53 protein-coding genes (1 of these 53 cut by a window edge) are annotated in these 56,016 nt (G+C 65.6%); 36 read left to right on the top strand and 17 right to left on the bottom strand.

Features of this window, described 5'->3' with window-relative positions; genetic code table 11:
- Nucleotides 1-276: 276 nt before the first annotated feature.
- Entirely contained in the window at nt 277-1,548 is a 1,272-nt protein-coding gene (locus FOC84_RS03285) for a TIGR03862 family flavoprotein (protein WP_173143160.1), read from the top strand.
- Nucleotides 1,549-1,560: 12 nt separating this feature from the next.
- Here the strand turns inward: FOC84_RS03285 and FOC84_RS03280 are convergent, their stop codons facing one another.
- Both FOC84_RS03280 and FOC84_RS03275 read right to left on the bottom strand, forming a co-directional pair.
- Nucleotides 1,561-1,968, bottom strand: a complete 408-nt coding sequence (locus tag FOC84_RS03280) for a hypothetical protein (protein ID WP_173143159.1) — start codon at nt 1,966-1,968, stop codon at nt 1,561-1,563.
- Between the two features lie 66 nt (nt 1,969-2,034).
- A complete protein-coding gene (locus FOC84_RS03275; protein WP_173143158.1) occupies nt 2,035-2,394 on the bottom strand; it encodes a hypothetical protein in 360 nt (119 codons plus the stop codon).
- A gap of 180 nt (nt 2,395-2,574) precedes the next feature.
- Between FOC84_RS03275 and FOC84_RS03270 the strand changes: the two genes are divergently transcribed.
- From FOC84_RS03270 to FOC84_RS03250, 5 genes are all read left to right on the top strand, one after another.
- A complete protein-coding gene (locus FOC84_RS03270; RefSeq protein ID WP_088139308.1) occupies nt 2,575-2,706 on the top strand; it encodes an entericidin A/B family lipoprotein in 132 nt (43 codons plus the stop codon).
- Between the two features lie 190 nt (nt 2,707-2,896).
- A complete protein-coding gene (locus FOC84_RS03265; RefSeq protein WP_173143157.1) occupies nt 2,897-3,328 on the top strand; it encodes a BPTD_2524 family lipoprotein in 432 nt (143 codons plus the stop codon).
- 3 nt (nt 3,329-3,331) lie between these two features.
- Nucleotides 3,332-3,745, top strand: coding sequence for a hypothetical protein (locus FOC84_RS03260; protein WP_173143156.1), 414 nt, complete (start codon nt 3,332-3,334; stop codon nt 3,743-3,745).
- A gap of 97 nt (nt 3,746-3,842) precedes the next feature.
- Nucleotides 3,843-5,135 carry an aspartate carbamoyltransferase gene (locus FOC84_RS03255; protein WP_173143155.1) on the top strand — a complete coding sequence of 431 codons (1,293 nt, stop codon included), beginning with the start codon at nt 3,843-3,845 and terminating at the stop codon, nt 5,133-5,135.
- 141 nt (nt 5,136-5,276) lie between these two features.
- Nucleotides 5,277-6,713 (top strand): diguanylate cyclase, encoded by a 1,437-nt coding sequence (locus FOC84_RS03250; RefSeq protein WP_173143154.1) that lies wholly within the window; start codon nt 5,277-5,279, stop codon nt 6,711-6,713.
- Between the two features lie 81 nt (nt 6,714-6,794).
- On the opposite strand, the gene FOC84_RS03245 is transcribed toward FOC84_RS03250, so the two are convergent.
- A complete protein-coding gene (locus FOC84_RS03245; RefSeq protein ID WP_054451049.1) occupies nt 6,795-7,694 on the bottom strand; it encodes a recombination-associated protein RdgC in 900 nt (299 codons plus the stop codon).
- A gap of 148 nt (nt 7,695-7,842) precedes the next feature.
- Between FOC84_RS03245 and FOC84_RS03240 the strand changes: the two genes are divergently transcribed.
- On the top strand, nt 7,843-8,052 hold the full coding sequence (locus tag FOC84_RS03240) for a hypothetical protein (protein ID WP_059379226.1): 210 nt from the start codon (nt 7,843-7,845) through the stop codon (nt 8,050-8,052).
- Nucleotides 8,053-8,468: 416 nt separating this feature from the next.
- Here the strand turns inward: FOC84_RS03240 and FOC84_RS03235 are convergent, their stop codons facing one another.
- From FOC84_RS03235 to FOC84_RS03225, 3 genes are all read right to left on the bottom strand, one after another.
- On the bottom strand, nt 8,469-10,130 hold the full coding sequence (locus FOC84_RS03235; RefSeq protein ID WP_438800877.1) for an MFS transporter: 1,662 nt from the start codon (nt 10,128-10,130) through the stop codon (nt 8,469-8,471).
- A gap of 194 nt (nt 10,131-10,324) precedes the next feature.
- The gene (locus FOC84_RS03230) at nt 10,325-11,704 is read right to left on the bottom strand and encodes a sensor histidine kinase (protein WP_173149940.1); all 1,380 of its coding nucleotides are present in this window, start codon (nt 11,702-11,704) and stop codon (nt 10,325-10,327) included.
- Between the two features lie 115 nt (nt 11,705-11,819).
- Nucleotides 11,820-12,509 (bottom strand): response regulator transcription factor, encoded by a 690-nt coding sequence (locus FOC84_RS03225; protein ID WP_173143152.1) that lies wholly within the window; start codon nt 12,507-12,509, stop codon nt 11,820-11,822.
- 231 nt (nt 12,510-12,740) lie between these two features.
- Here FOC84_RS03225 and recA point away from each other — a divergent pair, with 231 nt between their 5' ends.
- Both recA and recX read left to right on the top strand, forming a co-directional pair.
- Nucleotides 12,741-13,805: a recombinase RecA gene (gene recA / locus FOC84_RS03220; RefSeq protein WP_173143151.1), complete on the top strand. Its 1,065-nt coding sequence runs from the start codon at nt 12,741-12,743 to the stop codon at nt 13,803-13,805.
- A gap of 136 nt (nt 13,806-13,941) precedes the next feature.
- On the top strand, nt 13,942-14,628 hold the full coding sequence (gene recX, locus FOC84_RS03215) for a recombination regulator RecX (RefSeq protein WP_173143150.1): 687 nt from the start codon (nt 13,942-13,944) through the stop codon (nt 14,626-14,628).
- Nucleotides 14,629-14,655: 27 nt separating this feature from the next.
- On the opposite strand, the gene FOC84_RS03210 is transcribed toward recX, so the two are convergent.
- Nucleotides 14,656-15,573 (bottom strand): LysR family transcriptional regulator, encoded by a 918-nt coding sequence (locus FOC84_RS03210; RefSeq protein ID WP_173143149.1) that lies wholly within the window; start codon nt 15,571-15,573, stop codon nt 14,656-14,658.
- A 142-nt stretch (nt 15,574-15,715) separates the two neighbouring features.
- Between FOC84_RS03210 and metE the strand changes: the two genes are divergently transcribed.
- The 14 genes from metE to ppa all read left to right on the top strand — a co-directional run bounded on the left by metE (nt 15,716) and on the right by ppa (nt 32,736).
- The gene (metE, locus tag FOC84_RS03205) at nt 15,716-18,013 is read left to right on the top strand and encodes a 5-methyltetrahydropteroyltriglutamate--homocysteine S-methyltransferase (protein ID WP_173143148.1); all 2,298 of its coding nucleotides are present in this window, start codon (nt 15,716-15,718) and stop codon (nt 18,011-18,013) included.
- 227 nt (nt 18,014-18,240) lie between these two features.
- Nucleotides 18,241-22,224 (top strand): Pls/PosA family non-ribosomal peptide synthetase, encoded by a 3,984-nt coding sequence (locus tag FOC84_RS03200; protein ID WP_173143147.1) that lies wholly within the window; start codon nt 18,241-18,243, stop codon nt 22,222-22,224.
- Complete coding sequence (locus FOC84_RS03195; RefSeq protein ID WP_173143146.1) at nt 22,221-22,787, top strand: hypothetical protein; 567 nt, start codon at nt 22,221-22,223, stop codon at nt 22,785-22,787. Before FOC84_RS03200 ends, FOC84_RS03195 begins: the two co-directional genes overlap by 4 nt.
- 80 nt (nt 22,788-22,867) lie before the next feature.
- A complete protein-coding gene (locus tag FOC84_RS03190) occupies nt 22,868-23,470 on the top strand; it encodes a DUF2889 domain-containing protein (protein ID WP_173143145.1) in 603 nt (200 codons plus the stop codon).
- Nucleotides 23,471-23,480: 10 nt separating this feature from the next.
- Nucleotides 23,481-24,641 (top strand): ADP-forming succinate--CoA ligase subunit beta, encoded by a 1,161-nt coding sequence (sucC, locus tag FOC84_RS03185; protein WP_173143144.1) that lies wholly within the window; start codon nt 23,481-23,483, stop codon nt 24,639-24,641.
- Between the two features lie 22 nt (nt 24,642-24,663).
- Complete coding sequence (gene sucD / locus FOC84_RS03180) at nt 24,664-25,545, top strand: succinate--CoA ligase subunit alpha (protein WP_013392545.1); 882 nt, start codon at nt 24,664-24,666, stop codon at nt 25,543-25,545.
- Between the two features lie 355 nt (nt 25,546-25,900).
- Complete coding sequence (locus tag FOC84_RS03175) at nt 25,901-26,599, top strand: TerC family protein (RefSeq protein WP_173143143.1); 699 nt, start codon at nt 25,901-25,903, stop codon at nt 26,597-26,599.
- A 112-nt stretch (nt 26,600-26,711) separates the two neighbouring features.
- Entirely contained in the window at nt 26,712-27,431 is a 720-nt protein-coding gene (locus tag FOC84_RS03170; RefSeq protein ID WP_173143142.1) for a TerC family protein, read from the top strand.
- Entirely contained in the window at nt 27,418-27,540 is a 123-nt protein-coding gene (locus FOC84_RS33470) for a hypothetical protein (RefSeq protein ID WP_042792647.1), read from the top strand. The genes FOC84_RS03170 and FOC84_RS33470 overlap by 14 nt, the downstream gene beginning before the upstream one ends.
- Before the next feature lie 9 nt (nt 27,541-27,549).
- Entirely contained in the window at nt 27,550-28,497 is a 948-nt protein-coding gene (gene hemC / locus FOC84_RS03165; protein ID WP_173143141.1) for a hydroxymethylbilane synthase, read from the top strand.
- Nucleotides 28,497-29,315, top strand: coding sequence for a uroporphyrinogen-III synthase (locus FOC84_RS03160; RefSeq protein ID WP_173143140.1), 819 nt, complete (start codon nt 28,497-28,499; stop codon nt 29,313-29,315). The genes hemC and FOC84_RS03160 overlap by 1 nt, the downstream gene beginning before the upstream one ends.
- 36 nt (nt 29,316-29,351) lie before the next feature.
- Entirely contained in the window at nt 29,352-30,545 is a 1,194-nt protein-coding gene (locus tag FOC84_RS03155) for a uroporphyrinogen-III C-methyltransferase (protein ID WP_173143139.1), read from the top strand.
- A gap of 5 nt (nt 30,546-30,550) precedes the next feature.
- Complete coding sequence (locus FOC84_RS03150; RefSeq protein ID WP_173143138.1) at nt 30,551-32,173, top strand: heme biosynthesis HemY N-terminal domain-containing protein; 1,623 nt, start codon at nt 30,551-30,553, stop codon at nt 32,171-32,173.
- A 32-nt stretch (nt 32,174-32,205) separates the two neighbouring features.
- A complete protein-coding gene (ppa, locus tag FOC84_RS03145; RefSeq protein ID WP_013392552.1) occupies nt 32,206-32,736 on the top strand; it encodes an inorganic diphosphatase in 531 nt (176 codons plus the stop codon).
- A 100-nt stretch (nt 32,737-32,836) separates the two neighbouring features.
- Here the strand turns inward: ppa and FOC84_RS03140 are convergent, their stop codons facing one another.
- From FOC84_RS03140 to FOC84_RS03125, 4 genes are all read right to left on the bottom strand, one after another.
- Nucleotides 32,837-33,655 (bottom strand): IclR family transcriptional regulator, encoded by an 819-nt coding sequence (locus FOC84_RS03140; protein WP_173143137.1) that lies wholly within the window; start codon nt 33,653-33,655, stop codon nt 32,837-32,839.
- A 15-nt stretch (nt 33,656-33,670) separates the two neighbouring features.
- Nucleotides 33,671-34,432: an SDR family NAD(P)-dependent oxidoreductase gene (locus FOC84_RS03135; RefSeq protein ID WP_173143136.1), complete on the bottom strand. Its 762-nt coding sequence runs from the start codon at nt 34,430-34,432 to the stop codon at nt 33,671-33,673.
- Nucleotides 34,432-35,643, bottom strand: a complete 1,212-nt coding sequence (locus FOC84_RS03130) for an ABC transporter substrate-binding protein (protein WP_173143135.1) — start codon at nt 35,641-35,643, stop codon at nt 34,432-34,434. Before FOC84_RS03130 ends, FOC84_RS03135 begins: the two co-directional genes overlap by 1 nt.
- Before the next feature lie 69 nt (nt 35,644-35,712).
- The gene (locus tag FOC84_RS03125) at nt 35,713-36,111 is read right to left on the bottom strand and encodes a cupin domain-containing protein (RefSeq protein WP_173143134.1); all 399 of its coding nucleotides are present in this window, start codon (nt 36,109-36,111) and stop codon (nt 35,713-35,715) included.
- 174 nt (nt 36,112-36,285) lie between these two features.
- On the opposite strand from FOC84_RS03125, the gene FOC84_RS03120 reads away from it, so the two are divergent.
- From FOC84_RS03120 to FOC84_RS03090, 7 genes are all read left to right on the top strand, one after another.
- Nucleotides 36,286-37,065 carry an SDR family NAD(P)-dependent oxidoreductase gene (locus tag FOC84_RS03120; RefSeq protein WP_173143133.1) on the top strand — a complete coding sequence of 260 codons (780 nt, stop codon included), beginning with the start codon at nt 36,286-36,288 and terminating at the stop codon, nt 37,063-37,065.
- Between the two features lie 10 nt (nt 37,066-37,075).
- The gene (locus FOC84_RS03115) at nt 37,076-37,837 is read left to right on the top strand and encodes an ABC transporter ATP-binding protein (RefSeq protein ID WP_173143132.1); all 762 of its coding nucleotides are present in this window, start codon (nt 37,076-37,078) and stop codon (nt 37,835-37,837) included.
- Between the two features lies 1 nt (nt 37,838).
- Nucleotides 37,839-38,531, top strand: coding sequence for an ABC transporter ATP-binding protein (locus FOC84_RS03110; protein ID WP_088139332.1), 693 nt, complete (start codon nt 37,839-37,841; stop codon nt 38,529-38,531).
- Between the two features lie 13 nt (nt 38,532-38,544).
- Nucleotides 38,545-40,422, top strand: coding sequence for an ABC transporter permease (locus FOC84_RS03105; RefSeq protein ID WP_173143131.1), 1,878 nt, complete (start codon nt 38,545-38,547; stop codon nt 40,420-40,422).
- Entirely contained in the window at nt 40,422-40,724 is a 303-nt protein-coding gene (locus tag FOC84_RS03100) for a Dabb family protein (protein WP_173143130.1), read from the top strand. Before FOC84_RS03105 ends, FOC84_RS03100 begins: the two co-directional genes overlap by 1 nt.
- A gap of 166 nt (nt 40,725-40,890) precedes the next feature.
- A complete protein-coding gene (locus FOC84_RS03095) occupies nt 40,891-41,586 on the top strand; it encodes a fumarylacetoacetate hydrolase family protein (RefSeq protein WP_042792659.1) in 696 nt (231 codons plus the stop codon).
- A 42-nt stretch (nt 41,587-41,628) separates the two neighbouring features.
- Nucleotides 41,629-41,760 carry an entericidin A/B family lipoprotein gene (locus FOC84_RS03090; RefSeq protein WP_088139336.1) on the top strand — a complete coding sequence of 44 codons (132 nt, stop codon included), beginning with the start codon at nt 41,629-41,631 and terminating at the stop codon, nt 41,758-41,760.
- Nucleotides 41,761-41,827: 67 nt separating this feature from the next.
- Here FOC84_RS03090 and FOC84_RS03085 read toward each other — a convergent pair whose 3' ends face one another.
- The 3 genes from FOC84_RS03085 to FOC84_RS03075 all read right to left on the bottom strand — a co-directional run bounded on the left by FOC84_RS03085 (nt 41,828) and on the right by FOC84_RS03075 (nt 44,512).
- Nucleotides 41,828-43,528: a PhoH family protein gene (locus FOC84_RS03085; RefSeq protein WP_173143129.1), complete on the bottom strand. Its 1,701-nt coding sequence runs from the start codon at nt 43,526-43,528 to the stop codon at nt 41,828-41,830.
- 61 nt (nt 43,529-43,589) lie between these two features.
- Nucleotides 43,590-44,054, bottom strand: a complete 465-nt coding sequence (locus tag FOC84_RS03080; protein ID WP_088139338.1) for a peroxiredoxin — start codon at nt 44,052-44,054, stop codon at nt 43,590-43,592.
- On the bottom strand, nt 44,051-44,512 hold the full coding sequence (locus tag FOC84_RS03075; RefSeq protein ID WP_173143128.1) for an Mth938-like domain-containing protein: 462 nt from the start codon (nt 44,510-44,512) through the stop codon (nt 44,051-44,053). The genes FOC84_RS03080 and FOC84_RS03075 overlap by 4 nt, the downstream gene beginning before the upstream one ends.
- Nucleotides 44,513-44,798: 286 nt before the next feature.
- Between FOC84_RS03075 and alaC the strand changes: the two genes are divergently transcribed.
- The 4 genes from alaC to FOC84_RS03055 all read left to right on the top strand — a co-directional run bounded on the left by alaC (nt 44,799) and on the right by FOC84_RS03055 (nt 49,270).
- Nucleotides 44,799-45,986: an alanine transaminase gene (gene alaC, locus FOC84_RS03070; protein ID WP_054451081.1), complete on the top strand. Its 1,188-nt coding sequence runs from the start codon at nt 44,799-44,801 to the stop codon at nt 45,984-45,986.
- A gap of 172 nt (nt 45,987-46,158) precedes the next feature.
- Nucleotides 46,159-47,463, top strand: a complete 1,305-nt coding sequence (locus tag FOC84_RS03065; RefSeq protein ID WP_173149938.1) for a homoserine dehydrogenase — start codon at nt 46,159-46,161, stop codon at nt 47,461-47,463.
- A complete protein-coding gene (thrC, locus tag FOC84_RS03060) occupies nt 47,460-48,869 on the top strand; it encodes a threonine synthase (protein WP_173143127.1) in 1,410 nt (469 codons plus the stop codon). The genes FOC84_RS03065 and thrC overlap by 4 nt, the downstream gene beginning before the upstream one ends.
- 179 nt (nt 48,870-49,048) lie before the next feature.
- On the top strand, nt 49,049-49,270 hold the full coding sequence (locus FOC84_RS03055) for a YgdI/YgdR family lipoprotein (protein WP_013392569.1): 222 nt from the start codon (nt 49,049-49,051) through the stop codon (nt 49,268-49,270).
- A gap of 84 nt (nt 49,271-49,354) precedes the next feature.
- Here the strand turns inward: FOC84_RS03055 and FOC84_RS03050 are convergent, their stop codons facing one another.
- Together FOC84_RS03050 and pepN are read right to left on the bottom strand one after the other, a co-directional pair.
- Nucleotides 49,355-50,377, bottom strand: a complete 1,023-nt coding sequence (locus tag FOC84_RS03050; protein ID WP_173143126.1) for a class 1 fructose-bisphosphatase — start codon at nt 50,375-50,377, stop codon at nt 49,355-49,357.
- Between the two features lie 9 nt (nt 50,378-50,386).
- Nucleotides 50,387-53,092 (bottom strand): aminopeptidase N, encoded by a 2,706-nt coding sequence (gene pepN / locus FOC84_RS03045; RefSeq protein ID WP_173143125.1) that lies wholly within the window; start codon nt 53,090-53,092, stop codon nt 50,387-50,389.
- A gap of 149 nt (nt 53,093-53,241) precedes the next feature.
- Between pepN and FOC84_RS03040 the strand changes: the two genes are divergently transcribed.
- On the top strand, nt 53,242-53,880 hold the full coding sequence (locus FOC84_RS03040) for a DUF4136 domain-containing protein (RefSeq protein ID WP_173143124.1): 639 nt from the start codon (nt 53,242-53,244) through the stop codon (nt 53,878-53,880).
- A gap of 86 nt (nt 53,881-53,966) precedes the next feature.
- Here FOC84_RS03040 and FOC84_RS03035 read toward each other — a convergent pair whose 3' ends face one another.
- Complete coding sequence (locus FOC84_RS03035) at nt 53,967-54,350, bottom strand: H-NS histone family protein (protein WP_173143123.1); 384 nt, start codon at nt 54,348-54,350, stop codon at nt 53,967-53,969.
- A gap of 800 nt (nt 54,351-55,150) precedes the next feature.
- Between FOC84_RS03035 and tldD the strand changes: the two genes are divergently transcribed.
- Nucleotides 55,151-56,016: the 5' portion of a metalloprotease TldD gene (gene tldD / locus FOC84_RS03030; RefSeq protein WP_173143122.1), read on the top strand. Its footprint extends 595 nt past the window's final position; the window shows 866 of its 1,461 coding nt (coding positions 1-866); it begins with the start codon at nt 55,151-55,153; its stop codon lies beyond the right edge, outside the window.

Raw genomic sequence — 56,016 nt, 5'->3', positions numbered from 1 at the left:
CCTGTTCGGGCTGAATTACCCACAGCTACTGTGGACAAGCCTTGGGATAGCCTCTGCGCATTTCGGGTTTTCCCTGTCGGAACAATGACTTGGCAGTGCCGGTCAATAAACGCCCCATCGGGGCGTTTATTGCTTCCGGGCAGCCCCAAGGTTCGGCTATGCGACAATCTTTTCCCTTCCTGGCGCGTCAGCGCCTGTTCCGCCATTGCCTCCCGGTTCGTTCCCCATGCTTAGTGCTACGCGTATCCATTCCTGCGGCCTGAAGGCGCCGGCGCCATGAGTCCGGCTGTCGCGCGTGTCGCCGTCATAGGCGGCGGTCCGGCCGGCCTGATGGCGGCCGAGCGCCTGAGCGAGCAAGGCGTGCAGGTGGATGTGTTCGATGCGATGCCCTCGGTCGGCCGCAAGTTCCTGATGGCGGGCCGGGGAGGCTTGAACCTGACCCATAGCGAGCCGGCAGCGCCGTTCCTGGCGCGTTACGGTGACCGCGCGCTGAACGTGGCGCCTTGGTTGCGCGCGCTGGATGCCGACGGACTGCGCGAATGGACGCATGGCCTGGGCATTCAGACCTTTGTGGGTTCGTCCGGCCGGGTGTTTCCCCAGGAAATGAAGGCGGCGCCCCTGTTGCGGGCGTGGCTGGCCAGGCTGCGCGCCAGCGGCGTGCGCCTGCACATGCGGCACCGCTGGCTGGGTTGGCCGGCGGGTTCGCGGCCGGGCGCGGGAGCGCTGCGCTTTCACACGCCCGAGGGCGAACAGCTCTACGCGGCCGACGCCGTGGTGCTGGCGCTGGGCGGAGGCAGCTGGGCCAAACTGGGATCGGACGGCGCCTGGGTCGACGGCTTGCAAGCGCATGGCGTCGCCGTTGCGCCGCTGCGTCCGGCCAATTGCGGATTCGATGTGGCTTGGTCGGATCATTTCCGCGAGCGCCATGCCGGGCAGCCCGTGAAGTCCGTGGCCATGGCCTGCGAGACCACGGCCGGCAGGACGCCTGCCAGGCAGGGGGAGTTCGTCGTGTCGGAAACCGGCATAGAAGGCAGCCTGGTCTACGCTTTGTCCGCGCCGCTGCGCGACCAGATCGACAGCCAGGGGCATGCCATCGCCCTGCTGGATCTGGCCCCGGATTGGTCTCAGGAAAAAGTGATGGCGGCCGTGACCCATCCGCGCGGCTCGCGCTCGATGTCCAGCCATCTGCAGAGCCGCCTGGGTCTGATCGGGGTCAAGGCGGGGCTGCTGCGGGAATGCGCCACGGCCGAGGACTTCCGCGACCCAGAGCGTCTGGGCTTGCGCATCAAGGCCTTGCCGTTGCGCCTGGAGCGAGCGCGGCCCATGGACGAGGCGATCAGCACGGCTGGCGGTGTGTCGTTCGACGCATTGGATGCCGGCCTGATGCTGCGCGGGATGGCTGGCGCGTTCTGTGCGGGGGAAATGCTGGATTGGGAGGCGCCGACGGGCGGCTATCTGCTGACGGCGTGCATGGCGAGCGGCGTGGTTGCCGCGGCCGGGGTGATGGAATTCCTGAGATCCGCCGGGCGCGTGCCGGCGGATGCCTGAAGCCGAGCGGCTTCAGGAGCCCGAAGTGTAGGGCGCCAGGCCCAGCGGCGCTCGCGGCGCCAGATCGCCGACCACATGGCCCACCACGGGCTCGCCCCCTTCCGGTTGCGTGACGATGCCGATGACGCGGGTGATGGCGCTGGCAGGAATGTCCGTGCCGTGCGCGGGATCCTGCACCAGTTGCCAAATGGTGGCTTCGTCGGGGATTGCGTTCTGCTCGGTCAGGTCGGAGCTGTCCAGGCAACTGCGGGCAAAGGCGGACCAGTCCGACGCGTTGCAGGGCAAACCATGAGCGGTGGCCAGACGGGCCAGGGCCAGGGGCGCATCCGCCTGGCTGGCGGCATGCTGGGCGGCGGCTCCCAGGGAGACATCCAGCGACAGCAAGCGCAGGAACTCTACGACGTTGTCGGCATTCTTCATAGTGCGGTCTCCTGCGGTGACTGTTCTGGTTATGGCCCTGAGCCTGCTGGCAAGCCGGGCGGTGCTTCAGGCTGGGCCTTGGCCCAGCATCGATACCAATGACTGTTTCAGGCGCGCCGAAAAAATGGGTACCGTATGGGATACCCCGTCGCGGTCCACGCCCTCTTTGAGTTCGACCGATTGGCCGAGAAAAATATCCGGCGCGGCGCCGATTTCGTTGTAGCGGGCCAGCAATTCGTTCACGTTCTGCTGCGCGTCGGCCAGCGTGCTGCTTTCAGCCAGCTTGCCGGCGGCATGCGCCTGCAAAATGCGATGGAGATCGTCGATGAAGAGCGCCAAAGCTGCCTGGCCGCGGCATTGCGGCTGTTCCCAGCCCCAGCCCTGGTGGGCCGAACCGGCGTTTTGCGATGCTTGTTTCTTGGTCATGTCCGCATCCTAATCGATTGGCGGCAATTGCGCGACAGGCGAACGCAAGCCTTTTCAACGGTGTTTGATACTTGTTCCGACCCTTGGCGCGGGCCTGCCGGGGCCGCGTCCAGCCGATGCCCAAATGAGGGTCTTTGGGGTATGCTGGCTTCACTTTCCAAGCCCAGACAGGAGATGTCTATGAAGAACAAAGTCTTTCTCGCCATGTTGCTTTCGATCGCCGCGCTATCGGCGGGTTGCAACACCGTAGCGGGGGCAGGCAAGGACATCCAGCGGGGTGGCGAGAAGATTGAGGGCGCTGCCACCAAGTAGCCCCCCTTGTTCCATATGCCGTAATCCCGGCTCAAAAGCCGCGAGACATGCCTACGCATCCTTCTCGCGGCTTTTTTGTTGATGCGCGGGGCGGGAGAGGCAGCAAACGAGCGCCGCGAGAGCGGCGTGGGGGGCTCCCCCCCTCTCGCTGGCATAATTCGGGGAGTTGAATTCGATCGTGGGAAGTGTCATGCGCAAGTCTTTGTGGATGGGAATGGCGTTTGCGGCCCTGTTGGCCGGCTGCGCGAGCAAAGGGGTTTACGAATCCGATGCCGTCGTGACCGAGACCTTCACGGTAAATACCAACTACGAAGCGGCTTTCCGCCGGGCCGGCGAGTACGTGCGCACCTGCCACATACAAGTGCAGCACGCCTACAACGTCGCCTATGCCTGGCGCCACGTGAAGGGCGAAAAAGGCGCGCCGGACGAAGTGCAGCTCTATAAAGTGACGGAACCCGCCAAGGTGCTGGAACTGATCGCCGCCGAAAGCGCCAGTCCGTCGACGTCCAAGGTGACCATCACGGTGCTGGGCGCAGGGCGTTGGGACGCGGCCGAAATCGCTGCCGCCCGCACTTCCATCCAGAGCGCCACGCCGGTTTGCCGCAAGGGCGGCGAAGGCTGATCCATGGACGCCCGCGCCCAGCAGATCCGCGCCAGCGGCCTGTCGTTCTCGCTGCTGGCGGGGGCGTTCCGTTTCCTGGGTTGGCTCAATGGCGGCGCGGCGCTGGTGCTGACCGGCTTTTCCTTGGGCGTGGTGGGCGGCGAGATCGCCGCGTCGGATCTGCAATTGCCGCTGGCCCTGCTGCTGGGCGGCCTGCTGGCCGCTTGCCTGGGAATACTGTTTGCCTACCTGGCGCAGGTCAGCCTGTTGCGCCAGGGCTACACCGGACATCTGACGCGCGCGCATTGGCCCGCGCAGCTTCTGGCCATGTTTTGCTATCTGATCAGCGCGCTCGCCTTCTGCGCCGCCTGCTGGCTGGCGGCTGGACAGGCGATCACGGATGCACCCCAGACGACAACGGCCTATGCCAGGCGGTAGTTGCGGGTAAACCCGTGTGCGCAAAAATGTTGGACTTGAATTTGTGTTGAGAATAATATGCGCAAAGCGTATATAAATCTCCTGTTCGGGGCCCGTCATGACCATCTCCCAGCAAGCCTTCCTGCGCGACGCCATGCGGCGCCTGAATCTCACCCGCGACGTGTTCGCGACCCGCATTGGCGTCAAGCGCCGTGCGCTCGACACCTGGCTGTTGCCGGAGGGCTCGCAGGAATTCCGAGCCATGCCGGAAGTGGTGCAGCGCTTTGTCAGCGAAATCGTGCAGAACGGAGTATTGCTGGAAAAATATACGCAAAGCGTACAAGAAGGTCCGTTGCGTGACCGCATCGCGGTGGAAGGCAAGCACCAACTGCTGTCGGTGGACCAGTTCACGCGCGAATCGGTCGAGGACCTGTTCCGCGTGGCCGACATGATGCAGCCCATCGCCCGCCGCCAAAAGGTGTCCCGTGTGCTGGAAGGCGCGGTGCTGGGCAACCTGTTCTTCGAGGCCAGCACCCGTACCCGCGTCAGCTTCGGCTCCGCGTTCTGCCGCCTGGGCGGCTCGGTCTGCGATACCACCGGCTTCACGTTCTCGTCCATGGCCAAGGGCGAATCGATCTACGACACCAGCCGCGTCATGAGCGGCTACGTCGACGCCATGGTCATCCGCCATCCGGACCAGGGTTCGGTCGCGGAATTCGCGCGCGCCACCAACATCCCCGTGGTCAATGGCGGCGACGGCCCGGGCGAGCACCCCAGCCAGGCCCTGCTGGACCTGTACACGATCCTGACCGAGTTCTCGCGCCTGGGCAAACTGCTGGACGGCGCGCATATCGCCATGGTCGGCGACCTGAAATACGGCCGCACCGTGCACTCGCTCATCAAACTGATGGCGCTGTACAAGAACGTCAAGTTCTCGCTGGTGTCGCCCAAGGGCCTGGAGATGCCGTCCTACATCATCGAGCAGGCCAGCCGCAACGGCAACATCATCGAGCAGAAGACCACGCTGGCCGAAGGCCTGGCGGGCGCGGACGTGATCTATGCCACGCGCGTGCAGAAAGAGCGCTTCGCCAATGAAGAGAACGAAGGCTACACGCCGGATTTCCAGATCGGCCGCGCCATCATCGACGCCTACTGCGGCCCCGATACCATCGTCATGCACCCGCTGCCGCGCGACAGCCGCCCGGGAGCCAACGATTTGAGCGTGGACCTCAACCATGATCCGCGCCTGGCCATCTTCCGCCAGACCGACAATGGCATCCCCATCCGCATGGCGATCTTCGCGGTGCTGCTGGGCGTCGAAGGCCTGGTGCAGCATTCCTTGCGCGACGTGACTTGGCAGCATCCGTCCCACGTCGGTCCGGACGATTCCGCGTTCCACGGGCTCGAATAAGGGCGCGGCGCTGGGCCCAATACCCCTAGGGCGCAGGGCCATGGGGCGGCCTGGCCCGTTGATTTCAAGCATAATCCGCGCTGGTTTTTCCTGTCGCGTGTCGTTTCCAGACACTCCGAGGAGCCCTAGTGCGGATTATTTATGTCTTCTAGCAGTCCCGACGTCCCCTTACTTTCCGAGCCGCACACCGGCGCATCCAGCCAAGCGTGCTACCTGAGCGCGTCCAATGAGCAGGCCTGGGTAGCGGTGTACCAATCGGTCGACGCCTACACGCGCGGGCAGGTCGCCGCCGTGGTCGGCGACAGCCTTTCGGAACTGGTCGACGCCTTTTATTCCACGCTGCTGGCCGATGACGAGGCAGGCCCGCGCCTGTCCCATGAAATCGTGTCCAGCCGCCTGCACGCAGGCATGACGCGCTGGCTCAAGGGGCTGCTGTGCGTGCGCGATCAGGGCGACGTCGGCGTGCTGATGGCCACGCAGAAAAAAGTGGGCGAAGTGCACGCCCGCGTCCACATCCCGATTCATCTGGTGATGGCCGGCGCTCGCATCCTGAAGAACGAGATCGCGCTGCGCCTGCGCGCCAGCGACCTGGACGGCATGGCCGCATCGGTCGCGACCCAGTACGTCTGTAATCTGTTCGACCTGGCGGTCGAGCAGATGAGCCGCGCCTTCATGCGCGACATCAGCCGCGGCGCCCGCAACGACGAGGCCTACCGGCTCTTCGCCCTGGGGCAGAACATTTCCACGGAGCGCGAACGCCAGCGTGCCGCCTTGCTGGAATGGAGCCAGGCGGTGCTGATCGGCCTGCACTACCGCGCGCCGGGGCAAAGCCTGCCGCGGCTGGCGGCCTCGGAATTCGGGCTGTGGCTGCAACACAAGGGCGGCGCGATGTTCGAAAGCGCGCCGGGCCTGCAGCAGATCATGGACGCCGTCGCGCAGCTGGATGGGGTGGTGCTGCCCCAATTGATGCGGGGCGAGGAGCTGGGGCAGGCCTCGGCCATGCCCGACCATGTGCGCGAGCTGCAGGAGCTGGTGGCGCGCATCAAGCACCTGCTCAACGGCCTGTTCGACATGGTGGCCGAGATCGAAAGCGGCAGCGATCCGCTGACCAACGTGCTGAACCGGCGCTTCCTGCCCTCGGTGATCGGGCGCGAAATTTCGATTGCGCGGCGCCAGCGCAGCGCGTTCTCCGTGCTGCTGCTGGACATCGATCATTTCAAGGCCATCAACGACCAGCACGGCCATTCCGGCGGCGACCAGGTGCTGCGCCAGTTTGCCGAGGTCCTGCACCAATCGTGCCGTTCCAGCGATTTCGTGTTCCGCTATGGTGGCGAAGAATTCCTGGTGGTGCTGGTGGACACCGCAAGCGAGGCCGCCTTGGCCACGGCCGAGAAGCTGGGCGCGGAAATCCGCCGCCATGTCTTCAACATTCCCGAGGCCGGTCCGCTGCTCATCACGGCCAGCATCGGCGTAGCGACGTTCGACGGCCATCCGGACTATGCCTATCTGATCGACCGCGCCGACAAGGCGCTCTACCAGGCCAAGCAGGCCGGCCGCGACCGCGCGGTGGCGGCCTGAAGCCAGGCTTCTCGCGCATGAAAAAGGCCGCCCGATCATGGGCGGCCCGCGGTTTGCCCGTGGCGCCATGGCGCCTGCGGCTTACACCTTCTTTTCGCCGCCCAGCGCGTCGACCAGTTCGGCCATCATCTTGGCCAGTTCGCCCGTCATCAGCATCATGTCGGAATCGAACTTTTCGTCGTCGTTGGCGGCCACGCCTTCGTTGCCTTCCTTCAGCACGTCCAGGGGCGCAACGCGCTTGACGTCCAGGCCTTCGGTCAGCACGAACGAGATGCGGTCTGCCCAGGTCATGGCCAGGCGAGTGCACTGCTTGCCCGACTGGATGTGGCGGCGCACGTCGTCGGCGTCGATCGAGTGCTTGACGTAGCGGATGGCCGCGCCGCTTTCACCCGACGAACGCAGCTCGGTGTCCTGGTCAATGGAGAAGTTGGCCGGAGCCTCGTCCTCGGCCAGCCAGCCGGTCATGGCCGAGGCCGGGGACTGCGCCACGTACAGGTTTTCGAGCGGGAAGGGGTCCACGCACTTGGCCAACAGGCCGATGACTTCGTCGGCCTTGGCCGAGGCGGCCGCGTCGATCACCAGCCAATGGTTCTGCGGGTCGATCCAGACACGGGTGTCGCGGTACACGCTGAAGGCGCGCGGCAGGAGCTCGTCGGTGACGCGCTCCTTGATTTCCTTCATTTGCTTGCGGCCCGGCTTGTAGCCTTGCTGCTCTTCGATTTCCTGGGCGCGGGCCTTGGCGACCTGGTTGACGACGGTGCCCGGCAGGAGCTTCTTCTCGGCGCGCAGGCTCAGCAGGATCTGGCCGTTGACCACATGGGCCAGGCCGCCGTTTTCACGCGGAGGCACCCAGCCCAGGCTCTGCATTTCGAGGTTGTTGCCGCTTTGGTAGGCATGCCGCGCGAGCGTTTCTTCAAGCTGGTCGCCGACCAGCGTCCACGGCGAGGAGAGGCGATAAATCTTGAGATTCTTGAACCACATGAGCGTCGGCCAAAAGGGTTGATTCTATACGACGCGGCCGCTTTGCCGAAGTGCGGCAATACCGCAGCGTGATGCGACACCTTCTGTCACTGACAGCGGCGGGCCGATGCGCTACTGTCCGCGCAGCAAGTCGAACTGGAGATAAAAAATGAAGATCATCGGCGCCATTCTGATCGTCCTGGGCATCGCTGCCCTGGCCTACAAGGGCTTCAACTACAAGTCCGAGGAGACCGTGCTGCAGATTGGTTCGGTGAAGGCTACCGCCGAGACCGAGAAGTCGGTGGCGATCCCGGCCTGGGCCGGCATCGCGGCCATCGTGGCCGGAGTGGTGGCCATCGGCGTGGGCATGCGCCGCTGATTGCGGGCGGCTACGGCCGCCGTCTGCAGAAGCAAGCCATGGCGACCGCGGGTCGCCATTTTTGCGCGCGCCGGCACAAAAAAAAGCGGCCCGGCTCATTGAGGGCCGGGCCGGTACGGGAGCACGCAATACCGCGTCATAAAAGGCTCGCGGGGAACGCGGTATCGGTGTCAGAACACTGGCCCTGCAATCGTCCGACAGGGGGATCAATCGTCGGTCAATCTGGCGCAAGGCCGTAATCTGAGCGCTCAGTCTAATGGCGCGGGTCTGACATGGTCCTGAAAGTGCAGGTCTCTTTTTCGCCCGCTCGCTTCCTGGGACGGATCCTGCTTGATTGCGCGCAAAAAAAAAGCTCCATAAGGAGCTTTTGAAAGGCCGGGCGGGCGCAGCAGTCCCGTCCGGCGGGGGATGGCCGTTTAAGCGTTGATGTCGTTGTCCTTGGATTCGCGCACGAACAGCGTGCCGATGACCAGGGTCATGACTGCAATGATGATCGGATACCACAGGCCGTCGTAGATGTTGCCGGTGGCGGCGACCACGGCGAAGGCGACCGGGGGCAGGAAGCCGCCGAACCAGCCGTTGCCGATGTGGTAGGGCAGGCTCATCGACGTGTAGCGGATGCGCGTCGGGAACATTTCCACCAGCATGGCGGCGATCGGGCCGTACACCATGGTGACGTAGAGCACCAGGATGGCCAGCAGCACCACGACCATGACGTTGTTGCTCTGGGCCGGGTCAGCCTTGGCAGGGTAGCCGTGGCTGCGGATGGCAGTCGTCAGCGCCTTGTCCAGTTCTGCGGCCTTGGCCTTGAAGTCTGCCGGGGCCATGGTCTTGCCGTCGAACGAGGCGAACTCGTCGTTGCCGATCTTGACCTTGGCGACCGAGCCGGCCGGCGCCGCTTCGTTCTTGTAGTTCACCGAGTTGCGGGCCATGAACGACTTGACCACGTCGCAAGAGCTGGTGAAGGACGAAGTGCCCACCGGGTTGAACTGGAACGAGCAGGTGGTGGGGTCCGCGATCACGGTGACCGGGGCCGTGGCCTGGGCCTTTTCCAGCGCCGGGTTGGCGAAGTGCGTGATGCCCTGGAAGATCGGGAAGTACGTGAGCGCGGCGATCAGGCAGCCTGCCATGATGATGGGCTTGCGGCCGATCTTGTCGGACAGCGCGCCGAAGACCACGAAGAACGGGGTGCCGATCAGGAGCGCAATGGCGATCATGATGTTGGCGGTATTGGCGTCGACCTTCAGCGTTTGCGTCAGGAAGAACAGGGCGTAGAACTGGCCCGTGTACCAGACCACGGCCTGGCCGGCGGTCAGGCCCAGCAGCGCCAGGATCACGACCTTCAGGTTCTTCCATTGGCCGAACGATTCGGCGATCGGCGCCTTGGAGCCCTTGCCTTCTTCCTTCATGCGCTTGAAGGTCGGCGATTCGCTCAGTTGCAGGCGGATCCACACCGAGATGCCCAGCAGCACGACCGAGATCAGGAACGGAATGCGCCAGCCCCAGGCCTTGAAGTCGTCTTCGCCCATGACCGTGCGGATGCCCAGGATGACCAGCAGCGACAGGAACAGGCCCAGGGTCGCGGTGGTCTGGATCCAGGACGTGTAGAAGCCGCGGCGGCCATGCGGCGCGTGCTCGGCGACATAGGTCGCCGCGCCGCCGTACTCGCCGCCCAGCGCCAGGCCTTGCAGCAGGCGCAGGACGATCAGGATGGCGGGGGCGGCCAGGCCGATGCTGGCGTAGCTGGGCAGCACGCCCACGAGGAACGTGGACAGGCCCATGATCACGATCGTGACCAGGAAGGTGTACTTGCGTCCGACCAGATCGCCCAGGCGGCCAAACACCAGTGCGCCGAACGGGCGTACGGCGAAACCGGCGGCGAACGCCAGCAGGGCGAAGATGAAGCCCGCGGTGGGGTTCACGCCCGAGAAGAAGTGTTGCGCGATGATGGCGGCTAGCGAGCCGTACAGATAGAAGTCGTACCACTCGAAAACCGTGCCCAGCGACGACGCAAAGATGACGCGGCGTTCATCCTTGGTCATCGGGCGCGGATCCGCGGATGGACCGCGGCCTGCCATGGTTGTTGTGCTCATGATGTCTCCTCGGTTTTATGGCCGGCGGTGGTCCGCCGTGCTGCGCCCGCCGCCGGCGAGCCGACATTGAGCTATATGCAACATTGGGGGGTGACGCTGACGAGGTTCTGACGGGATACTTACTTGAGTCTTAAAATTGAAACTGAAAGTAACTATCCCCTGGGAGGCTAGGGATAGTCCTAGGAGGCGTCGGAGAGGTCTGACAACTCGGTGTAAAGCGGAAAGATCACGCGGATCCGCATGCCGGGCAGGTTCGAATGCGCCGTGGGGTGATCGCTGATTTCGACGCTGGCCTGGTGCTTCTGGGCGATCTCCCGCACGATGGCCAGCCCCAGGCCGCTGCCGTCGGACTGGGTGCCCAGCACGCGGTAGAAGCGGTCGAACACCCGTTCGCGCTCTTCAGGCGGGATGCCGGGGCCGGAATCCTCGACCTCCAATACCGCATGCGCGCCCAGGATTTGTGCGCGTACCGTGATGTGGCCGCCGCGCGGCGTGTAGCGCAGCGCGTTGTCCACCAAGTTGTTGAGCAGTTCGGCCAGCAGCAGGGGGTTGCCGTTGATCTCCACCGGGTGGTCCGAGCCCTCGAAGCCCAGGTCGGTGTTCAGCGACAGCGCCTGCGGCGCCCAGTGCATGGCCTGTTCGTAGGCGATGGCGTTGAGGTCCGTGCGGGTCAAGCCGATGGCGCTGGGGTTCTCGGCCCGGGCCAGCAACAGCAGTTGGTTCACCAGGCGAGTGGCGCGTTCCGAGCCGGTCACGAGCTGGCGCAGGCTGGACTGCATTTCCTCGGGGCTGGCGTCGCGCAGCGCCAGCTCGGCCTGGGTGCGCAGGCCGGCCAGCGGCGTCTTCAACTGGTGCGCCGCGTCGGCGACGAAGCGGCGCTGCGCCTGCACGTTGGACGAAAGCCGGTCCAGCAGATCGTTCATCGCGGCCACCAGGGGCGCGATCTCGGTAGGCGCGGCGCGCTCGTCGATGGGCGAAAGATCGTCGGGCCGGCGGGCCCGCAGGCGCTGCTGCAGCGCGTTCAGCGGCGCGACCCCGCGCGACAGCCCGAACCACACCAGCAGCACGGCGATGGGCAGCACCACGAACTGCGGAATGATCACGCCCTTGATGATGTCGTTGGCCAGCTGCGTGCGCTTTTCGACGGTCTCGGCCGCGATCAGCAGCGCTGGCTGCGTATCCGGCAGGTGCAGGTCCACCCAGGTGAACGCCAGCCGGATGCCGAAGCCGCGCAAAGTCGCGTCTTCGTACTGCACTTCGCCGGGGCGGGGCTGGCCCACGGTGGAAGGCAGCGGCAGGGCGCGGTCGCCGCCCAGGTATTCGCCGCGGCTGCCCAGCGCCAGCCAGAACACGCTGTCGGTCTCGTCGGCGTGCAGCACTTCGCGCGCGGTGCTGGTCATCTTCAGCACGGCGCGGCCGTCCTGCGCGTGCACCTGCAGGGTCAGCACGTGGAGATTGTTGGCCAGCGCGCGGTCGTAGGGCACGTTGGCGATGTTCTGCGCCACCACGTAGGTGATGGCCACGCTCATCGGCCACAGCAGGAACAGCGGCGCCAGCATCCAGTCCAGGATCTCGCCCAGCAGGGAGCGTTGCGGCGGCGCGAAGCTCGGGCCCTTGGCCCCCGCCCGCATGACCTCCAGTGCTTCCTGGTTCAGCGCTTCCGGCGGCGCCGCTTCAGCTTGCGAGGTACGCCGCACCCTGGTCCCGCTCAAGACAGTAGCCCAGGCCGCGCACCGTCACGATTTTCACGCCGCTGGGCTCCAGCTTCTTGCGCAGGCGATGGACGTAGACCTCGATGGCGTTGGTGCTGACTTCCTCGCCCCATTCGCACAGGTGGTCGACAAGCTGGGTCTTGCTGACCATGCGGCCGCTGCGGGTCAGGAGGATCTCGAGCAGGCTGACTTCGCGCGCCGACAGGTCCAGCGTCTGGTCGTCGACCACGGCGACGCGGCCGGTCTGGTCGAACAGCAGGCGGCCGTGCTTGATCATGGTGGCGCCGCCGCCCGCGCCGCGCCGGGTCAGGGCTCGCACGCGGGCCTCGAGTTCCGACAGCGCGAACGGCTTGGCCATGTAGTCGTCGGCGCCCAGGTCCAGCCCCTTGACGCGCTGTTCGATACTGTCGGCGGCGGTCAGGATCAGCACCGGCAGGGCGGAGTTGCGGGCGCGCAGGCGGCGCAGCACCTCCAGCCCGGCCAGTTGCGGCAGGCCCAAGTCCAGGATGAGCAGGTCGAATGCCTGGGCCGCCAGCGCCGAATCGGCCGCCAACCCGTCGCGCACCGCATCCACGGCATAGCCGTTGTGGCGCAACGAACGGGACAGGCCGTCGGCCAGGATGCTGTCGTCTTCGGCGATCAGGATACGCATGGGCTACAGTGAGAAAAGACCCCGTGGCGCAAAGGGGACAAAACGCCGGGTTCGTCTGGCATTCTGGCATAGGGCGCCAAGCTTGCCACTCAGGGTATACGTGCAAAACACTGGCACACTGGTTTTATGTACAGTATAATCCGATGCCATAATCTGACCCGTTGCTCAAAGCACCCGCCTAAACCTGCGGCACTTCCCTAGACACCAGATACGTTACAGACAGGACTCTACATGGACGACAAAACCACCAAGGCCGCCGCATCGGAAAAGGCCAAGGCGCTTGCCGCCGCGCTTTCGCAGATCGAAAAGCAGTTCGGCAAGGGCTCGATCATGCGCTACGGCGACAACGAGGTTTCGCATGACATCCAGGTGGTTTCCACGGGCTCGCTCGGTCTGGACATCGCGCTGGGTGTCGGTGGCCTGCCGCGAGGCCGCGTGGTCGAAATCTACGGCCCGGAATCGTCGGGCAAGACCACGCTGACGCTGCAGGTCATCGCTGAAATGCAGAAAATCGGCGGCACCTGCGCGTTCGTTGATGCGGAGCACGCGCTCGATGTGCAATACGCCTCCAAGCTGGGCGTCAAACTGACCGATCTGCTGATTTCGCAGCCGGACACCGGCGAACAGGCGCTGGAGATTACCGACGCGCTGGTGCGCTCCGGCTCGGTCGACCTGATCGTCATCGACTCGGTGGCCGCGCTGGTGCCCAAGGCCGAAATCGAAGGCGAAATGGGCGATTCCCTGCCCGGCCTGCAAGCCCGCCTGATGAGCCAGGCGCTGCGCAAGCTCACCGCCACCATCAAGAAGACCAACTGCATGGTCATCTTCATCAACCAGATCCGCATGAAGATCGGCGTGATGTTCGGCAACCCCGAAACCACCACCGGCGGCAACGCGCTCAAGTTCTACGCCTCCGTGCGCCTGGACATCCGCCGCATCGGTTCCATCAAGAAGGGCGACGAGGTCGTCGGCAACGAAACCCGCGTCAAGGTCGTGAAGAACAAGGTCGCGCCGCCGTTCAAGCAGGCCGAATTCGACATCATGTACGGCGCCGGCATCTCGCGCGAAGGCGAAATCATTGATCTGGGCGTGGCCGCCAATGTGGTGGACAAGTCCGGCGCGTGGTACAGCTACAACGGCAACCGCATCGGCCAGGGCAAGGACAATGTCCGCGAGTACCTGAAAGAGCACAAGGACATGGCCGTCGAGATCGAGAACCGCGTCCGCGAGAACCAGGGCATCGTCAGCCGCGCGGCCGAATTCGTACCCACCGCGGAAGACACCGCCGAAGATTGATCGGATCGGTGGCGGGCCTGGCGCGTGGCGGATTCAGATTTGCCGCGAACGGCCCGCGTATCGCGTCGGGGCAGCCCGAACACTTGCGGCAGGCGCCAGGACGGGCCTGCCGTTATGCATAGCAAGCAGGAAACGCATGAGCTGGAAACCGCCGCCCGCGTCAGCCGAGCGCCTCCGCGCCAAGCTGGACGATGAATTCGAAACCGTGGCCAAGCCGCAGGGCTTGCGCCGCAGTTCGGATGCGCGCCGCGAGCAGGAAGCGCAAGCCGGCGATGCGCCGGATTCATGGAGCCGCAGTTCGGAAGCGGGCGGTGCGCGCCGCGGCCGCCGTGCCGCCGCGGCCGAGGACGGCCAGGATACCGACAGTCAGTCGACCCGCAAGGGGCCGTCGTTGAAGATGCGGGCCGTGGGCTATCTGTCGCGGCGCGAGCACGCCCGCGAGGAATTGGCGCGCAAGCTTGCCGCCCATGCCGAAGATCCGGCCGAAGTCGAGGCCGTGCTCGATGCCCTGGAGAAGGAAGGCTGGCTGTCCACCGAACGCTTTGCGCAAAGTTTGGTCCATCGGCGCGCCTCGCGCCAGGGGGCGGCGCGCATCGTGCAGGAATTGCGGCAGCACGGGGTGGACGACAACCAGGTCGCCGAATTGCGCGAACAACTGCGCGCTACCGAATACGACCGCGCGCTCGAAGTCTGGAAGAAGCGCTTCAGCGCCAAGCCGGAGGATCGCGCGGCGTACGCAAAACAGGCGCGCTTTCTGGCCAGCCGTGGCTTTGCACATGACGTGATTCGTCGCATTCTGGGCGAAGGCGGCGACGAGGACTGAGTTCCTCCGCTGCAAACGGCTGGCTTCTTACTTCGCCGACTTGATCCCCGACAGCGTCTTGAAACACACGTCGCGGGTAATGGTCAGGAACTCATCGATGTACGAGGCATCCGTGTCCTCGCTGCGCACCGTCGCGTACAGCGTGCGCCATACGCCTTGCGGGCCCAACCGGCACAGCCGCAGCCAGCCCTGATTCATGTATTCCGTCAGCGCCCAGTTGGGCAGCGCGGCCACGCCGCGGTTGCTGGCCACCAGCTGCGCAATGATGGGGGTGAGCTCCGCGCGGCGGATGGCGGCCGGCTCCACGTCGGCGGGGTCGAGGAAGGCCGTGAAAATGTCCAGGCGCTGCTTGTCCACGGGATAGGTGATGAGCGTCTGGTCGGCCAACTGATCCGGCATGACGAACTTGCTGCCGGCCAGCGGATTGGATTCCGACACGGCCAGCACCAGCTCGTACTTGAACAGCGGCAGGTATTCCACCGCGTCCAGTGGCTGGGGGTCCGAGGTAATGACCAGGTCCAGGTCGCCGCGCACCAGGGCGGGCAGGGGGGCGAAGGAAAACGCCGCCGACAGGTCCAACGCCACATCCGGCCATTGCGCGCGGAAGGCATCCAGGGCCGGCATCAGCCACTGAAAGCAGGAATGGCAGTCGATCGCCAGGTGCAGCCGGCCGGTGCGGCCCGCGGCCAGCCGCTGCAGATCCCGTTCCGTCGCGCGGATGCGCGGCAGCACTTCATCCGCCAGCGCCAGCACCCGCAGGCCCGCGGTCGTCAGCCGCGCCGGCCGCGTGCGGCGGTTCAGCAACGGCGTGCCCAGCCGGGTTTCCAGGTCGCGCAACTGGTGCGACAGGGCCGACTGGGTCAGGTGCAGGCGCTCGGCGGCTTCCTGCAGGCTGCCGCCATCGCGGATGGCGGTAAGCGTTTCAAGATGGCGGATTTCAAGCATGGGTGACTACAGGGTTAGGAAATAAGCTCATATTGTATGAGATTTGCTCATTCTATGAATGTGTACATTGATTTTGATTCATTTTGGTTTGGCATCAGAATAGCCGTCACTTGAGCAAATTTTGTCTAACGGCGGAAATGTCATGACTACTATTCATAATTTGGGTTTCCCCCGCATCGGCGCGCAACGTGAGCTGAAGCGCGCGGTCGAAGCCTATTGGGCCGGCAAGCAGACCTCTGAAGAACTGGAACAGACGGGCCGTGAACTGCGCGCCAAGCACTGGAAACTTCAGGCCGCCGCCGGCCTGAAGTTCGTGCCGGTGGGCGACTTCGCCTGGTACGACCAGATCCTGGAATGGACCACGCTGCTGGGCGCCGTGCCGGCCCGCTTCGGCCAGAAGGACGACGAGCCCGTCACGCTGGACACGCTGTTCCGCATGGGCCGTGGCCGCGCGCCGACGGGCAAGCCCGCCGCCGCCTGCGAAATGACCAAGTGGTTCGACACCAACTACCACTACATCGTGCCGGAACTGGTGCCAGGCCAGACCTTCCGCATCGCCCGTGAATCGCTGTTCGAACAGGTCCGCGAAGCGCAGGCCCAGGGCTACGCCGTCAAGCCCGTGATTCCCGGTCCGCTGACCTGGCTCTATCAGGGCAAGGGCGATGCCTTTGACGCCGGCGCCGCCGATGAGGGCAAGCTGCAACTGCTGGCCGCGCTGCTGCCGGTCTACCAGGAAGTGCTGGCGCGCTTCGCCAAGCTGGGCGTGCAGTGGGTGCAGATCGACGAACCCATCCTGGCGCTGGATCTGCCGCAAGCCTGGCGCGACGCGTTCAAGCAAACCTATGACCAGTTGTCCGCCAGCGCGGTCAAACTGCTGGTGGCCACCTACTTCGACGGCCTGAAGGACAATCTGCCGACCGCGCTGGGCTTGCCCGTGGCCGGCTTGCACGTGGACCTGGTGCGCGCGCCCGAACAACTGGCGGAAGTGGTCGCGGGCCTGGGCGCCGAACAGGTGCTGTCCGCCGGCGTCATCAATGGCCGCAACATCTGGCGCACCGACCTGGACGCCGCCATCGCCACGCTGACCCCGATCAAGCGGCAATTGGGCGACCGTCTGTGGCTGGCGCCTTCGTGCTCGCTGCTGCACGTGCCGGTGGATCTGGCTTATGAAACCGAGTTGGATGCGGAGCTCAAGAGCTGGCTGTCGTTTGCCGCCCAGAAACTGGAAGAACTGAGCCTGCTGGGCCGCGCCCTGGACAGCGCGACGCAAGCCGCCGCGCAGGACGGCCTGGCCAAGCAGCGCGCCGCGCTGGCCGCCCGCCGTTTTTCGGCCCGCATCCACAATCCGGCCGTCGCCCAGCGCATGGCTGGTGCGGCCGCCGTGTCGCGCGACCGCGCGCCGTTCGCCGGCCGCATCGCCCGCCAACAGGAAGAGCTGGGCCTGCCCGCCTACCCGACCACGACCATCGGCTCCTTCCCGCAGACTGCGGAAATCCGCGCCCTGCGCCGCGACTGGAAGTCGGGCGCGCTGTCGGACTCGGGCTACGAGACCGCCATCCGCAAGGAAATCGAGGAAGTCATCCGCTTCCAGGAAAAGGTCGGCCTGGACGTGCTGGTACACGGCGAACCCGAGCGCAACGACATGGTGGAGTACTTCGGCGAGCTGCTGGCCGGCTTCGCCTTCACCAAGAACGGCTGGGTCCAGAGCTACGGCTCGCGTTGCGTCAAGCCGCCGGTCATTTTCGGCGATGTCGCCCGTCCCGCGCCGATGACGGTGGGTTGGTCGTCCTACGCGCAGTCGCTGACCGACAAGCCGGTCAAGGGCATGCTGACTGGCCCGGTCACCATCCTGCAGTGGTCGTTCGTGCGCGACGACCAGCCGCGCGAGCAGACCTGCCGCCAACTGGCCCTGGCCTTGCGCGACGAAGTGGTGGACCTGGAAACCGCCGGCATCAGCGTCATCCAGATCGACGAGCCCGCCATCCGCGAAGGCTTGCCGCTGCGCCGCGCCGACTGGCAGGCGTATCTGGATTGGGCCGTGGATTGCTTCCGCCTGTCGACCGCCGGCGTGCGCGACCAGACGCAGATCCACACCCACATGTGCTATTCGGAGTTCAACGACATCATCGAATCCATCGCCGCCATGGACGCGGACGTGATCACGATCGAAACCTCGCGTTCCAACATGGATCTGCTCAAGGCCTTCGAGGACTTCCGTTATCCGAACGATATCGGTCCCGGCGTGTACGACATCCATTCGCCGAACGTGCCCGAAGTGGACTGGATGGTCGGCCTGATGGAGAAGGCCGCGGCCCGTCTGCCCAAGGAGCGTCTGTGGGTCAATCCTGACTGCGGCCTGAAGACGCGCGCCTGGCCTGAAACCGAAGCCGCGCTGATCGGCATGGTGCAGGCGGCCCGCGCCTTGCGCGAGGCGGCCTGAGCAGAAAGCTTGCCGTAATGCCGCCTGATCCCATGGGTCTGGCGCCAGCCCTGATCCGCGCATGCCGCGCGCGGATCAGGGCTTTTTCCTTGCAGCCGCAAGGTTCTTGTGATGGCTGCAAGCCACAGCCTGGGCGCGGCGCGGATGTTTTTTTCAATCCTGCTTGAACGAAATTCCGCGGCATGGGTCAATACGCAAAATCCCATTGCTGGATCCTTGTCGTTCCTATGATTCTCCAAGGCCCCTGTCGGCCCGACCTGCTGCTTGCAGAGACGCTGCCCGACATTCTGGAAGCCACGATCCGCCGGCATCCCGCCGCCGTCGCCATTCATTGGCTGGATCACACCCTCACTTATGACATGCTCGGCCAGCGCGCCGACCTGGCCGCGCACCATCTGATCGAAGCGGGCGTGCGGCCCGGCGATATCGTCGGCCTGTGCCTGCCGCGCGGCGCCGACCTGCTGGTGATGCAGGCGGCCATCGCCAAAGCGGGCGCGGCCTGGCTGCCATTTGAATCCGACACGCCTGCGGACCGCATGCTGGTCTGCCTGCAGGACGCGGGAGCCCACGGACTGATCGCGGGCGCCGAGGTCCGGCTGGACGGCATGGAAACCTGGACCACCTGGGCGCTGTCGGAGCCGGTCGAAGGCGATTTGCGCAGGCGGGAAGGGCTGCTGCCCGAACATCCTGCTTATGTCATCTACACCTCGGGCTCCACCGGCAAGCCCAAGGGCGTGCCTATCAACCACGCCAGCATCTGCCACTTCCTGCGCAGCGAAAACGCAGTGCTGGGCGTGCGCCATGAAGACAAGGTCTACCAAGGCTTCTCGGTGGCCTTCGACATGTCGTTCGAAGAGATCTGGATCAGTTATCTGGTCGGCGCGTCCTTGTGGGTAGCGCCCAAGATGCTGACCACGGACCCGGAAGGCCTGCCTGACGCCCTGGTGCGTGAAAGCGTTACCGTGCTGCACGCGGTGCCGACCTTGCTGGCGCTGTTCGCGCGCGACGTGCCTGGACTGCGCATCGTCAATCTGGGCGGCGAGGTCTGTCCGGATTTCCTGGTGCCGCGCTGGGCTACGCCCGGCCGGCGCCTGTTCAACACCTACGGCCCCACCGAGACCACCGTGTCCGCCAGCCTGGCCGAACTGCTGCCCGGCCAGCCCGTGACCATAGGCGCGCCGCTGCCCAACTACGGCATGCTGGTGCGCGGCGAGGACGGCGCGGTGCTGCCGCAAGGGCAGGTGGGAGAGCTGTGCATCACCGGTCCTGGCGTGGCCGGCGGCTATCTGGGCCGGCCCGAGCTGACGGCCGAGAAATTCCTCGCCAATCCGCGCCCGTCCGGCGATCACGACACCCGCATGTACCGCAGCGGTGATCTGGCGCGCATCGACGAACACGGGCAGATCCATTGCCTGGGCCGCAGCGACGACCAGGTCAAGGTGCGGGGGTTCCGCGTCGAGCTTGGGGAAATCGAGGCCGCGCTTTACCGCCTGCCGGGCGTGGGCGCCGCTGCCGTGGTGCTGCGCGATCTGGCAGGCATCGAGCAGTTGGTGGCCTTCCTCAAGCCCGAGGGCGAGGCGCGGCTGGACCCGCATGCGATGCGCGCCGCGCTGGGCGCGGACTTACCCGCCTACATGATTCCGGCGCGCTTCGAACTGGTGGCCGAAGTGCCCCGCCTGACCTCGGGCAAGATCGACCGCAAGGCGTTGAAGGCGCGCGAGCTGGACGCCGTGTCCGAGCCCTGCGGTGACGACGACGTGCCCGTCACGCCAGGCGAGCTCGCCTTGTTCGACGCCCTGCGCCCTTTGTTTCCGGGGCAGCCGCTGCGGCTGGCCAGCGACTTCTTCCGCGACCTGGGCGGCCATTCGCTGCTGGCCGCGCGCCTGGTGTCGTCGTTGCGCAAGCATCCGCATTTTTCCGCGCTGACCATGCACGAGCTTTACCAGCATCCCGTGCTGGGAACCCTCGCGGCCCGGCTGGACGCGCTGGCCTCGGCCGAAAGCGCCGCGACCCAATCGGCAGTCGTCGCCGGGACCGGCGCTGATCCGGCGGCCGCGCCCGAGTGGCGCCGCTGGACCTGCGGCCTGGCGCAGCTGGCGGCGCTGCCGCTGCTGATCGGCGTGCGCATGCTGATCTGGCTGACGCCGTTCTTCACCTACCACTACTGGACGGGCGACGAGGGCGACTCCGTCTGGCGCGCGGTGGCGCTGTCCATCGCCAGCTATCTGGCCTGCAACCTGTTGAGCTTCGGCGTGGCCGTGGCCTGCAAGTGGGGCATCCTGGGCAGGCTCAAGCCCGGCCGCTACCCGCTGTATGGCTGGCTGTTCTACCGCTGGTGGCTGGTGGACCGGGTGATGGACATACCGCCCGCGCATCTGCTTGCCGGGTCGCCGCTGCAGATCTGGTACTTGCGGGCGCTGGGCGCGCGCATCGGCCGCGACGCCGCCATCAGCCGCATTTCCGTGCGCGCGCCCGACCTGTTGGCGGTCGGAAACGGCGTCAGCATCGGCGCGGCGGTGAACCTGGAGAACTTCGCGGTGCGTGGTGGGGAGTGGAGCGTGGCGCCGATCACGCTGGCGGACCGCGCCTACATCGGTTCCTATTCGGTGCTGCAGGGCGATGTGGCGATGGGCGAGGGCGCCCGGCTGGATGGCCTGTCTTCGCTGGCGCAGGGCGCGCGCGTGCCGCCAGGCCAGATCTGGAGCGGCGCGCCGGCGCGGCACGATCCGCAGGCCCGCGCGCCCGAGCTGCCGCCGCGGCCGCAGCGCCAGGGCATCTGGAGCCGGCTGGACTGCGTGGCCTACGCGGGCGGCGGCACGCTGATCGCCGCCTTGTTCTTCATGCCGGTGTTCCCGAGCTTCGTGCTGATCGACTGGATCGACGCGCGCTGGCTGGACTTGATGGGCGCGCGCGTGCCCTGGCCCCAAGCCTTCCTGAGCTATCTGCTGCTGGCCTTGCCCGCCAGCGCCCTGCTGCTGATGCTGACGGTGCTGGTATCCGCGCTGCTGCGCTGGACGCTGCTGCCCCGGCTGGCCAGCGGCCGCTGGCCCGTCTACGGCCAGATCTATCTGCGGCGCTGGCTGACCAACCAGATCCAGGAATCCAGCCTCAGCGTGCTGCACGGCCTGTACGCGTCGATCTATGCCGGCAACTGGTATCGCTTGCTGGGCGCGAAGGTCGGGCGCGGCACGGAAATCTCCACCGCCATGGGCGTGGTGCCCGACATGCTGACCCTGGGCCGCGACAGTTTCATCGCCGACGGCGTCATGCTGGGCGACGAGGAAATCGACGGCGGCTGGATGACGATGCGTCCCACCGTCATCGGCAACCGCAGTTTCGTCGGCAACGGCGCTTATGTCCCGGACGGCTCGGTGCTGCCCGACGAGGTGCTGATCGGCGTGCAGAGCCGCGCGCCGGCCAACGCCCGCATGGCCAGCGGCCAGACCTGGCTGGGCAATCCGCCGCTGGCGCTGCCGGCGCGCGAGCAGACCGCGGGCTTTCCGGCGCACTTGACCTTCCGCCCCAGCCTGGGCCGCAAGATCCTGCGCGGCGGCGTCGAGGGCATGCGCATGATCCTGCCGCTGGCCGTGGTGATCGCGGTGGGCTATCTGACCGTGATGAAGGTCATCCCCATGGCGGCGCGCGAAGGCTTCGTCTCCGCTTTCGATGAGCTGCTGCTGGCCGGCGTGCTGTACGGCGTCGGCGCCTTCCTGTTCCTGGTGGCGTTGAAGTGGGCGCTGATCGGCCGCTACCAGCCGCGCGCCGAGCCCATGTGGACGCCCTTCGTCTGGAAGAGCGAAGCCGTCACCAGCCTGTACGAGTCCATCGCGGTGCCTAATTTCTTCAATTTCCTGCGGGCCACGCCCTGGCTGCCGCTGGCCCTGCGCTGCATGGGCGCCCGCATCGGCAAACGCGTCTTCATGGACACCACCGACATCACCGAGTACGACTGCGTGTCGATCGGCGACGACGCCGTGCTGCACGCCTGGTCCGGGCCGCAGACCCATCTGTTCGAAGACCGGGTGATGAAGATCGGCATGGTCCGCATCGGCGACGCCGTCAATGTCGGGCCACGCAGCACCATCCTGTATGACACCCGGGTCGAAGCCGGCGCGCGGCTGGGGCCGCTGACGCTGGTGCTCAAGGGCGAGTCCATCCCTGCCGGGCAAGCCTGGATCGGCAGCCCGGCGACTCCGTGGACGCAAGGGTGACCGGGCCTCTGAGGCTGACCGGGGAGGGCGCCCCGGTCGAATTGTGGCTGCTGCACCTGCCGGTCTCCCGGCAGAGGCAGCGCCTGGCCGCCCGGGTTTGGCTGGCCGCGGAACTGGCGCGGCGCGATCCGCAAGCCGCTTCGGGCTGGACGGAAACGCCCCAGGGCCCGCGGATGCCCGCGGGCGCGCGCTGGAACAGTTCCTTCTCTTACTATGGCCCTTATATTCTTTGCGGCCTGTCCCGGCTGGGCCTGCCGGGCGTGGACCTGACTGGCGCGCAGGCCTGGGCGGGCGATGCGGACGTGATCAGCCTTTATTGCGGTCCGCATGCCGCCGCCGAGCTGGCTGTCAGTCCGCCAGCGGCGCGGGCGGACGCCTTCGCCCGCGCCTGGAGCGCGCTGGAGGCGCGCCTGAAAGCCTGCCGCCGGGGACTGGAGGAATACTCCCCGGAGCGCGAGCGGCGCCTGGCCGCCGCCCGCATCACCTGCCAGGTCCGGCACCAGGGCCTGTGGGCGGCCGCCGCCCTCTGCGGCGGCGCGTCAGGCGCTAGTCAGGGGGCTTGATCGCAGGCCGGCTGCGCTATACTTTGAAGGTTTTGTTGCCGCGCACCATGCGCAGGCATCTCGCCCCGCAGGCCCCCAGCATGCCCTTGCCACCGCCGGACTATCCTCGCCAACCATTGCACACGCGTTCCATACGCGTGCAGTCGTATGCGCGCGAGGACGGGCTCTGGGACCTGGAAGCCGAGCTGATCGACGTCAAGGCGTACGATTTCCCCAAGCGCGACGGCGAGATGTTCAAGGCCGGACAACCCATCCATCACATGCATCTGCGCATCACCATCGACGAGAACTTCTCGATCGTGGCGGCGCAGGCCGTCTATGACGCCGCTCCCTACGGCGAGCATTGCATGGCCATCGAACCGGCTTACACTGATCTGATCGGAATGAACCTGCTCAAGGGGTTCCGCGGGCAGGTCAAAGAGCGGTTCGGGCACGTGGAGGGCTGTACGCACATGACCGAGCTGTCGCAGGTGCTACCCACCGCGGCGGTGCAGACCATGGCCAACCGCCGGCGGCAGGAAAACAACCCGAACCGGCGTCCATTCCAATTGGACGGCTGCCACGCGCTAAGCACCAGCGGCCCGGTGGTGGCTGAGCACTATCCCAAGTGGTACACCGGGGGTAGCGCTGAGGCATCGGCCGATTCGTCCTCCGATTCATCTTCTTTTTCTCATACGTCCTGACAGGTAACACATGAAAATCCACGAGTATCAAGGCAAGGAACTGCTGAAGCAATTTGGCGTCCCCGTGCCGCGCGGGATTCCCGCTCTTTCCGTCGACGAGGCCGTGGCTGCCGCTGAAAAGCTGGGTGGACCGGTGTGGGTCGTCAAGGCACAAATTCACGCGGGCGGCCGCGGCAAGGGCGGCGGCGTGAAGCTGGCGCGCTCGCTGGACGACGTCCGCAAGCTGGCCTCGGAAATCCTGGGCATGCAGCTGATCACGCACCAGACCGGCCCGGAAGGCCAGAAGGTCCGTCGTCTGTACATCGAAGACGGCGCCGACATCCAGAAGGAATACTACGTGTCGCTGGTCACCGACCGCGCCACCCAGAAGGTCGCCTTCATCGCCTCCAGCGAAGGCGGCATGGACATCGAGGAAGTGGCCCACTCCACTCCCGAGAAGATCATCACCGAATACATCGACCCGCTGACCGGTCTGTCCGCCGAGCAAGCCACCAAGATCGCCAACGCGATCGGCCTGCCCGCTGATTCCACCGCCCAAGCCGTGGACGTGTTCCAGAAGCTCTACAAGTGCTACATGGACACCGACGCCTCCCTGGTCGAAATCAACCCGCTGAACCGCGACAGCAAGGGCAATATCATCGCCCTGGACGCCAAGTTCAACTTCGATCCCAACGCCCTGTTCCGCCACCCGGAACTCGTCGCCTACCGCGACCTGGACGAAGAAGATCCGGCTGAAATCGAAGCCAGCAAGTTCGACCTCGCCTACATCCAGCTCGACGGCAACATCGGCTGCCTGGTGAACGGCGCCGGCCTGGCCATGGCCACCATGGACACCATCAAGCTGTTCGGCGGCGAGCCGGCCAACTTCCTGGACGTCGGCGGCGGCGCCACGGCCGAGAAGGTCACGGAAGCCTTCAAGATCATGCTCAAGAACAAGAGCGTGAAGGCCATCCTGGTCAACATCTTCGGCGGCATCATGCGCTGCGACGTCATCGCCGAAGGCGTGATCGCTGCTTGCAAGGCCGTCAACCTGAACGTGCCGCTGGTCGTCCGCATGAAGGGCACCAACGAAGAACTCGGCAAGAAGATGCTGGCTGACTCCGGTCTGCCGATCATCAGCGCCGACACGATGGCCGAAGCCGCCACCCGCGTCGTAGCCGCCGTCAAGTAAAGAAAAATCCAAGGATTCACAAATGTCGATTCTGATCAACAAGGACACCAAGGTCATTACCCAGGGCATCACGGGTAAGACGGGGCAGTTCCACACCCGCATGTGCCGTGAGTACGCCAATGGCAAAGCCGCCTTCGTGGCCGGCGTGAACCCCAAGAAGGCGGGTGAAGACTTCGAAGGCGTGCCGATTTTCGCTTCGGTGAAGGACGCCAAGGCTGACACCGGCGCCACCGTGTCCGTCATTTACGTGCCGCCCGCGGGCGCCGCCGCCGCCATCTGGGAAGCCGTCGAGGCCGAACTGGATCTGGTGATCTGCATCACCGAAGGCATCCCGGTCCGCGACATGCTGGAAGTCAAGAACCGCATGAAGGCCAAGGGCAGCAAGACCCTGCTGCTGGGTCCGAACTGCCCGGGTCTGATCACGCCCGACGAAATCAAGATCGGCATCATGCCCGGTCACATCCACCGCAAGGGCCGCATCGGCATCGTCAGCCGTTCGGGCACCCTGACGTACGAAGCCGTGGCGCAAGTCACCGAGCTGGGCCTGGGTCAATCCAGCGCCGTCGGCATCGGTGGCGACCCCATCAACGGCCTGAAGCACGTCGACGTGCTGAAGATGTTCAATGACGATCCCGACACCGACGCCGTCATCATGATCGGCGAAATCGGCGGTCCGGACGAAGTCAACGCCGCCGAGTGGGCCAAGGACAACATGAAGAAGCCGGTCGTCGGCTTCATCGCCGGTGTCACCGCTCCTCCCGGAAAGCGCATGGGCCACGCCGGCGCGCTGATCTCCGGCGGCGCCGACACTGCCGACGCCAAGCTGGAAGTCATGGAAGCCTGCGGCATCCGCACCACGCGCAACCCCTCCGAAATGGGCAAGCTGCTCAAGTCGGTGCTGTAAAAAACGCCTGGCCCGGTGTCCGGACGCGGCTAGCGTCCGGCGCCCGCGGCCTGCTGGCGGAAGCCCTGTCCTGGCGTCAAACCCCTGATTTCCAGCGATAGGCATTCGCCATCCCAAGCCCGCCACGGCGGGCTTTTTTTCGCCTTTTTTTCGTAATCCTAGGGAAATCCCGTGTCCATGACGCGGCCGGGCAAACATACGGAAAGCTGAACGAAACTATAATGAAAGAAATTCTGCACGTACCCAGCAAGAATGCCGTCGGGCTCGCACCAAGACGGCCAGTACGTTTTTTTCGTCTTATTTCACCCATTCATTTGGTTTTGTCCTAGGGGGATCACACCTAGGAAAGAGAGGCATGGAATTCAGTTCAGCGGCATTCTGGATAGCGTTGCTCCAGATCATTTGGGTCAACATTCTGCTATCGGGCGACAACGCCGTGGTTATTGCGCTGGCGGCGCGTTCGCTGCCTCCGGCCCAACAGAAAAAAGCGATCGTGGTCGGCTCCGCCGCGGCGATCATCATGCGTATCGTGCTGACGCTGGTAGCGGCCACGCTGTTGCTGCTGCCGTGGCTCAAGCTCATCGGCGCGCTGCTTCTGGTCTACATCGGCGTGACGCTGCTGTTGCCGGAAGGCGAGGAAGACGGCGCGGGCAAGACGCAAGGCAATCTGCTGACCGCAATCCGCACGATCATGATTGCCGACCTGGTCATGAGCCTGGACAATGTGGTGGCCGTGGCTGCCGCGGCCATGGGCGATACGACCTTGCTGGTGTTGGGCCTGGCCATCAGTATTCCGCTGGTCATCTTCGGCAGCACGCTGCTTCTGAAGGTCATCGAGCGCTTCCCGGTTATCGTCTGGGTGGGCGCGGCGCTGCTGGGTTTCATCGCCGGCGAACTGCTGGTGGGCGATCCGGCCTTGCAGGAACCCGTGGCGCGTATCGACGCGGCCCTGGGGATCACGCAGCACAGCTTTGCGCTGATGACGGGCGTGCTGGGCGCCGTGCTGGTGCTGGCTATCGGCAAAGTTTTGCTGCTGCGCCAGAAAGCTGACTGAAAGCTGAATTATACTAATAAGTTGTACTGAATAAGCTCGCCGCGCCCTGCGCGGCGAGCCATGCCGGACCGGGACCGGCCACTCTTTTCATAAATGCCTTCGGGGGTTCATAGTGCTTGAGTTTTTACAGACGCTGAGTTGGACAGCGGTATTCCAGATCATCCTCATCGACATCCTGCTCGGCGGCGACAACGCGGTCGTGATCGCGCTGGCCTGCCGCAATCTGGCGCCCAAGCAGCGCATGCAAGGCATTCTGTGGGGTACCGCGGGCGCCATCATCCTGCGCGTGGTCCTGATCGCCTTCGCCCTGACCCTGCTGTCGATTCCCTTCCTGAAGGTCGTGGGCGGCCTGCTGCTGGTCTGGATCGGCGTCAAGCTCCTGATTCCCGAGGACGATGCCCATGGCAACGTGAAGGGCGGCACATCCATCGCCGCCGCGATCAAGACCATCATCATCGCCGACTTCGTGATGAGCCTGGACAACGTGATCGCCATTGCCGGCGCGGCCCAGAACGCCCATGCCGACCATCAGATCGGCCTGGTCGCCTTCGGCCTGATCGTCAGCGTGCCGATCATCATCTGGGGCAGCACCCTGGTGCTCAAGCTCATTGACCGCTATCCGCTGGTGATTACGTTGGGCGCGGCCTTGCTGGGCTGGATCGCGGGCGGAATGCTGATCACCGACGTGGTTGTCGAGCGTCAATTCGGCGTTCAGCCCACTGCGGTTAAAATTGGCGCAGAAATCATTGGCGCCTTGCTGGTTGTTGTCCTTGGACGGTGGCTGGCAAGCCGCAAAACCGCTTCCAAGGAATCAGCACATGAGTCTGCGTAGATCCACCGACCCCCAGCAATCCGAATCGGGCCTGAGCCTCCTTCAGGGCCTTTTCGTGCTGGCCATCCTCGGGGTGGTCGCGACGGTCATCGTCTCCAATTTCGTTTGATGCCGTCTCGTGTCTCTACCGCAACGCCTGGTCATTGCGACCCGCGCCAGCCGGCTTGCCCTGTGGCAAGCCGAGCATGTGCGCGACCGGCTGCGCACGCTGTACCCGGCGTGCGCGGTTGAGCTGCTCACCCTGACGACCCGAGGCGATCAGATCCTCGACCGCACGCTCTCCAAGGTGGGCGGCAAGGGTCTGTTCGTCAAGGAACTCGAAAACGCGCTGCTCGACGGGCGCGCCGATCTGGCCGTGCACTCCTTGAAGGACGTGCCGGTCGATCTGCAGGCCCCGTTCGAGCTTTGCGCCGTCCTCGATCGCGCGGATCCGCGCGATGCCTTCGTCTCCAATACCCATGACTCGCTGGCCGACCTGCCGGCGGGCGCCGTCGTCGGCACCTCCAGCCTGCGCCGCGAATCGCAGATCCGCGCGCGCTATCCCGAGCTGGTCGTGAAGCCGCTGCGCGGCAATCTCGACACCCGCCTGGGCAAGCTGGACAAGGGCGAATACGACGCCATCGTGCTGGCCGCTGCCGGTCTGGAGCGTTTGGGCCTGAGCTCGCGCATCCGCGGCCTGCTCGAACCTGAAGACAGCCTGCCGGCAGCCGGGCAGGGCGCTTTGGGCATCGAGATCCGCGATGATCGCGACGACATGCGAGCCTGGCTGGCGCCGCTGGTCAGCGCCGACACCACGTCCTGTGTGGTGGCCGAGCGCGCCGTGTCCCGCAAGCTGGGCGGATCCTGCCAGGTGCCCCTGGCGGCGTATGCCGAGATTGCCGGCGACACCCTGTCGCTGCGCGCGCTGGTGGCGTCGCCCGACGGCGTGCGCATGGTCCGTGCGGCCCGTAGCGGCCCCGTGGCCGAGGCCCAGGCCATCGGCGAGGCCGCGGCTCAGGCGCTGCTGGACGCGGGCGCACAGGACATCCTGCGCGAACTGCTGCAAGACCCGCCCAGGCCCGACTGATGGCCATGGCGTCCGCAGCCGCTGAACTGCCGCGGGTCGCCATCTTGACGCGGCCCGACGGCCGCAACGAGGCCCTGGCAGGCCGCCTGCTGGGCGCCGGCTGGACGCCCTGCATTCTTCCCGCCCTGGAAATCCAGGCCTTGCCCGCCGTCGCGGGTGGGCCGCCGCGCCCCGCCGACTACGACATGGTCGTGTTCGTCAGCGGCAACGCGGCCAAGTTGTACCTGGAGCAGTGGGCGCTGGCGGACGGACCGGCGTCCTGGCCGGCCGGCGTCATCGCCGCGACCGTCGGGCCGGCCAGCGCTCAGGCCTTGCGCCTATCCCCATGCTTTGGCGCGAATACAACAGTCTTGCATCCTCCCGAAAGCGCGCCCAGTCACGATTCCGAGGCGCTCTGGGAGGTCTTGCGGCAACTGCCGCAGTTGCCCGCCCGCGTGCTGTTGGTGCGCGGCACGCAGGGCAGGGACTGGCTGGGCGACAAGCTCGAGGCGCACGGCGCGGCCGTGATGCGCCATGCCGCCTACCTGCGGCGCCCCGCGAGCTGGGATTCCGATCAACTCGCCAGCCTGCGGCGCTGGGCGGGAGCCGGCGTGCCGGCCACCTGGCTGATCACCAGCGGCGAGGGCGCGGATGCGCTGCGGGCAGGCCTGGAGGCCGCTGGCCTGGCGGACTGGTGGGCGCGGTGCCACTTCGTGCTGACGCATCCCTCCCTGGAGCGCCGCGTGCCACAGGTTTGTCATGAAGGCGGGGCGCGGCCGGTGGTAAAAATCTGCTTGCCCAACGACGAGTCGATATTCCAGGCTTTTGTTGCTGCCTGATTCGTTGCATCGGCTGACACCGAATACAATCGCGTCATGACAGACAAGACTCCCGCTACCGATCCGGTCGTTCCGACGGCCGCTCCGGGCGCAAGCGCGCCCGCATCGGCCCCGGCCGATTCCGTCAAGGCCCGCCCGGCCAAGCGCGGCAGTGGCCCCCTGGTCCCCGCCCTCATCATTCTCATCCTGTTGGCCGCCGGCCTGGGTTACGCCCTCTGGATGCAGCGCACCCAGTTCGTGTCCGCCGGCCGCGAGGTCGCCACGCGTCTCGAAACGCTGACCGCCGACCTGGCGCAGGCCCGCAAGGACACCCGCGAGGCCCTGGCCCTGGCGCAAGCCCAGGCTGGCCGCGTCGGCGAACTCGAAGACACCGTGCGTGAAACGCAAAGCCAGTACAGCGCCCTGCAGTTGGCCTGGCAGAACTTCAACGACAGCGCCAGCGACGAACTGCTTGCCAATGACGTCGAGCGCCTGCTGACCATCGCCAACCAGCAGCTGCGCCTGGCCGGCAATGTCTCCAACGCGATCGTGGCGCTGGAAACGGCGCAATCGCGCCTGGCGCGCGCCGACCGCCCGCGCTTCTCCAGCCTGCAACAAGCCATCAACGGCGACCTGGACCGCCTGCGCGCCGTGTCCACCGTGGATATCCCCGCCCAATCGGCACGCATCGACCGCCTGGTGGCGTTGATCGGCAAGGCGCCGCTGCTGGTGCCGGATGCCGCCGCGCCGGGCGTGGCGCCTGCCGGGGAGAGCGCTCCCGCGGCCGCGCCGACCCCTGCGGTCGACCCGCTGGCTGGCTTGCCGGCCGATGCTCCCTGGTGGCAGCGCTGGCGCGCCGAGATGGCTTCCTGGCCCGGCCGCGCGGGCACTGCGCTGGCCCATGAACTGGGCGGCTTGATCACGATCCAGCGCGTGGACGAACCTGCCGCCTTGCTGCTGTCGCCCGATCAGGCAGACCAGGTGCGCGGCACGCTGCGCCAGCGCCTGTTGACTGCGCAACTGGCCATGCTGATGCGCCAGCCCGCCGTCTGGAAGAGCGAACTCGACAACGTCGGCGTCACGCTCGCCAAGTATTTCGACAGCCGTTCCCCCGACACCATCGCCGCCCAGACGCTGGCGCGCGAACTGGCGCAGACCGACATCGCCGTGCGCATGCCGGAAGTGGCCGACAGCCTGAATGCCGTGGCTGCGCTGCGCGCCGCGGGCTTCAAGACCAGCGGACAGGACTGAGTCTTATGCGTACCTGGTTCTGGACACTGCTGCTCGCCGTCGTCGCCGTCGCCCTGGCGGTGGTGCTGCGTTCACACTCCGGCAACGTGCTGTTGCTGGTCTGGCCGTGGCGCATCAACATGTCGTTGACGCTGGCGGTCCTGCTGATCGTTGCGGCCTTCATCGTGCTGTATGTGGGCCTGCGCCTGCTGGCATGGCTGCTCGCCATTCCCGATCGCGTGCGGGCCTGGCGCGGCAAGCGTGCCCAGGCGCGCGACCACGAACTGCTGGAGCGCGGCTGGATCGGCCTGCTGGAAGGGCGCTACACCACCGCCGAAAAAGATCTGACCAAGCTGCTGGACCAGACCAAGGTCCAGACGCGTCGAGTGCTGGCGGCCTTGTCCGCCGCCCGCGCCACGCATGGCCTGGGCGAGTTCGACCGCCGCGACCGCCTGCTGGCGACCGCGCAGGAACAAGCCGGTACCGACGCCGGCCTGATGGAAGCCACCGCCACGGTGTCGGCCGACATGCTGCTGGACCAGGGCCGCGCCGAGCGCGCGCTGGCCGTGCTGGAGCCGTTGGCCGACGGTGGCGCGCGCCACCTGCACACCATGCGCCTGCTGCTGCGCGCCCACACCGCCCTGCATCATGACGAACAGGTCTTCACGCTGGCGCGCGGTCTGGTGCGGCGCAATGCGCTGGCGCGTTCCGAAGCCGATCACCTGATCGACGCCTCGGGTGCTGCGCGCCTGCGCGCCGCCGCCGCGGGCGGCAGCGAAGCCTGGCGTCCCATCTGGAAGGATCTGAAGGCCGAGGAACGCCTGCTGCCGGAGATCGCGCTGGCAGGCGCGGCCGCGTTCGAGGCCGCCGGCGAAGCCAGCGAAGCCGCGCGCGTGCTGGAAGCCGCGGTCGCCGTGAAGTTCAATCCGGCTCTGGTGGCGGCCTACGCCCGCTGCGAAGCCGAACAGGTTTCGCGCCGGCTGGCCCGCGCCGAGACCTGGCTGCAGCAGCGGCCCACCGATCCGGACCTGCTCACCGCGCTGGGCATGCTGTGCCTGAACGGCCAGCTCTGGGGCCAGGCCGAACGCTATCTGCTGCGCGGCCTCAGCCGCCGCAGCGATGCGCAGACGCATGCGCTGCTGGGCAGTCTCTATGACCGCTTGGACCGTCCCGCCGACGCGGTGCGGCACTGGCGCCTGGCAACGGCGGCAAGCATGGCGCTGCCAGTGCTGGCGGCGGATGCCGCCTTGCCGGCCGCGGACATGGGTTCGGATCCTTATCGCGTGGATGCCGAGGGCGGCTACGCGGTGGGCCTGTCCGATGCCGACAGCGATACCGAACTCGGCGGCGATTATCCCGCGCTGCAGCCGGCCGTCGCGGCCTCGGCCTCTGACTACGTGCTGGATCCGGATGCCCGCGTGAACAAAGAGCAACGCGAGCGCGCGCTGGCCCCCGAGGATGCCCCGCTGGCCGGCGGCAGCACTTCCGACATCGACGAGTACTTCGACAGCGCCCCCATTCCGGCGGCGGCTTTCGATGATCCCGTGCCCACGTACGCGCCGGCTCAGCCCGCAGGGCCCAAGCCCGCGCCGGCCGCCGCGCCCGTGCCGGCTACCAAGCCGCCGTTCAAGGACGACGGCTCGATTTGAACAATCCTTCAGACACACAACAAGGTTGAATCATGAGTCTTGATCGCGTCTCCCCTGGCAAGAAGCTGCCGGAAGACTTCAACGTCATCATCGAAATCCCCATGAACGCCGACCCGGTGAAGTACGAGGTCGACAAGGACACGGGCGCGATTTTCGTTGACCGCTTCATGCTGACCGCCATGCACTATCCGTGCAACTACGGCTACATCCCGCAAACCCTGTCCGAAGACGGCGACCCCGCCGACGTGCTGGTGCTGACCCCGTTCCCGATCCAGATCGGCGCGGTCGTGCGCTGCCGCGCCATCGGCGTGCTGGAAATGGACGACGAATCGGGCGGCGACGCCAAGCTGTTGGCCGTGCCGATCGAAAAGCTGTACCCCCCGTACCGCAACATCAAGTCCTACGAAGATCTGCCGGCGGAAGACATCTCCCGCATCCAGCATTTCTTCGAGCACTACAAGGACCTCGAAAAGGGCAAGTGGGTCAAGGTCAAGGGCTGGAAGGGCCTGGACGCCGCGCACGAGGAAATCGTCCGCAGCGCCGAGCGCTACAACAAGGCCTGATCTTAAGTCTGGAACTGGCCGGCGGTTTTTTTGCCGCCGGGCCGCCCCAAGGCAAAAATGCCCCCTCGGGGGGCAGCAAGCCGAAGGCGCGGCGTGGGGGCTATTTCGCCTTGGCGGGTGTTTTAATGCGGCGCGGCCGCGACGGCATGATGCCGATCGCCGCCGCGCCGTTGCTTTGCGGGGCCTGCAGATTGTGCGAGACCTGCGCGGCCGCGACCTGGATGCGCGCCTGCAGTATCTCCAGCCGCTCGGCCGAGGTGCGCGCTTCGGCGGCGATGAACACCAGGCTGCCGACCACCTTCTGTTCGGCGCTGAAGATGGCGGAGCCTATGCCTATCAGCCCGCGGTCGACCTCGCCATGCGACACGTACACGCCGGCGGCGCGCAGCCGCTTGAGGTTGGCGCGGAATTCGTCCCAGTCCTCGCCCAGTCCGGCTTCGCGGATTTCGGCGGCGTGCCACAGCATCAGGTTGCGCAGCTGGTACGGCGGCAGGTTGGCCAGGATGGGCTTGGCCGTGGCGCCATGGAACATGGTGTACGGGCGGCCGCGGGCGTAGCTCGATTCGATGGAATCGTCGGTCCAGTAGCGGTCCACGCACATGACCTTGTCGCCGTAGTAGTTGCACAGCATCAGGTTGGCGTGCAGCTCGTCGCCGGTGGCGCGCATGACCTCGCGCGCCGCGCGCATCAGCGGGTCGTGCTGGCGCAAGTGGCGGTCCAACTCGATGATGCGCGACCCCAGCACGTAGGCGCCGCCCGAAGTGGGCGCGAGCAGCCCGCTTTCGGTCAGCGACTTCAGGTAGCGGTACGCCGTGGCGCGCGAGCAGTCCAGATGCGCCATGACGTCTTCCTGGAACGCGGCGGTGGTGTCGTCGCGAAAGAGGTCGAGGATGGACAACATGCGGTCGGGAGTGCTCATTGCGGGAGGGCGCGCCTAGTGAATGTGGAAGCCGCCATTGACGTCGACCACGATGCCGGTTGAGTAGGAGGACAGGTCCGAGGCCAGGAAGAGTATGGCCTGGGCGACTTCGGCGGGCGAGCCGAAGCGCTGTAGCGGAATGCCCTGTTTGAGTTCTTGTTCCCAATTTTCGCCGAATTTTCCCAGCGTCATGTCCGTTTCGATGATGCCGGGCGCCACGCAATTGGCGCGCACCCCGCGCGGCCCCAGCTCGCGGGCCAGCGCCTTGGTGAAACTGATGACGCCGCCCTTGGACGCCGCATAGTGCGAGCCGCCCAGGAGGCCGCCGCCGCGCAGCGCGGCGGTGGAGCCCAGGTTGACGATGGCCGGACGCCGTGGGCTTTCCAGCAGTTCGGGCAAGGCCGCGCGCGTGACGTTGTAGGTGCCGGTCAGGTTCACTTCCACCATGCGGCGGAACTCATCTTCGGGCAGGTCCCAGATGCGCGTGGCGGCGACGATGCCGGCGTTGTTGACCAGCACGTCGATGCCGCCCAGCGCTTCCTTCGCCTGCGCGACCGCCGCCTCGCAAGACGCCGTGCGCGACACGTCGCAATGCAGGTCGATGCGGCCGGCGGCCAGCGCCGCGCCGCCGCCTTCCGGATAGGCCTGGTCCAGCACCGCGACGGTAGCGCCCTGCGCGATGAAGAGGTCGACGATGGCGGCGCCTATGCCACGGGGGTTGGCGCCCCCCGTGACAATGGCGCGCTTGCCGGCCAGCAGCCCAAGCGCGCCGTCCATCACGACTTCACCAGCGGGCAGGCGCCATCCTTGAGCGGACGGAAGGCTTGTTCGGCGGGGATCTTGCGCACCAGGTTGTAGTAGTCCCAGTCGCGCTTGGACTCCGAAGGCTTCTTGACCTGGAACAGGTAGAGGTCGCGCATGATGCGACCGTCTTCGCGGATGCGGCCGTTCTCGGTCATGAAGTCGTTGATGGGCGTCTCATGCATCTTCTTGAGTACCGGCTCGGAAGCGTCGGTGCCGGCCGCCTTGATGGCGTTCAGGTAGTGCATGGTGGCGCTGTAGTTGCTGGCCTGGACCATCGACGGCATGCGGCCGGTGCGCTTGAAGTAGCGCTCGGACCATTGCCGCGACTTGTCGTCCAGGTCCCAGTAGAAGGGCTCCACCAGGTTCAGGCCTTGCGCGTATTCCAGTCCCACGCTGCGCACGTCGACGATGCTCATGAAGAGGGCGGCCACGCGCTGCTTGCTGCCCATGATGCCGAACTCGAAAGCCTGCTTGATGCTGTTGATGGTGTCGCCGCTGCCGTTGGCCAGGCCGATCACCTGGGCCTTGGAGGCTTGCGCCTGCAGCAGGAACGAGGAGAAGTCCGCGTTGGCGATGGGGTGGCGCACGCTGCCCACGACCTGGCCGCCCTTGGCCTTGACCACCGCCATGGCGTCGCGCTCCAGCGAATGGCCGAAGGCGTAGTCGGAGGTGATGAAGTACCAGCTCTTGCCGCCGTCTTCCATGACGCCGTTGGCCACGCCGGTGGCGTAGGCGTAGGTGTCGTAGGTCCAGTGCATGCCGTTGGGCGAGCAGGCCTTGCCGGTCAGGTCGGCCGAGCCGGCGCTGGTGAAGATCACCACGCGCTTCATCTGGCGGGTCAGGTCCTGCACCGCCAGCGCGATGGCGGAGTTGGGCACGTCCAGGATCAGGTCCACCTTGTCGTTCTCGTACCAGCGGCGCGCGGTCGCCACGCCGATGTCGACCTTGTTCTGGTGGTCGGCCGAGATCACTTCGATGGGCTTGCCCAACACGGTGCCGCCGAAATCCTCGACGGCCATCTTCACGGCTTCCACGCCGAACTTGCCGGACAGGTCGGCCATCATGCCGGACTGGTCGCCCAGCACGCCGATCTTCACGACGTCATCGGACACCTGCGCCTGGGCGGACACGGACAGGGCGCCCAGCACGCAGGCGGCCAGGCTGTTCTTCAAACGGGTCTTCATGGGTATGTCTCCTCGGGGGCTAGTTTCTGTGCGCGCCATCCTGTGCCGGACGGTCGCGCCGGGGTCGGCTTATTCCAGCGTCTGGCCGGCGTAGGCGTCGATGAACATATTGGGTTTCAGGAAGAAGCTCAGCACCAGGGCGCCGTTGGGCGCGCGCGCCACGTGCTGGTTGCCGCGCGGGCGCCACACGTAGTCGCCGGCGCAGACTTCGCCTTCGGCGTCGACGATCGAGCCTTCCAGCACGAAGGTCTGTTCGACTTCCACGTGCTCATGCAGCGGCAGCTCGGTGCCGGGCTGCCAGCGGAACAGGGCGGTCAAGAGGCCGGTCTCCTTGTCCTGCATCAGCACCTTCATGTCTATGCCTGCCACCTGCGTGGGCTTCCACGGCAGATCGGCAACCTTGAGGAAGCGCGACGCCAGCGGCGGCAGCGCATTGGCTGCGGGGCAACCGGGGGTTTCTAAGGCCATGATGTCTCCTACGAGAACTCTTTATGAGAGATAAAGAAAAAATCTTGTTATTGAGTGTTTAAAAATAGTCGCGTATATTGAGATTTATGTCAATCATGTTTTCGTTGGACGGAAGCATGCAGCGACACAGGCCGGGCCAAGAAATCCGGCACATATAAAACCAAGGAGACAAGCTTGAAACACGACTATCTGGACCGCACGTTCGGTCTGGCAGGGCGCGTCGCGCTGGTGACGGGCGCAGCAAGGGGACTGGGCTACGCCATCGCGCAGGCATTGGGGCAGGCGGGCGCCCAGGTGGTGATCAACGACCTGTCCGGCGAGGCTTGCGCCGCCGCCTGCGAGCGCCTGGCGGCCGAGGGCATCAAGGCCCATGGGGCGCCCTTCGACGTCGCGGACGAGCAGGCGGTAGCCGATGCCGTCGCGCAGCTGGAAAACGCCGGGCTGGCGATCGACGTGCTGGTCAGCAATGCCGGCAACCAGAACCGCAAGCCGGTGGTGGAGATGAGCTCCGCCGAATGGCAGGCCTTGCAGAACGTGCACGTCAACGGCGCCTTCCATTGCGCGCGGGCCGTGCTTCCCGGCATGGGCAAGCGCGGCTTCGGCCGCATCGTGCTGATGTCGTCGGTGGCGGGGCAGGCCACCATGCCCAACATCGCCGCCTACGCCACCGCCAAGGGCGCCATCGCGGCCTTCGCCCGCGCGCTGGCGGTCGAGTACGGCGCCAGCGGCGTCACCTGCAATGCGTTGGCGCCCGGTTTCGTGCGCACCGATTTCACGCAGGGGCTGCAGGACAATCCGCAGTTCCAGTCCTTCCTGGCCACGGCGGTGCCCACCGGCCGCTGGGCCGCGCCGGAAGACATCGCGCCGGCCGTGGTCTATCTGGCCTCGCCGGGCGCCTCGTTCGTCAACGGCCACGTCCTGGCGATCGACGGCGGCCTGCTGGCCCGCATGTAGGAGCGCGACCATGAACACCCCAGCGGTCCTGTCCGCCCAGGGATTGATCAAGCGGTTCGGCGGCTTCAACGCCGTCGACGGCGTGTCCCTGTCCCTGCGCGAAGGCTCCATCCATGCCTTGATCGGCCCCAACGGCGCAGGCAAAACCACCTGCTTCAACCTGCTGACCAAGTTCCTCACGCCCGACGCGGGCGTCATCCACTACCGCGGCCGCGACATCACGGCGCTGGCACCCGAGCAGATCGCGCGCCTGGGCATCGTCCGCTCGTTCCAGATATCCGCCGTGTTCCTGGGCCTGACGGCGCTGCAGAACATGCGCGTGGCGCTGATGCGCCAGCACGGCGACGGCTGGCGCTTCTGGCGCAGCCGCAGCAGCATCGACCGCCTGAACGGCCGCGCCATGGAACTGCTGGACGCGGTCGGCCTCTCCGGCTTGGCGCACACCACGGCGGCGCTGCTGCCCTACGGCCGCAAGCGCGCGCTGGAGATCGCGATGACCCTGGCGCTGGAGCCGGAAATCATGCTGCTGGACGAGCCCATGGCGGGCCTGGGCCAGGAGGACGTGACCCGCATCGCCGCGCTGATCCGGCGCGCGTCCGCCAACCGCAGCATCCTGATGGTCGAGCACAACCTGTCGGTGGTGGCGGACCTGTCCGACACCATCACGGTGCTGGCGCGCGGCGCGGTGCTGGCCCAGGGCGACTACGCCACCGTGTCCAGCGACGAGCGCGTCATCACGGCCTATATGGGTTCCGACGAGGAGGCGCACTGAGATGCTGGCGATCAAGGACCTCAACGCCTGGTACGGCGAATCCCACGTGCTGCACGGCGTGGACATGGAAGTGAAGCGCGGCGAACTCGTCACCATCCTGGGCCGCAACGGCGCCGGCAAGACGACGACGCTGCGCGCCATCATGGGCATCATGGACAAGCGCCGCGGCTCCATCCGCCTGAACGGCCAGGAGACCATCGGCATGGCGCCGCACCGCATTCCGCGGCTGGGCGTGGTGTATTGCCCGGAAGAGCGGGCCGTGTTCCGCAGCCTGGACGTGACCGAAAACCTGATGCTGCCGCCGCGCCTGGCCGACGGCGGCATGTCGCTGGACGAGATCTACACGCTGTTTCCCAACCTGCGCGAGCGCAGCGCCAGCTCCGGCGGCAACCTGTCCGGCGGCGAACAGCAGATGCTGGCGATCGCGCGCATCCTGCGCACGGGCGCCCAGCTCATTCTGCTGGACGAGCCCACCGAGGGCCTGGCGCCCGTCATCGTGCAGCAGATCGGGCATGCCATCCGCACCTTGAAGGAGCGGGGCTTCACCATCGTGCTGGTCGAGCAGAACTTCCGTTTCGCGACCAAGGTGGCCGACCGCCACTACGTCATGGAGCACGGCTGCGTGGTCGACCAGCTGTCGGCGGAAGAAGCGCGCAACGATCCCGAGCGGATCAAGCGCCGCCTGGGTGTCTGAGGGGAGAATCCACGTGTTCGAAATTTTCGGCGTGCCGTCCACGGCACTATTCGGCCAGCTGCTGCTGGGCCTGATCAACGGCTCCTTCTACGCCCTGCTGTCGATCGGGCTGGCGGTGATCTTCGGCCTGTTGAACATCATCAACTTCGCCCATGGCGCGCAGTACACCGCGGGCGCGTTCCTGGCCTGGATGCTGCTGAACTATCTGGGCATGAACTACTGGGCCGCGCTGGTGCTGGTGCCGCTGATCATGGCCGTGTTCGCCATCGTGGTCGAGCGCCTGCTGATCTCGCGCACCTACCGCATGGACCACCTGTACGGTCTGCTGCTCACCTTCGGCATCGCGCTGCTGATCGAAGGCGGCTTGCGCCAGGCTTACGGCGTGTCGGGGCTGCCCTACACCATCCCCAAGGCGCTGACCGGCGGCGTCAACCTGGGCTTCATGTTCCTGCCCTGGTATCGCGGCTGGGCGGTGGCGGTGTCGCTGGTGCTGTGCCTGGCCGTCTGGGTGCTGATCGAGAAGACCCGCGTGGGCGCGATGCTGCGCGCGGCCACCGAGAACCCCACGGTGGTGCGCTCCTTCGGCATCAACGTGCCGCTGCTCATCACGCTGACCTACGCGCTGGGCGTGGCGCTGGCCTCGGTGGCGGGCGTGATTGCCGCGCCCATCTACCAGGTCAGCCCGATGATGGGCTCCAACCTGGTGGTGGTCGTGTTCGCGGTGGTGGTGATCGGCGGCATGGGCTCCATCATGGGTGCGATCGTCAGCGGTTTCGGGCTGGGCATCATCGAAGGCCTGACCAAGGTGTTCTATCCCGAGGCCGCCAACCTGGCGATCTTCATCATCATGGTGCTGGTGCTGCTGTGCAAGCCCGCCGGCCTGTTCGGCAAGCCCTTGCAGGTGCAGAACGTGCTGGCCGCCGAGGCGACGCGCGAGCCGGTGCAGTTGAGCCGCCGCGGCATGCGCGTGGCGATGGCGGTGCTGGCCGTGGCCGCCCTGGCCGCGCCCTGGTTCATCTATCCGACCTTCCTGATGAAGGTGCTGTGCTTCGCGCTGTTCGCCGCGGCCTTCAATCTGCTGGTGGGTTACGTGGGCCTGCTGTCGTTCGGCCATGCCGCGTTCTTCGGCGCGGCCGCCTATGCGACCGGCATCGTGATGAAGCTGTTGAGCGCCACGCCCGAACTGGGCCTGCTGGCCGGCGTGCTGACTGGCGGCCTGCTGGGCCTGGCGTTCGGCGCCATCGCCATCCGGCGCCAGGGCATCTACTTCGCCATGATCACGCTGGCGCTGTCGCAGCTGGTCTACTTCATCGCGGTCCAGGCGGGCTTCACCGGCGGCGAGGACGGCTTGCAGAGCGTGCCGCGCGGCAAGCTGTTCGGCATCTTCGACCTGGAAGGCGTGATGCCCATGTATTACTTCACGCTGGCCGTGTTCGCGCTGGGTTATGCCTTTGTGCTGCGCGTGCTGAACTCGCCCTTCGGCGAAGTGATCCGCTCGGTGCGCGACAACGAGCAGCGCGCCCGTTCGCTGGGCTACTCGACCTCGCGCTACAAGCTGATGGCATTCACGCTGTCGGCCTCGGTGGCGGGGCTGGCCGGCGGCCTGAAGGTGCTGGTGTTCGGCGTCGCTTCGCTGACGGACGTGCATTGGCATGCCAACGGCGAAGTGGTGCTGATGGCGCTCCTGGGCGGCATCGGCACGGTGTTCGGCCCGCTGGCGGGCGCTTTTACCTTCGTGTCGCTGCAGAACTACCTGGCGCCGCTGGGCTCGTGGGTGCTCATCGTCCAGGGCGCAATCTTCGTACTCTGCGTCCTCCTGTTCCGCGACGGCATCATGGGGCTGGTCTCGCGGGCCTGGTTGACGCTTACTCGCAAGAAAAAGGAGTCCTGATGTACCTGCATGTCGTAATGCTGCAACTGTCCGAGGCCGCCGATGCACGTTTTCATGACCGCGTCCAAGGCTATTGCCAGCGCATCCTGGCCGAATGTGAAGGCGTGGCGGGCTACGCCTTCCGTCCCAACGAAGCCAGCCGCTCGGACGGCCTGACCCACGCCGTGGTGGCGGTGTTCGCGGACAGCCCCGCGCACGACCGCTACCAGATATCGCCCGCGCACCAGGAAATGAAGGCCTACATGGCCGGCTTCATCGAGCGCCTGGTGGTGTACGACGGGGACATTCCTACTTTCAGCTGAACGCTGCCGACCGCGCCCAGGTTCCCGGAAAGGGATAAACTCGCGGATGACTTTTCATCGTCTGGCCCGCCCCCGCAGGGGCGGCCCGCGGTAGCGGGCGTCTCGCGGGGCTGGCTGTTTTCTACTGCCGGATTCCGGCCACGTATTCTTCATAGGTCGAGTGAACATGGACTACGTATTGCCCCCTCAGCCGCCCGTCGCGGTTCCCGTTGCCGGCAGCGCCGCGCTGTTCCCGGTGCGCCGTGTCTACTGCGTTGGCCGCAACTACGCCGAACACGCCAAGGAAATGGGCTTCACCGGCCGCGAAGATCCGTTCTTCTTCTGCAAGCCGGCCGATGCCGTGCTGAGCGTGGCCGACGGCGAAACCGGCAAGATGCCGTATCCGCCCAAGACCTCCAACCTGCACTACGAGATGGAACTGGTCGTGGTGCTGGGCAAGGGCGGCCGCGACATCCCGGTGGAACAGGCCAATGATTGCGTGTGGGGCTATGCGCTGGGCCTGGACATGACCCGCCGCGACCTGCAAGGCGAAATGAAGAAGCAGGGCCGTCCCTGGGAAATCGGCAAGGCCTTCGACCTGTCCGCGCCGCTGGGCCCGATCCATCCGCGCAGCGTCGTCGGCACGCTGGAAAAGGGCGCCATCTGGCTGGACGTAAACGGCCAGCGCAAGCAGTCCAGCGACATCTCGCAGATGCTGTGGAACATTCCGGAGAGCATCTCCTACCTGTCCGGCCTGTTCGAGCTGCAACCCGGCGACATCATCTTCACCGGCACGCCCGAAGGCGTGGGCGCCGTGCTGCAAGGCGACGTGATCACCGGCGGCGTCGAAGGCCTGGGTGAACTCCGCGTCCAGATCGTTTAAAGTACGACCCGGATCCGTATTCACCACTTCAGGAGCGCCAGCATGCGCAGCAAGATCGTGCTGACCGCCTTCGTCGTGTTCGGCTTTGTCCTCGCCGGTTGCAATACCGTCGCGGGCATGGGCAAGGACATGTCCAGGGCCGGCAGTGCCATTACCAACGCCGCCGACAAGTAATTGTCGCCACCGGCAAAAAAAAAGCCCCTTGATCGCTCAAGGGGCTTTTTCCTTTGGCGGCAAGGGTTTACAACACATCCCCGGCGTAGTCGGCCAGGCGCGAGCGTTCGCCGCGCTGCAGCGTGACGTGCCCTGAATGCGGCCAGCCCTTGAAGCGGTCGACCACGAAGGTCAGGCCGGAACTGCCCTCGGTCAGGTAGGGCGTATCGATCTGGGCGACGTTGCCCAGGCAGATCACCTTGGTGCCGGGGCCGGCGCGCGTGACCAGCGTCTTCATCTGCTTGGGCGTCAGGTTCTGCGCCTCGTCGATGATCAGGTACTTGTTAAGGAAGGTGCGGCCGCGCATGAAGTTCAGCGACTTGACCTTGATGCGCGAACGGATCAGGTCCATGGTGGCCGCGCGGCCCCAATCGCCGTTGCCTTCGCCTTCACCCATGTTCAGGACGTCCAGGTTGTCTTCCAGGGCGCCCATCCAGGGCAGCATCTTCTCTTCTTCCGTACCGGGCAGGAAACCGATGTCTTCGCCGACCGGCACCGTGACGCGGGTCATGATGATTTCGGTGTAGCGCTTGGTTTCCAAAACCTGGGTGATGCCCGCGGCCAGCGCCAGCAGCGTCTTGCCGGTGCCCGCCTGGCCCAGCAGCGACACGAAGTCGCATTCCGGATTCATCAGCAGGTTCATGGCGAAGTTCTGCTCGCGGTTGCGCGCGGTGATGCCCCAGACGTTGTTCTTGCCGTGGGTATAGTCGCGCAGCGTCGCCAGTACCGCCATCTTGCCGCTGACCTCGCGCACCTGCGCGTACAGGGGCATCTGGCCTTCGAAGTAGACGAACTGGTTGACCACGAACTGCGAGCACAGCGGGCCATGGATGCGGTAGAAGGTGGTGCCGCCCTGTTGCCAGGATTCCACGTCCTTGCCGTGCTTGTTCCAGAAGTCCTCGGGCAGCTGCATCACGCCCGAATACATCAGGTCCGTGTCTTCCAGCACATGGTCGTTGAAGTAGTCTTCCGCGGCCATGCCCAGCGCGCGCGCCTTCAAGCGCATGTTGATGTCCTTGGACACCAGCACGACTTCGCGCTGCGGGTACTTTTCCTGCAGGGCTCGCACCACGCCCAGGATCTGGTTGTCGGCCTTGCCCATGGGCAGGTCGGAGGGCAGGGTGCTGTGGATTGCGGTCGTCTGGAACATCAGGCGGCCGGTGGCGTCCTTGTTGCCCAGCTTGGCCAGTTCCAGTCCTTCGTCGAGCTGGGTCGTGTCCTGCACCAGCGCGTCCAGTGAACGGCTGACCTGGCGCGCGTTGCGCGCCACTTCCGACATGCCTTTTTTCTGATGGTCCAGCTCTTCGAGCGTCATCATCGGCAGGAAGATGTCGTGCTCTTCGAAGCGGAACAGCGAGCTGGGGTCGTGCAGCAGCACGTTGGTGTCCAGCACGAACAGCTTGCGCGGCTCGTTCTGGGAGCGGGGCTTGGCGCGCTTGGCGGGAGCGGGCTTGGCGCGGCGCGTTTCGGCGGGCGCGGCAGGAACGGCTGGCGCCGGTGGCGGCACCTGGCGGGCGGGCGCCGGAATCTGCGCCTTGCGGGCCGGTGCCGCCAGGCCTTCAAGTTCGGGCTGAACGAGGAGTTCGTCCTCGTCGTCTTCGGCAAGGGCTGCCTGGGTATTGGACCGCGCAGCGGCGGTCTTGGTGCTGCGGGCCTGCGCCCGGGCGGATTCGCCCGAGGGGAAGGTCAGGATGGCTGCGGGACGGGTGGGCAACTTCGGAAGCGGCATATTTGTCACTCTCCAGTGTGGGCCGGCTATAGCGCCTGACGGGTAAAACCTGTGCTTACGGCTAACCGATGCTCTTCGCTGCCTGCAGGACTTCCTTGGCGTGGCCCGGGACCTTCACCCCGCGCCACTCCTGCACCAGCACACCATAGGCATCGATCAGGAAGGTGCTGCGCTCGATGCCGCGCACCTGCTTGCCGTACATATTCTTCTGCTTGATGACGCCGAACAGATTGCAGACGGTTTCGTCGGCGTCGGAGATGAGAGGGAAGGGAAGCTCGTACTTGGCCTTGAAGTTCTCGTGCGACTTCAGGGAGTCGCGCGAGATGCCGATGACCACCGCGCTGGCCGCCAGGAATTCGGCGTTCAGGTCGCGGAAATCCTGGCTTTCGGTGGTGCAGCCCGGCGTATTGTCCTTGGGGTAGAAATACAGGATCACGGCGCGGCCCTGGCATTGCTCCAGGCTGATCGGACCTATGGTGCTTTCAGCGGTGAATTGCGGGGCGGGTTTGCCTATGGTCGGCGTCATTTCCGGGATTCTCCGTGGGGGGGGATGAGGGCCACGACCACGCGCCGGCCCTCCGCCATCAGGATGTTGTAGGTGCGCGAGGCGGCGTGCGTATCCATGATCTCGACGCCGATGCCGACCGCCAGCAGCGGGCGCAGCACGTCGGGGCGCAGGAATTGCTGGCGCGCGCCCGTGCCCACCAGCAGCACTTCCGGCGCATTCGCCGGACGGCTGGGGGAGGCTTCCGGTTCGTCCAGAAATGCCATGGGGTCGCGGACGGGCTCGGACAATCCGGCCGCCTGGCGCAATAGGGTGGGGGTAATGTCGGCCGGCGACTCAACGGGCCAGTGGGTCACTTCGCCTTCGGGGCCGAACGCGACCGAGGAGGAAAAACGTACCTGGTTGACCTCGATATAGCCATCACCATAGGCGGTGACGGTATTCAGAGCGGCCGTCGCAGGATCGGTATGCAGCTTCAATAAAAACTCCGGCTATATGGCCCGATAATAGCGCATCGGGATGACGCCATGTTGCAGGGTATCCACGTGTAGGGCGCAGCCCTCTCGCCGCACGAGATTTCCCTAGAGGAACCTCTGAAATCGGCCCCTTTTTTTCGCCATTTGCCGCACAGCCGTCCTTGCGCTAGATTACAGGGTTTTGCTGCACTGCAATCCCATGCCGGTGCTGCGTTTCGGACCCTATTCCCCTTCGCGCATACGCGCCCTGGTTTTTTTTGCCCTTTTATCGCCCCTAAGGATTCCCATCATGAGGAAGTTCTCCCGCATCGAGCGTCTGCCCCCGTACGTTTTCAACATTACCGGCGAGCTCAAGATGGCGGCGCGTAGGCGTGGCGAAGACATCATCGACATGTCGATGGGCAATCCGGACGGCGCGACTCCCAAGCACATCGTCGACAAGATGGTGGAAGCGACGACGCGCCCGACCACGCACGGCTATTCCGTGTCCAAGGGCATCCCGCGCCTGCGCAAGGCGATCTGTGACTGGTACCAGCGCCGCTACGCGGTCGAGTTCGATCCGGATTCGGAGGCCATCGTCACCATCGGCTCCAAGGAAGGCCTGGCCCACTTGATGCTGGCCACGCTGGACCGCGGCGACACCGTGCTGGTGCCCAATCCGAGCTATCCGATCCACATCTATGGCGCGGTCATCGCCGGCGCCAACATCCGTTCGGTCCGCATGACGCCGGGCGTGGACTTCTTCGAGGAACTGGAGCGCGCCGTGCGCGAATCCATCCCCAAGCCCAAGATGATGGTGCTGGGCTTCCCCAGCAATCCCACCGCGCAATGCGTGGACCTGTCGTTCTTCGAGCGCGTGGTGGCGCTGGCCAAGGAGCACGACATCCTGGTGGTGCACGACCTTGCCTACGCCGACATCACGTTCGACGGCTACGTGGCGCCGTCCATCATGCAGGTGCCCGGCGCGCGCGATGTCGCCGTCGAGTTCTTCACGATGAGCAAGAGCTACAACATGGCGGGCTGGCGCATCGGCTACATGGTCGGCAACCGCGAGCTGGTCAACGCGCTCGCGCGCATCAAGAGTTATCACGACTACGGCACGTTCACGCCGATCCAGGTGGCGTCCATCGCCGCGCTGGACGGTCCGCAGGACTGCGTGAACGAGATCGTGGCGCAGTACCAAAGCCGCCGCGACGTGCTCGTGCGCGGCTTGCATGAAGCAGGTTGGAATGTGGAAATTCCCAAGGCGTCCATGTACATCTGGGCGCAGATCCCCGAACCCTACAGGGCGATGGGCTCTTTGGAATTTGCCAAGCGTGTCCTGTCGGATGCGAAGGTGGCCGTGTCCCCCGGGATCGGCTTCGGCGAGTATGGCGACGAATACGTGCGCTTCGCCCTGATCGAAAACGAGCAGCGCACCCGGCAAGCGGTGCGAGGCATCAAAGACATGTTCCGCAAGGACGGATTGCTAAGGTAGGGCTCCCCCCCGCAGCGCTGCGCGCTTCCCCCCTAGGGGGGCGCCGCAGCGGACCGGCGAAGCCGGCTCCGCGCGGCCGCGCTTGGTGCTGCCAAGTACGGTGTCCCTTGCACAGCAGTTATGGAGAACTGAAATGAATTCCCCTCAACGCCCGCCCGCAGAAGGCGCCGCGATGAAACCCATGAAAGTTGGCCTGCTCGGCCTGGGCGTGGTTGGCGGAGGCACCTGGTCGGTGCTGTCGCGTAACGCGGAAGAAATTGCGCGCCGTGCCGGCCGCCGCATCGAGGTGACCCGTGCCGCAGTGCGCGACGTGGCCAAGGCGCGCGCGCGCGTGGGCGACGCGATCCTGGTCGATACCGATGTGCATGCACTGGTGCGCGACCCTGAAATCGACATCGTCGTCGAACTGATCGGCGGCGACACGCTGGCGCGCGAACTGGTGCTGGAAGCCATCGCCAACGGTAAGCACGTGGTGACCGCCAACAAGGCGCTGCTGGCCAAGCACGGCAACGAGATCTTCGCCGCGGCCCACGAGCGCGGCGTGATGGTGACCTTCGAGGCCGCCGTCGCCGGCGGTATTCCCATCATCAAGGCAATCCGCGAAGGCCTGACCGCCAACCGCATCCAGTGGGTGGCCGGCATCATCAACGGCACCACCAACTTCATCCTGTCCGAAATGCGCTCGCGCGGCCTGCCGTTCGCCGACGTGCTAGCCGAGGCGCAGCGCCTGGGCTACGCCGAAGCCGATCCCACGTTCGACGTGGAAGGCGTGGACGCCGCCCACAAGCTGACTCTGCTGGCGTCGCTGGCCTTCGGCGTACCCATCCAGTTCGACCGCGCCTACATCGAAGGCATTTCGCAGCTGGCCGCCGAGGACATCGAGCATGCCGAGCGGCTGGGCTACCGCATCAAGCTGCTGGGTATTACCAAGCGCCGTCCCGATGGCATCGAACTGCGCGTGCATCCCGCGCTGGTGCCGGCCGAGCGCCTGCTGGCCAACGTCGAAGGCGCAATGAACGCCGTGCTGGTCAAGGGCGACGCCGTCGGCCCCACGCTGTACTACGGCCAGGGCGCGGGCGAAGAGCCCACCGCTTCGGCCGTGGTGGCCGACCTGGTCGACGTGACCCGCCTGCACACTGCTGATCCGGGCAACCGCGTGCCGCACCTGGCCTTCCAGCCGGATGCCATGTCCGATACGCCGATCCTGCCGATCGAGCAGGTCAGCACCTCGTACTACCTGCGCCTGCGCGTGGACGACCAGCCCGGCGTGCTGGCCGACATCGCCCGCATCCTGGCCGACCGCTCCATCTCCATCGGGTCGATGATCCAGCAGCCGTCGCACATCGGCGGCGCCGACATCATCTTCCTGACGCATGAGGCGGTCGAAGGCAACGTCAACCAGGCGATCGAACGCATCGAGGCCCTACCGTTCGTGCGTTCCAAGGTAACCCGCCTACGCGTGGAAAACCTCACATGAAATACATCTCTACCCGCGGCGGCATGGCTGCGATGGAATTCTCGGACATCCTGCTGGAAGGCCTGGCGCCGGACGGCGGCCTGGCGATGCCGGAGCAACTGCCCCAGGTCTCGGCGGAAACGCTGGAGTCCTGGCGTGGCTTGCCGTATGCCGACCTGGCGTTCGAAGTGCTGTCGCTGTTCGCCACCGACATTCCGGCCGCCGATCTGCGCCGCCTGACGCGCGCGGCTTACACGCCGCAGATCTTCAACAGCGAGGACATCGTTCCGCTGCGTCCGCTGGACGGCGGCCTGTCGCTGCTGGGCCTGTCCGAAGGGCCGACGCTGGCCTTCAAGGACATGGCCATGCAGTTCCTGGGCCAGGTCTTCGAATACGTGCTGGCCAAACGCGGCACCACCTTGAACATCGTGGGCGCCACCTCTGGCGACACGGGTTCGGCGGCGGAATACGCCTTGCGCGGCAAGCAGGGCGTAGCGGTGTTCATGCTGTCGCCCTACGGCCGCATGAGCGCCTTCCAGCGTGCGCAGATGTATTCGCTACAGGACGAGAACATCCACAACATCGCCGTGCACGGCGTGTTCGACGAGGCCCAGGACATCGTCAAGGCCTTGGCCGGCGACCTGGCGTTCAAGACCAAGTACCGCCTGGGCGCGGTCAACTCCATCAACTGGGCGCGCATCGCCGCCCAGGTGGTGTACTACTTCCACGGCTGGCTGCGCGCCACCAGCAAGGCTGGCGAGCAGGTCTCGTTCGCGGTGCCTTCAGGCAACTTCGGCAATATCCTGTCCGGCCATATCGCGCGCAGCATGGGCGTGCCGATCCGCCGCCTGGTGCTGGCCACGAACGAGAACAACGTGCTGGAAGAGTTCTTCCGCACCGGCATCTATCGTCCGCGCCCCGCCGAGCAGACCTACGCCACCTCCAGCCCCTCCATGGACATTTCGCGCGCCTCGAACTTCGAGCGCTTCGTGTTCGACCTGGTCGGCCGCGACGCTGCCCGCGTCAAGGAACTGTGGGCCGGCATGGCGCGTGACGGGTCGTTCGATCTGTCCGATCTGAAACCGCGGTTCGAGGAGCGCTATGGCTTCGTGTCGGGCGCAAGTTCGCACGAGGACCGCCTGGCGACGATCCGCTCGGTCTACGACGAAACCGGCGTGCTGATCGATCCGCACACCGCCGATGGCGTCAAGGTCGCGCGTGAGTTCGTCGAACCCGGCGTGCCCATGCTGGTCCTGGAAACCGCCTTGCCGGCGAAGTTCTCGGAAACCATCGAAGAGGCCCTGGGCCGCCCGGCCGCGCCGCCGGGCAACCTGGCGGATCTGGAATCGCTGCCGCAGCGCGTCGAGATCATGGATTGCGACGCGGCCGCCGTGCGCCGTTTCATCGAGGCGAACGCCAAGGTGTAAAGGCCGCTAGCGTCTTGTATGCGTGTGCAACCCCTCGCAGGCCGGGCCCGCGAGGGGTTTTTTGCATTTTGGCGGGCCTGCTGCCTTACCTTCGCATGCATTTTGACCACAACCCGTCACGAATGCGGGGACAGTGTCAGATACAGTGAATTCACGATTCACTTTCGGAGAACACGCCCATGAAACTGAAGACCATGACGCTTGCCCTGGCCGTGACCGGATTCGGGGTACTGGCCGGATGCTCGTCTCCGTCGGTCATTCAGCAGCGGGACGGCAGCTCGACCGTGACGCCCGACACGCCCAAGTACGACAAGGATTCGGGCATGTATGAATATGACAAGGACGGCAAGAAGGTCCAGATCAACAAGGACGACGTGAAGTCGATCGAACAGGTGAAGTGACCGCTGTTCTGATGGCTCGCCCATGAAAAAGCCCCGGCCGCCTGAGGCGCCGGGGCTTTTTCGTGGGCGCGGAGCGCCTGCCGCTTACTGCTTGGCTGCTTCTTCGGCGTGGTAACGGCCGACGCGGTCGACTTCGTTCTTCGAGCCCAGGATCACGCTGACGCGCTGGTGCAGCTTGTCGGGCTGGATCTCCATGATGCGCTGCGCGCCGGTGATCGCGGCGCCGCCGGCCTGTTCGACCAGGAAGCTCATGGGATTGGCTTCGTACATCAGGCGCAGCTTGCCGGCCTTGCCGGGTTCACGGGCGTCCCAGGGGTACATGAAGATGCCGCCGCGGGTCAGGATGCGATGCACGTCGGCCACCATGGAGGCGATCCAGCGCATGTTGTAGTCCTTGCCCAGCGGACCGGTCGTGCCGGCCAGGCAGTCGTCGACGTAGCGCTTGACCGGGGCAGCCCAGTGGCGCATGTTCGACATGTTGATGGCGAACTCCTTGGTGTCTTCCGGCACGCGGATGTTCTCGTGCGTCAGCACCCACGAGCCCATTTCGCGGTCCAGCGTGAAGCCCACCACGCCATTGCCGATGGTCAGCACCAGCATGGTCTGCGGACCGTAGACGGCATAACCGGCCACGACCTGCTTGTCGCCCGGCTGCAGGAAGTCCTGTTCGCACACGGGCGCGCCCGATACATCGTGCGGCGCGTGCAGCACCGAGAAGATGGTGCCGATGGAGACGTTGACGTCGATGTTCGAGGAGCCGTCCAGGGGATCGAACAGCAGCAGGTATTCGCCCTTGGGATAGCGGTTCGGAATCAGATGGATGGTTTCCATTTCTTCCGAGGCCATGGCCGCCAGGTGGCCGCCCCATTCATTGGCTTCGAGCAGGATCTCGTTGGACAGCACGTCCAGCTTCTTCTGCACTTCGCCCTGGACGTTCTCGCTTTCCAGGCTGCCGAGGACGCCGCCGAGCGCGCCCTTGCTCACCGCATGGCTGATGGCCTTGCAGGCGCGCGCAACCACTTCGATGAGCAGCCGCACTTCCGGCGCGAGGGCTTGGGCGGAGCGTTGCTGCTCCACCAGGTATTGGGTCAGTGTTTTGCGTTTCAAAGGAACCTCCTATGCTGCGAATTCTAAAGCCTTGGACACGATTTCCTGCACATTGCGCGACAGGCCGGCGTGGGCGCGCACCTGCTGCAGGGCGGCCTGCATGGGCGTGCGCAGGGCGGGCACGAAGCGCGACCAGTTGTCCAGCGCGCGCGCCAGGCGGGCGGCGATCTCGGGGTTGAGGGCATCCAGCGCCAGCACCTGCTCGGCCCAGAAGGCGTAGCCGGTGCCGTCGGGATGATGCATGCCGCGCGCGTTGTTCAGGCAGAACTGGAAGATCAGCGAGCGCGCGCGGTTCGGGTTGCGCAAGGTGAATGCGGGGTGCTGCATCAGCTCGCGCGCCGTCTGCACGGTGGTCGAGCGCGCCGCGGCCTGCAGGGCGAACCACTTGTCCACCACCAGGGCGTTGTCGCGCCATTTGTCGTAGAACGCGGCGAGCGCTTTTTGCGGGTACTCGCCCTGGCCGAAATTGACCAGCGCGGACAGCGCCGCCATGCTGTCGGTCATGTTGCCGGCCTTTTCGTACTGCTGCTCGGCCAGGCGCGGGGCGTCGAGTTCGCACGCGGCCATCAGGTGGCTGAGCGCCAGGTTTTTCAGGGCGCGCTTGCCGGCGGGCACCGGCGCCGGGCTGTACTCGCCCGGGGTCTGGTTGTCGTCGAAGGCCTGGCGGAATTCGGCGGCCAGCTGGCGTCCCAGTTCGGCGCGCAGGAAGTCGCGCGCGACCGCCAGGGCGGGCGGGTCCACCTGCTGCATGCGTTCGGCCAGGGTCTTCTCGGACGGCAGGGCCAGGGCGCGGGCGCGGTAGGCGGCGTCGAGCGCCGGATCGGTCAGCAGCGCGCGCCAGGTCTCGATGAACGCGGCCTCGGCATGCAGGGTCTTGCCGGCCTGGCGGGCTTCGGCCAGCGCCAGGATCTGGCGGGTGGCGAATTCCTGGCCGGCTTCCCAGCGTGCGAAAGGATTGCTGTCATGCGCCGACAGCAGGGCCAGTTCCTCGTTGGTCCAGCCGTAATCGACGATGACGGGGGCCGAAAAATCGCGCAGCAGCGACGGCACGGGACGCTCGGCGATATCCTCGAATACCCATTGCTGGCTTTGTTGCGTCAGTTCCAGCAGCGCGGTGTCCTGGACAGCGCCGGCATGGCGCAGCGGCAAGGCGCGGCCGTCGCGGTCCAGCAAGCCGACGGCGAACGGGATGTGGAAGGGCGCCTTCACGTAGCCGGCGCCGGCCTTCCTTTCCACGCCGACCGGCGGGCATTCCTGGGTGAGCGTCACGGTGCAGCGGCGCGCGGCGGGGTCGTGGTCGAGCTTGACGTTCACGCGCGGCGTGCCGGCCTGGCGGTACCAGCGGCGGAACACGGACAGGTCGCGGTCCGGGTGCTGGCGCACGTAGACGGATTCCATGGCGGCGACAAAGTCATCGCAGGTCACGGCCTGGCCGTCATGGCGGCGGAAGTATTCGTCCATGCCGGCGCGAAAGCCCTCCTCGCCCAGCAGGGTGTGCTGCATGCGGATGACCTCGGCGCCCTTTTCGTACACGGTCGCGGTGTAGAAGTTGCCGATCTCCTGGTAGCTTTCCGGCCGGATCGGGTGGGCCATGGGGCCGGCGTCTTCCGGGAACTGGGCGGCGCGCAGCGCCACCACGTCGTCGATGCGCTTGACCGCGCGGGCGCTTGCGGCTGCCGCCGCATCCATGCCATCGGCCATCATGTCGGCGCTGAATTCCTGGTCGCGGAAGACGGTCAGGCCTTCCTTCAGGCTCAGCTGGAACCAGTCGCGGCAGGTGACGCGGTTGCCGGTCCAGTTGTGGAAGTACTCGTGTCCGATGACGGACTCGATGCCTTCATAGTTGGCGTCCGTGGCGGTATCCGCATCCGCCAGCACGTAGGCGGCGTTGAAGATGTTCAAACCCTTGTTTTCCATCGCGCCCATGTTGAAGTCATGGACGGCCACGATCATGAAGCGGTCCAGGTCCAGCTCCAGGCCGAAGCGGCTTTCGTCCCAGCGCAGCGCCCGCACCAGCGAATCCAGGGCCCATTCGGTCTTGGACTCCGAGCCCGGGTCGCTGTAGACCTGCAGCAGCACGTCGCGGCCGCTGGCGGTCTTCACGGTGGTCTCGCGGTGCGTGAGCTTGCCGGCCACCAGCGCGAACAGGTAGCAGGGCTTGGGGAAGGGGTCTTCCCATTCGACTTCATTGCGGCCGTCGGGCAACTGGCGCGTGGCCAGCAGGTTGCCGTTGGACAGCAGCACCGGATACTCCGGCTGGGCGCGCAAGGTCACGCGGTAGCGCGACATCACATCGGGCCGGTCCGCGAACCAGGTAATGCGGCGAAAGCCCTCGGCTTCGCATTGGGTGAAGAAGTTGCCGCCCGAGACGTACAGGCCCATCAGCGTCGAATTGGCCGACGGCTTGCAGCGGCTGACGATTTCCACCGTGGCGCTGGACGGCAGGCCGTAGAGGGCCAGGCTGTGTTCGGACAGGCGGTAGCTGTCGGCGGGCAGGGCCGCGCCATTCACGCCTACCGAGACGAGTTCCAGGTCCTCGCCGTCCAGGACCAGGGCGGCGTCGGCGCTGGCCCCAGGTTTGCGCTGTACTTGCATTGTGCAGCGGACTTCGGTCGCGTCCGGCGCGAGGTCAAAGGCGAGGGCGACTTCGGGAATGTCGTAGGGGTAGGGCTGGTAATCCTTGCGATGTACGGTTACGGGCGTGTCTGTGCGCATGGGATCGCAGTCCTGTATGAACGAGGGCTCTATTGTAGTGGCTGGGCATGGTGCGCCGCCCTGGGCCGTTTGGCGTACCGTAAACTTTTTGTAGCGGTTCGAGTCAAAGTCAGTATCATGGCGCCGTCGCGCGCTGGAGGGGTTGCAAAATGTCGAGCTTGTCCATGTTCAATGCACGCCGCTGGGCGGGTCTGCTGGCCGTGGCGGGGGCGCTCGCCTTGACGGGTTGCGCGGCGCCCACGGTTTCCGCGCGGGTGACGTCGTTTCAGCAGTGGCCCACGGGCGTGGAAGGGCAGACATATCAATTCATCGCCGCGGACGCCTCGCAAAACAACAATCTCGAATATCAGTCCTATCAGGACATGGTGCGTGCCGGCATAGGCGCAACAGGCCTGGTCGAAGCCAAACCTGGGGCCAAGGGCCGTTTCGACGTGTCGTTCAACTACGGCACCACCCAGACCCAGATAATGGTGCAGCGTCCGTACGACCCGTATTTCTACGGCGGCTATGGCTATGGCGGTTTCTACGGCCCGCGTCCCTGGGGCGCCGGGTACGGCTATTGGGGCCCTGACTGGGTGGACGTGCCGATGGTCGTGCAGCGCAATACCCTCACCCTGCATATCTATGACACGCAGCGCGGCGGCGCGGAGGTATACCGTTCCAGCGCTTTCATATTGAGCGAGCGCGACGATTTCCTGCGGACCATGCCGTATCTGGTGCGTGCAATATTTGATAATTTCCCCGGAAATAATGGGGCGGAGCGCGAAATCCGCTTTCCGGTACAGTGAGTTTCGGCGACCTTTGGATCAGCCTTTAAATAAATCGGCGCACCATTTTGGTGCGCCGATTTATTTCATACTGGCGAATAGGTTTTTTATTCTTTGATAAGAAAACTGTCGCGGGTTGCGCCTGCGGCTTCTTCCGCGGCGAGCCAGCGGGGGGCCTTGCCATGGCCGCTCCACGTTTCCCCTGTTTGAGGATGGCGGTACTTGGGCGCAACGGCGCGTTTGGCGGCGTTGGCCGGACGGGCAGCGGCGCCGGTCTTGCGGCGCCCGCCAGTGGCGGCGCGGGCGGGTTTGCCGGCGCCATAGGCTGCAACGATTTCTTCGGGCGTGATGTCGTACTCGCGCATCGACGTGATGATCTGCGTGATCACGGGCTTGCGGCGCTTGGTTTGCAGGACTTCAGCCTTCTTTTGTAGTTTGTTGATTTCCTTTTCGATCTTTGCTTGCAGTGCTGCGTAGGATTCTCGGGCCATGGTTTATTCCTGATTATGGAACTGCTGTAATCGCCGGCGAAGTTATGTGTAATTGTTGTGCTTCGCATAATACAGAAATTGCGGCTTGACTTCCTGGTTTCCGAGGTAATTACTTTGTATCAAAAGAGTCAAGTGCCGTTTTGTGGTCCGGGAATGCGGCAGCTGCCAAGTCTTGGGAAGGATATTCTCGAATTTGGGACAACTTGAAACAATAGGGGTATTGGTTCACGAGACGGACAAATGGCCGTGAGTGCGCTTGCCTGCGCCCGATTTGTCTCGCAGGGCACGCAAGTACGCGGCTTGCGGGCAGCCGCGCTCGACCGTCCTGGCGGGCCATGCGACGCTGAAAGTGGTCTGATGACGTTGCGCACAAGAGCGGATCAATTGTCTGGCGCTTTGATTTTCGTCCGACTTTTTACTTCCACGCGCAGGACTGTCCACCTGAACGTCCGTTTGGCATATTTCATTTTCATGTCAGGTTGTATGACGAGTTTGGAGTGCGCATCCGGCCTGCCGACGGGCTGTATGCCCCGCGTGCGGCAGTGTCCTGCGGCTACTCGGAAAAAGGGGCGCATCGGACATTGTCTGGGCTCGTCTTCTTAACTTGATATGTAATATTCCGCCCCCATTCATTCTCCATGGATAATGCCCGTGGCATTTTTCGCCGCCAAGGTGTTCCCCGGGGGAATCCTTTCCGCCAGGGAACTCTGCGACGGCCGGGCCGCGCCAGCGTTACGATATGATCTCGAGTATCACCGCGAGCGCGCGCCTGCGCGCCGCCGCTTCCTGCACAGAGCCCCATGAAAATCATCGATCCCGCCATTGCTTCCCTCGCCACCGCCAAATCCCTGCTGCTCGACCCCTGGGGCCTGACCGAGGCGGACATGGCGCGTGCGCTGGGAGAAATCTTCACGCACAAGGTCGACTACGCCGATCTGTATTTCCAGTACACGCGCAGCGAAGGCTGGAGCCTGGAAGAGGGCATCGTCAAGACCGGCAGTTTTTCGATCGGCCAGGGCGTCGGGGTGCGCGCGGTCAGCGGCGAGAAAACCGCCTTCGCCTATTCCGATTCGCTGTCGCCTGAAGCGCTGTTGTCGTCGGCGCATGCCGTGCGCGGCATCGCGCGCCGCGGCGCCGGCAAGGTAAAGGTGGCGGCGCAGGTCGAAGCCGAGATCGGCCGCAGCCTGTATGCCGATATCGATCCGGTGGCTACGTTGAGCGCCCCCGAGAAAGTCGCCCTGCTCGAACGCGTGGAGCGCATGGCGCGCGCGCGCGATCCGCACGTGATCCAGGTCATGGCGGGCTTGGGCGCTGAATATGATGTGGTGCTGGTGGCCGGCAGCGACGGCCGCCTGGCCGCCGACGTGCGTCCGCTGGTGCGCCTGTCGCTGACCGTCATCGCCGAGCGCAATGGACGCCGCGAGATGGGCCACGCTGGCGGCGGCGGACGTCTGGGCCTGGCCTATTTCACGGACGAAATGCTGCAGGGCTACGTCGAACGCGCGGTGCACGAAGCCATGGTCAACCTCGAGGCCCGTCCGGCGCCGGCCGGTGAAATGACCGTCGTGCTGGGTTCCGGTTGGCCCGGCATCCTGTTGCACGAGGCGGTCGGCCACGGCCTGGAAGGCGACTTCAACCGCAAGGGCTCCAGCGTGTTCTCCGGCCG

The sequence above is a fragment of the Achromobacter pestifer genome (genome assembly GCF_013267355.1).
Taxonomy (GTDB): Bacteria; Pseudomonadota; Gammaproteobacteria; order Burkholderiales; family Burkholderiaceae_B; genus Achromobacter; species Achromobacter pestifer_A.
The sequence above is the reverse complement of the archived record's forward strand: the minus strand, read 5'-3'. Positions and strand labels throughout refer to the sequence as shown.

What these genes read in the sequence shown, in the direction of transcription:
- FOC84_RS03080 (WP_088139338.1), bottom strand. Translation starts at nt 44,054, where the DNA reads ATGACGCCGACCATAGGCAAACCCGCCCCGCAATTCACCGCTGAAAGC.
- FOC84_RS03250 (WP_173143154.1), top strand. Translation starts at nt 5,277, where the DNA reads ATGTCTTCTAGCAGTCCCGACGTCCCCTTACTTTCCGAGCCGCACACC.
- FOC84_RS03150 (WP_173143138.1), top strand. Translation starts at nt 30,551, where the DNA reads ATGCGTACCTGGTTCTGGACACTGCTGCTCGCCGTCGTCGCCGTCGCC.
- FOC84_RS03210 (WP_173143149.1), bottom strand. Translation starts at nt 15,573, where the DNA reads ATGCTTGAAATCCGCCATCTTGAAACGCTTACCGCCATCCGCGATGGC.
- pepN (WP_173143125.1), bottom strand. Translation starts at nt 53,092, where the DNA reads ATGCGCACAGACACGCCCGTAACCGTACATCGCAAGGATTACCAGCCC.
- FOC84_RS03255 (WP_173143155.1), top strand. Translation starts at nt 3,843, where the DNA reads ATGACCATCTCCCAGCAAGCCTTCCTGCGCGACGCCATGCGGCGCCTG.
- metE (WP_173143148.1), top strand. Translation starts at nt 15,716, where the DNA reads ATGACTACTATTCATAATTTGGGTTTCCCCCGCATCGGCGCGCAACGT.
- recA (WP_173143151.1), top strand. Translation starts at nt 12,741, where the DNA reads ATGGACGACAAAACCACCAAGGCCGCCGCATCGGAAAAGGCCAAGGCG.
- FOC84_RS03035 (WP_173143123.1), bottom strand. Translation starts at nt 54,350, where the DNA reads ATGGCCCGAGAATCCTACGCAGCACTGCAAGCAAAGATCGAAAAGGAA.
- FOC84_RS03260 (WP_173143156.1), top strand. Translation starts at nt 3,332, where the DNA reads ATGGACGCCCGCGCCCAGCAGATCCGCGCCAGCGGCCTGTCGTTCTCG.
- FOC84_RS03270 (WP_088139308.1), top strand. Translation starts at nt 2,575, where the DNA reads ATGAAGAACAAAGTCTTTCTCGCCATGTTGCTTTCGATCGCCGCGCTA.
- FOC84_RS03235 (WP_438800877.1), bottom strand. Translation starts at nt 10,130, where the DNA reads ATGGCAGGCCGCGGTCCATCCGCGGATCCGCGCCCGATGACCAAGGAT.
- sucD (WP_013392545.1), top strand. Translation starts at nt 24,664, where the DNA reads ATGTCGATTCTGATCAACAAGGACACCAAGGTCATTACCCAGGGCATC.
- sucC (WP_173143144.1), top strand. Translation starts at nt 23,481, where the DNA reads ATGAAAATCCACGAGTATCAAGGCAAGGAACTGCTGAAGCAATTTGGC.
- FOC84_RS03110 (WP_088139332.1), top strand. Translation starts at nt 37,839, where the DNA reads ATGCTGGCGATCAAGGACCTCAACGCCTGGTACGGCGAATCCCACGTG.
- FOC84_RS03135 (WP_173143136.1), bottom strand. Translation starts at nt 34,432, where the DNA reads ATGGACGGCGCGCTTGGGCTGCTGGCCGGCAAGCGCGCCATTGTCACG.
- FOC84_RS03100 (WP_173143130.1), top strand. Translation starts at nt 40,422, where the DNA reads ATGTACCTGCATGTCGTAATGCTGCAACTGTCCGAGGCCGCCGATGCA.
- FOC84_RS03280 (WP_173143159.1), bottom strand. Translation starts at nt 1,968, where the DNA reads ATGAAGAATGCCGACAACGTCGTAGAGTTCCTGCGCTTGCTGTCGCTG.
- FOC84_RS03090 (WP_088139336.1), top strand. Translation starts at nt 41,629, where the DNA reads ATGCGCAGCAAGATCGTGCTGACCGCCTTCGTCGTGTTCGGCTTTGTC.
- FOC84_RS03245 (WP_054451049.1), bottom strand. Translation starts at nt 7,694, where the DNA reads ATGTGGTTCAAGAATCTCAAGATTTATCGCCTCTCCTCGCCGTGGACG.
- FOC84_RS33470 (WP_042792647.1), top strand. Translation starts at nt 27,418, where the DNA reads ATGAGTCTGCGTAGATCCACCGACCCCCAGCAATCCGAATCGGGCCTG.
- FOC84_RS03275 (WP_173143158.1), bottom strand. Translation starts at nt 2,394, where the DNA reads ATGACCAAGAAACAAGCATCGCAAAACGCCGGTTCGGCCCACCAGGGC.
- FOC84_RS03240 (WP_059379226.1), top strand. Translation starts at nt 7,843, where the DNA reads ATGAAGATCATCGGCGCCATTCTGATCGTCCTGGGCATCGCTGCCCTG.
- FOC84_RS03175 (WP_173143143.1), top strand. Translation starts at nt 25,901, where the DNA reads ATGGAATTCAGTTCAGCGGCATTCTGGATAGCGTTGCTCCAGATCATT.
- FOC84_RS03055 (WP_013392569.1), top strand. Translation starts at nt 49,049, where the DNA reads ATGAAACTGAAGACCATGACGCTTGCCCTGGCCGTGACCGGATTCGGG.
- ppa (WP_013392552.1), top strand. Translation starts at nt 32,206, where the DNA reads ATGAGTCTTGATCGCGTCTCCCCTGGCAAGAAGCTGCCGGAAGACTTC.
- alaC (WP_054451081.1), top strand. Translation starts at nt 44,799, where the DNA reads ATGAGGAAGTTCTCCCGCATCGAGCGTCTGCCCCCGTACGTTTTCAAC.
- FOC84_RS03285 (WP_173143160.1), top strand. Translation starts at nt 277, where the DNA reads ATGAGTCCGGCTGTCGCGCGTGTCGCCGTCATAGGCGGCGGTCCGGCC.
- FOC84_RS03095 (WP_042792659.1), top strand. Translation starts at nt 40,891, where the DNA reads ATGGACTACGTATTGCCCCCTCAGCCGCCCGTCGCGGTTCCCGTTGCC.
- thrC (WP_173143127.1), top strand. Translation starts at nt 47,460, where the DNA reads ATGAAATACATCTCTACCCGCGGCGGCATGGCTGCGATGGAATTCTCG.
- FOC84_RS03040 (WP_173143124.1), top strand. Translation starts at nt 53,242, where the DNA reads ATGTCGAGCTTGTCCATGTTCAATGCACGCCGCTGGGCGGGTCTGCTG.
- recX (WP_173143150.1), top strand. Translation starts at nt 13,942, where the DNA reads ATGAGCTGGAAACCGCCGCCCGCGTCAGCCGAGCGCCTCCGCGCCAAG.
- FOC84_RS03230 (WP_173149940.1), bottom strand. Translation starts at nt 11,704, where the DNA reads ATGCTGGCGCCGCTGTTCCTGCTGTGGCCGATGAGCGTGGCCATCACC.
- FOC84_RS03085 (WP_173143129.1), bottom strand. Translation starts at nt 43,528, where the DNA reads ATGCCGCTTCCGAAGTTGCCCACCCGTCCCGCAGCCATCCTGACCTTC.
- FOC84_RS03155 (WP_173143139.1), top strand. Translation starts at nt 29,352, where the DNA reads ATGACAGACAAGACTCCCGCTACCGATCCGGTCGTTCCGACGGCCGCT.
- FOC84_RS03125 (WP_173143134.1), bottom strand. Translation starts at nt 36,111, where the DNA reads ATGGCCTTAGAAACCCCCGGTTGCCCCGCAGCCAATGCGCTGCCGCCG.
- FOC84_RS03130 (WP_173143135.1), bottom strand. Translation starts at nt 35,643, where the DNA reads ATGAAGACCCGTTTGAAGAACAGCCTGGCCGCCTGCGTGCTGGGCGCC.
- FOC84_RS03190 (WP_173143145.1), top strand. Translation starts at nt 22,868, where the DNA reads ATGCCCTTGCCACCGCCGGACTATCCTCGCCAACCATTGCACACGCGT.
- FOC84_RS03225 (WP_173143152.1), bottom strand. Translation starts at nt 12,509, where the DNA reads ATGCGTATCCTGATCGCCGAAGACGACAGCATCCTGGCCGACGGCCTG.
- FOC84_RS03160 (WP_173143140.1), top strand. Translation starts at nt 28,497, where the DNA reads ATGGCCATGGCGTCCGCAGCCGCTGAACTGCCGCGGGTCGCCATCTTG.
- FOC84_RS03265 (WP_173143157.1), top strand. Translation starts at nt 2,897, where the DNA reads ATGCGCAAGTCTTTGTGGATGGGAATGGCGTTTGCGGCCCTGTTGGCC.
- FOC84_RS03065 (WP_173149938.1), top strand. Translation starts at nt 46,159, where the DNA reads ATGAAACCCATGAAAGTTGGCCTGCTCGGCCTGGGCGTGGTTGGCGGA.
- FOC84_RS03200 (WP_173143147.1), top strand. Translation starts at nt 18,241, where the DNA reads ATGATTCTCCAAGGCCCCTGTCGGCCCGACCTGCTGCTTGCAGAGACG.
- FOC84_RS03140 (WP_173143137.1), bottom strand. Translation starts at nt 33,655, where the DNA reads ATGAGCACTCCCGACCGCATGTTGTCCATCCTCGACCTCTTTCGCGAC.
- FOC84_RS03115 (WP_173143132.1), top strand. Translation starts at nt 37,076, where the DNA reads ATGAACACCCCAGCGGTCCTGTCCGCCCAGGGATTGATCAAGCGGTTC.